Below are 57,083 nucleotides of genomic sequence, written 5' to 3' on the forward strand. Positions count from 1 at the left end.
TCGTCGACGATACTGGCCGTGTCACCACTGATGCTGTCCAAATCGTGTTCAGGGCCGGCTTCGCCTCCGCAATCCGCAAGACCGTCGATTACGTTGCGGATTTCTAATGTGATAGACACACCGCTAAACTATTGATTTTGCGGTGTTGTTATATCTATCTCTAGCAAAAACGGGTCGCCGGACCTTCGCCAGTCGGCTTGTTGCACAGGGCCACTCGATTGAAACGGTGCAGTTACTGCTGGGCCACGTCCACCTCGATCATGTCGCTCCGTATCTGGAGGTCTCAAAGAAGGCGAAGCGCGAGGCGATTGCCGATCTGAGTGGGGTGTTCTCGGAGGCTTGATTGTCATCCCCGTTGGGGATATAAAGCTAGGAGTGACTTTGACCGTTAAATAGACGCATGACAACGAAGGAAGATCTCTCAGCACTTCCCCAGCAGGAACTGCTGCGCATAGCGATGGATCGGCTGGGCATGTCGCGGGCGGAGTTTGCCGCGCGCTTGAGCATTGCCGTGCGCACGTTGGACAAATGGCTTCTGCCCGCAGATTCCCCGGACGCGCGCACCATGCCCGATATGGGCCGATCCTATGTGCTGGAAATCCTGCAATGGCAGAAAAACCGGAAACCCGCTTGATTATCCCCAATGGGGATATATGCTGACGAATAGTGAACCTCGCTTCGAGAAGCAAATGCCGAATCAAACTGCCGCGCTGCTGAATACTATCGACGCCGACAAGGCAACTCTCGATGCTGCGCGCCCACTGCCGCCGCACACGGTAGCGTCGCTGCGCGAGAAGTTGGTGCTGGAGTGGACGTATCACTCCAATGCAATCGAGGGCAACACGCTCACGCTGCGCGAAACCAAGGTGGTTCTCGAAGGCATTACGGTCGGCGGGAAGTCCCTTCGTGAACACTTCGAAGCGACGAACCATCGCGACGCGATCCTCTATGTCGAGGACATCGTGGCGAAGGGGGAGGCGCTGTCAGAATGGCAGATCCGCAATATACACAGCCTGGTATTGAAAGGCATCGACGATAACGAGGCAGGCCGGTATCGGCGTGAGAACGTCGTAATCGCAGGCGCGAGCACGATCCCGCCTGATTTCCTGCATCTGCCCGCCGAAATGGCCGCGCTTATCGCTTGGTATGAGAACGCGGCAAGCATGCACCCGATCGAGCGTGCTGCGGAGCTGCACACGCGGTTCGTGAAGATCCATCCGTTCGTCGATGGCAACGGCCGGACGGGACGGCTGCTGCTGAACTTCGAATTGATGAAAGACGGTTACCCGCCCGCGATCATCCGCAAAGAGGATCGGCTGGCCTACTACGACGCCCTCGACTATGCCTGCGTCAGTGGTGACTATGGCGACATCACGCGCCTGGTCGCGGAGTCGGTGCAACGCTCGCTTGACGTCTATCTCGACGTGCTCGGGTTGCGTCATTCGCCTGCACCGGCTTCGGCACCGCCGTCGCCGGGTCTCGGGATGTAGTTTGCAATGGCCGGGCACGCATACTATTTCATCCTGGATGGCGCTCACTAGCCGGTCGAGGTAACGCTTAAGCAATGGTCTCGTTGGGACGCCGATCATGCGGTCATCGCGCGGACGGATGTCGGCCCACACGCGCGGGTGCTCACGCGGTGGTCTGGAATGACGGATGACGTGACGATGCCCGGTCCGCCACGGTTCGTGCATTACGTTGATGGGCCAGGAATCAAGGACAAGACGGTCGATACCTTGAGCTATGTTGAGGCACTTGCCAGGCACGAGCGTATTGTGACGTGGCTGCGCGCGCGGGTGGCGCGTTACGAGAAAAACCGGAGTTCATGGAGAGCATGGATCAACTCATCCGCATCACGACCGACGTTGTATTCGCAGCGGTGGTGCTGGGCTCCGAATGGGGCGCGGAGTACCGACTCGACGCCGGTAATTCGAAGGCGGTCCCGGCCGGTTCTCAGATGGAGAGCGGGGGAGCGCCGACAGTCGATGAAGCGCCCCGCGCAGTGAGCGTGACCGGCGCTGCACAGATGGCGATGTTCTAACGAATACGGAAAACGCGATCCATACTGCGCACAGCACCATACACAAAGAATTCATGGACGCTCAACTGCATACGCAACCAGCAGCAACGGCGAATGCAAAAAAGGCGAATACGACGGCGAACGGCAGGATCAAAATGTAGGGAAAAACGCGATTATGGAACTCAACAGTCCGGCCTTCGAGGTCATGCGTGCGGTGGAGAAGCAATTTCCACACGCATGGAGCCAGGCCGACAGCTTGCGCTCCACGCTGACGCGTGGCCGCTATCGGGACGGCAGTATTTTTAGCCGTGCTGAGGCAGAAACGCTTAGCCTGAAGCTTGAGCCGGGCGAAAATCCGTCGCTCCATCCGGCGCTGCTGGGCGCACTGGTTGCGTGGCGTCCGACGCAAGGTGTCTATCGATTCGATCAGACGTTTTACGAGGAACTGATTGACACCGATCTCGAAGGCGACGTGCCGAGCCAACTACTAACGCGCCTGCCAGGCTGGGCCGTCTTTGTAGAAACCCCGTTGTCCGACAACATGTCGTACCCATTACTCGGATTCTGGGCATACCTGTCGCGCCTTGGGACGCAGGACGAGCTTGAATTAGTTGGGATCTGGCGCGAAGAGTCGGCTAAACTTCAAGAGGCCGGGATCAACCCCAGCAGAGATGTGCTTATGTATTCCTTGCCGCTGGGAAACCATCCCGTGCAAGATCTGTTGCAAATGATGTATCAGCGAGCCGACACTGAAGCGGGTCGCCTGCCGAGGAATCTCGCGAATTCCGACGCCTTCGTCATCAACACGCATGTCGTCTCTGCCCTGTTGTCGCTGCTACTTTATCTCTGTTCCGAGAAGCCCGACATCCAGGACTGGAGGCCGGAAACACCCAAATTCAAGTTTTTCGGCGCGACGAAGCGCGTTCTCAACGCGAAGAATCCCCGACAATGGAACGTAGGCATTCGTATGGGCGCGGCACTGAGCCTCGCAAGGCGTGAGGCTTCTGCGCCAGACGGAACGGGTAGCGTAGCCATCGCCGTGCGCCCTCACGTTCGTCGTGCTCACTGGCATTCGTACTGGGTAGGCAAGCGTGGCGAACAATCGATTTCGCTTCGCTGGCTTCCGCCAATCCCCGTCAACGTCGAGCAGGATACCGATCTGCCAGTGGTGATTCACCAAGTAGCATCCGAGTGAAGGAAAAGTAATGGCAAAGGCACAGCAATCGGCGAGAGAGCATACGAGACGCTTGAGCGAAGGGTGTTGCCCAATTCACGGCACGCCGATGCCGCAAATCGGCAACGATGTGATCGACGGGCAACACGTGTACGTTGTTGGCTGTCCGCGTAAGGACTGCGACGTACAGGCGACGGAAACTGAACCATATGGTCCGGCGACCCTTCGTTCTGAGTGGGTGCATCTCATTCAGCCGACGCTAGTTTCATAGGGAAAGCGCTCGCGCCGGGCGCGCGAGCCACGCAGGAAAACGCAAACGCACTATGACAAGTGACATCGACAATAAAGCCACAAGCGGGGCCGCTTCTGGCGGCGAGGTGGCTGGGTTCTGGCGTAGGACGGTCGCGTTTGGTATCGACTGCCTCGTGCTTGGCCTGATTGGCTCGACCCTGGCTTTCCTCTTCTTTGACCAGTTGGCGAAGATTGGACTATGGGGACGATTGATTGGCTTTTTGATCGGTGTGGGCTATTTCGGCTTCATGGAAGGTTTCGCTGGCCGCTGTCAGTCGCTCGGAAAGCGGGTATTGAAGATCAAGGTGGTAAGGCGCGACGCTAATGGAGTCCGCGCGTTGACCTTTGCACAAGCGAGTGCTCGCTATGCGGTCATCGCGATTCCGCTGGTCCTCGGCGGCATCGGGTTCGTCGACTTGCCGGTGTTGAATTCGCTGACTATGGCGTGGCTGTCAACCGCCAACAGACTGGTCGTATTCCTTTGGAGCACGGCGTCTCTATACCTGCTTGCTTTCAACCGGCCATGTCGACAATCTCTGCACGATCTTGCTGTCTCCAGTCTTGTGATTCGTGACTCTGCAAGCGAAGCACGGGTCACCCCCGTTCGCACCCTGCACTGGGTTGTGCTGGGAGCCGTTGCAGGCTTGGTTATCATCGTGAGCCCATTCCTCAATCGATATGTCGCGTCGAAGCTTACCGATATGTATGCGATTCAGCGAGCGACACTGTCGATTCCCGGCGTCCGGCAATGCAGCATCACGGCGAACAGTAGCTGGCATGTAGGAACTGGAGATAAGGCGCGACGGACAGCCATGATTGCCGTTGTGACAAACGCCCCGGTGTTGCTGACAGAGCGCGGTATGCTAGAAATCGCGAAGGCGGCATTTGCAGCGTCGCCAATTCTCGCGAGCCAGGACGCTGTTACGATCGTCAGCGCCCGCGCTGTTGACCTCGGCATTGCAACGTGGCGAACCCAGTATGCAGAGAGCTTTCCTGGAAGCGAATGGGTAGCGAAGATCGGATCTGGGGCCCCCCGCACGGTGCAGTGAATACACTAGAAAACGCTCGCTACCGTATGGGGCTAGCAACAATGAACGATGACAGTTACTAATGCAAACATGTCCGTGAGACGGCCTGCGATCGTCGTAAGCGTGGCACCAGTGACGTCTTGACTGGAGATCGTGATCCTCAGACTGCCGTGCGGAGCTGAGCTGCGACGACCCACGGTGTGAGTTCGTCAATGCGGTTGATGGCATGGTCTGCGATGCGTACAAGCACGTAGCGCAGATACGCCTCAGGATCGATACCGTTGAGTTTTGCGGTGCCAACGAGGCTGTAGATCGCAGCAGCACGTTCGCCACCGGAGTCTGCGCCGGCGAACAGATAGTTGCGGCGGCCAATCGCTACCCCGCGTAACGCGCGCTCGACAGGTAGATTGTCGATCTCCAACTGCCCGTCATCGCAATAGCGTGTGAGCGCTTGCCACCGGTTCAACGCATAGAGGATCGCCCGACTCGTGTCCGATTTGCGCGAGAGCGTTTCCAGCATCGTTGCGAGCCACGCGTGGAATTGATCGAGTAGCGGCCGCGCATGCTCCTGGCGATGGGCACGGCGCTCGTCGGGCGGTTTGCCCCTGATGGTTTCCTCAATCCTGTATAGCGCGCCGATACGCTCAAGCGCTTCGGTGTTCAACGCATTGGGGCGCGCTGCGTGCAATTCGTAGAACTGTCGTCGAGCGTGCGCCCAGCAAGCGGCCTCCGTAACGCGCCCGGTTTCGTAGATTGCCTGGTAACCCCCGTATGCGTCGGCTTGCAGCGTGCCGTTGAACGAATCGAGGTGCTGCTGTGGATGGATGCCCTTGCGATCCGGCGTATAGGCGAACCACACCGCCGGCGGCGTCAGGTCGGCCGATGCACGATCATCGCGCACGTACACCCACAGGCGACCGGTCTTCGTCTTGCCGTTACCCGGTGCAAGCACTGGAACCGGCGTGTCGTCGGCGTGCAGTTTCGTCGCTGACATCACGTGACGACGCAGTGTTTCAACGAGCGGCTGCAGCAGCGTCGCCGCGTGACCGACCCACTTCGCAAGCAGCGAGCGATCAAGCTCGACGCCTTCTCGCGCGTACATGACCGACTGCCGGTAGAGCGGCACGTGGTCTGCGAACTTGGAGACCAGCACATGTGCCAGCAACCCTGGGCCGGCGAGACCGCGTTCGATGGGGCGGCTCGGCGCCGGCGCCTGGGAGATGTGGTCGCAACATACGCACGCAAACTTCGGGCGCACATGACGGATGACCCGGAAGCTGGCCGGCACGTACTCAAGCTGTTCGGCGACGTCTTCTCCCAGCGACTTCATCAGGCCACCGCACTGCGTGCACTTCCCAGCGGATTCGGGCAGGTGCGTCTGGATCTCGCGCGGCAGATGTTCCGGCAATGGCCTGCGCGGCGCCTGTTCCACTGCCGTGCGCAGCGTCTTCGGGATTTCGACCGGCGCAGCGCCTTCGTCGACCTCAAGCTCTTCGAGACGCAGCTCGAGTTGCTCGATCTGATGATCCAGCTTCTCCGACTTGCGACCGAACTGCATACGGCGTAGCTTGGCAATGAGCAGCTTCAGGTGTTCGACTTCGGCAGCGCGCGAAGCCAATGCGGCTTGTTGCGAGTCGACCGTTTCCTGCAACTTGAGCACTTGCGCGTCGCGTTCGCGCAGCGCGGCCTCCTGGCTGAGCAGCATGGCCTTCAGCGTTTCGACATCGTCGGGAAGTGAGTTCGCGCGCGTCATGCAGGCAGTTTACGCGCCAGCAGCGACGTTTACAACGCTGAGGTCGGTCGTGCCGTTCTCGTCGGTTGCCGCCAGTCGATGCCTTCCAGCAGCATCGATAGTTGCGCCGGGCTCAGGCAGATGACGCCGCCGTCGGCTTGAGGCCATACAAAGCGCCCCTTCTCGAGTCGTTTCATCAGCAGGCACATGCCGTCGCCGCTCCACCACAGCACCTTGAGCAGGTCGCCGCGTTTGCCACGAAACACGAAGACGTGCCCGCAGAAGGGATCGCGTTGCAGTAAGGTCTGCACCTTGGCGGCCAGGCTGTTGAAGCCTGAGCGCATGTCGGTCACGCCAGCAGCCAGCCAGACGCGCGTGTGGCTGGGCAGACCGATCATGCTGCTGCTCCCGGCATACCGCGCAGCATGCGCAGCACCAGCATCAAGGTACTTTCGTCAGGTGCGCCTTCAATACGCACCCGGGCGTTGCCGACACTGATTTCGATAGCCCCTGACGGTGCAGTGACCGGCGCCGGAGTCGATGCCGGCGGCGCTACCTCGGTCAGCGCTGCATCGATCTTTACGGGAAGCAGATCAACGGGATCGTATTCACCCGCGTGCAGCGCCCGACGCCATTTGAACACCAGGTTCGTGTTCAGCCCGTGTTCCATCGCCAGGCGTGCGACCGAAACCCCGGGCTCGCTCGCCAGCCTGGCGATCTCGCGCCGGAATTCGAGCGGATGATTCGGTATGCCTTTGCGGCCAGATTTCTTCGGTGCATCTGTTGTCAAAGTAGTCCCCACTACTCGATGAACTGAACCCAAGAAGTTGGACTGTGAACGACTATGCCTTCGCAAATTGAGCTCGGTACTCGACCGGGCTGAACCCCTGCAATTTGATCTTGATTCGGTCGTGATTGTAGTACTTGATGTAGCTCTCAATGCCAGTTCGTAACTCCTCGACGTCTCGGAACTCATTGAGATAGTAGAACTCCGACTTTAGCGTACCGAAGAAGCTCTCTATGGCAGCGTTGTCGAGGCAGTTTCCTCTGCGAGACATGCTCTGGGTAATTGCACGCTCTTCGAGGCGACGTCGATATTCTGGCATCCGATACTGCCAGCCTTGGTCGGAATGCAGGACTGGCTTATCACCGGATTGCAGCCGGTTGAACGCCTTCCCTAGCATTGCGCTCACCATATTGAACAAGGGACGTCTGGCAATCTCATACGACACGATTTCGCCGTTGTAGAGATCCATGATTGGCGACAGATACAGCTTCTGACCGCCCACGTTGAACTCCGTGACGTCAGTCACCCACTTTTCGTTCGGACGTCTCGCCTCGAACCTGCGCTCGAGTACATTCGGCGCTACGTGGCCGAGCTGCCCTCTGTAGGCGCGATACTTCTTCGCCCGAACACAGGACTTCAACTGCAGCTGAACCATCAATCGTCGGACGGTCTTATGATTGACCAAGTGCCCGTCTCGCCGGATGACGGCCGTGATCCGCCGATAGCCATACCGTCCCTTGTGTTGATCGAACAACATGCGAATCTTCACTTTTAGATCAGCATACTTGTCGACCATCTGCAATGCCTTCTGCTGGTAGTAGAAAGTGCTGCGCGCAAGTCCCGCTACCTTCAGAAGGCCTGCAAGCGGATATTGTTGCCTTAGCTCAAGCACGATTTTCGTTCGCTCTCTCGCGCTGACCGCTCGCTCGCTTGAACCAAGGCCTTCAGCTTTTTTAGATATGCATTCTCCATACGGAGACGGTGCAGTTCGTCCAGCAATTCCTGGTGGCTTCTCGCATCACCGGCTTGTTGCGCTTTGTTTTGTAACGCAGCGTTCTTCGTCATCTTCCTGCGACGCCCCCTGGAACCCCACGACAGGGCTTCCGGTCCACCTTCGTTATATTGCTGCTCCCAGCGGCCAATGATGTTGAAACGTCGGATATTGAACAATGCGGCGGCCTGTCGATGCGACAGCCCCTCCTCACGCACTCGCTTCAATACCGAAAGCTTCAATTCGACGCCATAGAACTCCCGCTTCTTCTCGACAACACCGGCTTCACCGTGCGTGCGATAACCAGCGATCCATTGGCGTAGCGATGAAACGTCGACGTTGTGCCGCTGAGCGATAGCCTTCAGCCCGCCCTCGCCTGAACGGTAGTCTCTCACCGCAGCCAGCTTGGCTTGCTCCGTATATTTTCCCATAAACCCCTCGGGTTGATGTCCAACCTTCGGGGTTCAGTTCACAATGTGGTGGGGACTACTCTGGCAACTTCTGGTCAAACCGTCGAGACGGTACGGAGGACTCGCTTACCGATCGTCACAGGCTTGGCATACCTGTTTCTGACGTCCGTGATGACCATGCTGCGCGCATATGACGCGAAGGCCTACATCGGCAAGATGGCGCTCTATGCCGGCAGTGTGTTTCCGGTCGCGGCTCAGTGGAGGTGGCACTGGTTCCAGATCGGGCTGACCGTGGCTATCGCGGTCGGGCTGTTCCGTGGCTGGCGCTGGGCAAGATGGCTCGCACTCGCGGTGTTCGTCGTCGCCTGCGCAATTTCAGCGCCCATTCGGGACGTGCGGGCAGTGCCAGCGTATGTGTTCTGGTTGGCATTGAGTCTTGTGGCCTACGCGCTGCTCTTTCTCACACCGGACGCCAAAGTATATTTTTCCCACACAACCCGGCCCGAGCCGGCCTTCACGTTGCGAGGGGTCCTGAGCACGACCTTCCTCATTCTTGCGGTCTTTACGGCCCATAGCATCGCCTTCGCCGCGTTGTACAAGAACGTGGGCGCCGGGACCGTGTGGGGAAGCTCTGCAGTCTTTTTGCTTCCAGCGCTGCTGTTGAGTGCGCTTGCCCGTTGGGACCTCCAGCGTTCCGCTCGTGAGATCGCAGCGGCATTGCTGGCCGTGACCGTCGCCGTGGCAAGCGTGCAGGTCAGCGTCGTCATCGCACCCCGTGGGTGGTACCCCGATGCCATGCTCCGGGCAGGAGTACTTCATGGTCTGCTTTTGACGGTTGTGCTCGGTATCACCGGTGTTGCGCTCACTGCATGGGACGTACGCGCTCGCAAGTTTGCCGCCCCGTGATCGGCGCAGGTCAGTCTGCGAATCGGAAAACACATGGACGCGGTTGAAGCATGCAAGACGGCACTTCGCGCGAAGATCGAGGCCGACCGGGATAGGAGCAACAGGTACGCTTGGCGTTTCGCCTTGTGGCTCGCTCTTTGGAAGTGGGCCACGATTGTGTCCAGCGGGATTTCCGTCACTCTCGGCATTGTCGCGAGCGTGAAGCCTTTTCCCCTCAATCCGGCTGTTTTCAGCGCCATCGCGGCGGTAACGGCCGGCCTAGCCGCCCTGCAACAAAAGTTTAGCTGGCGAGAACAGTCGGACGCCTATTACGCCCGTGCTGATCGACTGGATAAGCTGCTTGATCAATTGGATTACGAATTGCCTGTCGAAATCACACTGGAGCAAGTCGCGTTAATCTCGCGCCGATATGATGAAGTTCGACGGGAGATCGGGGATCGAATCTTCGCGATAAACCGGCAGGAAGACGCTCGTTGGACCGCAGCACCATCCGCGAAGGGTCACAATGCTTCAGACCTTCCAGATCACACGGTCTGACAGGAAAAGGGGAAAACGATATGGCTGGTAATGGAACCGATCGCACGCGACACGATTACGCGCTTCCAAGTCCGGAGCGGCCACCCCGCCGGGATTGCCCGTTCCGACTCGGCCTCTTCTTGACCCTTGTCGCACCCACATCGATCATGGTTGGCACTGGAAATGCGCAAGCCGCGTGGGTTGCAACGGTTTGTTGTGTGCTATTCACGCTGTTGGTAAGGGCGGAGGACCTTGAACCGCACCGGGAATCGTGGAGGTCGGTTGATTTAAGTTAATGCGGGCACATCAGCGATATTTCTGAGTTGCCCATAGTAGTTTGCCTCAGCTTCAGCGGGCGGGATATAGCCCAGCGGTTCCATCAATCGATGATGGTTGTACCAGGCCACCCATTCCAGCGTTGCAGGCTCAACGGATTCCGTCGTTTTCCACGGGGCGCGCCGATGAATCAGTTCCGTCTTGTACAGGCCGTTGATCGTTTCAGCCAGCGCGTTGTCGTAGCTGTCGCCACGGCTGCCGACCGAAGGCTCGATGCCCGCTTCGGCCAGACGTTCGCTGTAGCGAATGCTGACGTATGGGCCCCCCTATCGGAATGGTGTATCAATGTCCCACCCTCGCCCGGTTGCCGCGCGTACAGCGCCTGTTCAAGTGCGTCCAGTACGAAGTCCGTGGTCATCGACGAACTGACTCGCCAGCCAACAATACGGCGGGCGAATACGTCGATCACGAACGCAACGTAAAGCCAGCCTTGCCACGTCGAAACGTACGTGAAGTCCGACACCCAGAGCTGATTCGGCCGCTGCGCCTTGAAGTACCGGTTGACCCGGTCCAGCGGGCGCGGTGCGCTCTTGTCGGCAATCGTGGTGCGAATCCTCTTGCCGCGAACAACACCACGCAGACCTTGCAGTTTCATCAGCCGACCGACTGTGCAGCGTGCAACCGCAATGCCCTCCCGGTTCATCTGCTTCCAGACCTTCGGCACGCCATAGACCTGCATGTTGGCCTGCCAGACACGCCTGATCTCGCGTTGCAGAATCTCATCGCGTTTCGCGCGGGCACAGCGTCGGGATGGATCACGAAGCTGTGCTGCATGGCGTCGGTAGCCCGACGGGGCAATCCGCAAGACCTTGCAGATCGGCTCGACCCCGAAGGTGTCGCGATGCTGATCGACGAAGGCCTTCAGGACTTGAAACGGCGGTCGAGCTCCGCCTGGGCGAAAAACGCGCTGGTAGGTTCAATGAGTCGTTGCAACACCTTCCTATTAGTATCGAATGAGGGAGGGTTGGCGAATGGCACAAATGGGACGGCCTGGGTTGCCGCCAGAAGGCAAGTCAGAGGTTTGGCGGCGGTGGCGGGCAGGCGAATCGTTTCTTGGTATCGGTAAGGCACTAGGCAAGCCTGCAGGGTCGATTTACGGCGTGATCCGACTATGCGGAGGGTACACCCCTGCTGCTCGTAAGCGGCCGTTGCGGGCATTGACGTTGAGCGAACGTGAAGATATCTCGCGCGGCATCTCCGCTGGACTTTCGATTCGAGCGATTGCCCGCGATTTGAGTCGCGCGCCTTCCACGATTTCCCGTGAGATTGCGCGTAACGGCGGAACAGGCCACTATCGAGCTCTGGAAGCCGAGGAGCGAGCCTCGAAGGCCGCTCTGCGACCCAAACACTGCCTCCTGGAGCAGAATCGGCGCTTGCGCTACGCGGTCGAGCGTAAGCTTTGCCGCGAATGGTCTCCAGAGCAAGTGAGCGGTTGGCTTAAGAACCGATATGCCGATGACGAGTCGATGCGCGTGTCTCACGAGACGATCTATCGCAGCCTGTTTGTGCAAGCGCGCGGCGTCCTGAAGAAGGAGCTGCAGTATCACTTGCGGACCCAACGGAAGATGCGTCACTCACGCTTTTCTAGCACGAAGGGCGCTCGCAACAAGATCGCTGACGCGGTTTCGATTCACGAGCGACCACCTGAAGCAGCTGACCGTGCGGTACCTGGTCATTGGGAAGGAGATCTCGTCAGTGGCGCCAACAATACTCATGTCGCTACGCTGGTCGAGCGGCGCTCGAGATTCACCATCCTCGTCAAGGTAAAGGGAAAAGACACGGTGAGCGTTGTCGCGGGCCTCAAGCGCGAGGTTAAACGGCTGCCGCGGCATCTACGCAAGTCGCTCACCTGGGACCGTGGCATGGAGCTAGCGAACCACAAAGACTTCACCATTGCCACGGATGTGAAGGTCTACTTCTGCGACCCGCGAAGTCCTTGGCAACGCGGTACCAACGAAAACACGAACCGACTTCTGCGTCAGTACTTGCCTCACGGTACGCAACTTGATCAATATTCGCAGGCGGAACTGAACAAAATCGCGGCGCGACTCAATGAAAGGCCCAGAAAGACATTGGGCTTCATGTCTCCGGCCGATAAACTACGCGAGGCTGTTGCAGCGACTCATTGAACCTACCCTCGCGACCTTGAGAATCTCGTTGGCACGACGCAGCTCCTTGACCTCGCGCTCCAGAGCCTTCAGCCGTTCGCGTTCGTCGGTGGTCACGCCATCACGCTCGCCCTGGTCAACCTGGTCACGCTTGACCCATTCGTGCAGCGTCTGCGGCGTACAGCCGATCATCGGCGCAATCGACTCGACCGCTGCCCACATCGACGGATGTTCGCTACGCTGCTCGCGCACCAGGCGTACTGCTCGCTCGCGGACTTCCGGGGAAAACTTGGTTGCCTTCTTGTTCATGGCTCCATTGTCTCAAGAGTTGGAGCCTCCACAAAACCCGGCGCGGTTCAAGCCGAGTTGCGCGAGGGGATCGTAATTGCCTGGATGGTTATCTTTGTTGGGCACGTGCTTCTCGATGTGGCGTTTGGTAAATTTCAGTGGTTTGCCTACAGCCTTCCTGTTCCGTCACTGGTCGCCATCACCCTCGGAGTGATTTTATTCACGCGAAAAGAGTCCCGGCGAATTGGCCTTGGCATATTTTGGGGCCTTGCCCCGATCTTTGTTGTGCTCCTGATTTTGACGGTGGTTATGCTGTTTCTTTTCGCGAGGGCTGGAGTAGTTCCTTAGCCTGGTCAATGTCACCGTATCGTGATCCATTGCTCCAGAAATCTGGTATCAATCATCCGATACGGTTTTTCTGGATATTTGAAATATGGTGAGACTTCCCCGTCTTTATATGCCCGGCCAGCCCCAGCATGTAGTGCTCCGCACGCTCCCGGGAAAATATGCGTTCGTCGACGATTCAGACTACGGCTTCTTTGCCGAAAGCCTGCGAATCTATGCACGTGAGTTCGAACTCGCCATCCACGCGTGGGTGCTGATGCCAGACAAGATGCAACTACTCGTCACCCCTGCGAATACCAGCTCGCTATCGCTGGCCATACAGGCAACCGGTCGTCGGTATAGCCCAATGTTCAATCGCAGGCGTGGGACGCATGGTACGCCCTGGGATGGCAGGTTCCGCGCAACCGTAATCGAGCCCGGGCGCTATCTCCTGCTGGCCATGCGGCTCATGGAAGTCGAGCCCGTACGTGCCGGACTCGTGAGCGCGCCCGCAGATTACCGCTGGTCAAGTTACCACCACCACGCCGGTCTGGCCCATGATCCGAAGGTAACCGATCACGCCATGTTCTGGGCACTCGGCAACGAGCCATTCGAGCGGCACCGCGCCTGGCAGCAACTCTGCAGCGAGCCACTCGATGAAAGGGAAGTCGCGGCCCTCATGAACGCAACCATGAAAGGCTGGGTGCTGGGAGACGCAACGTACCCTGGAATGGGCTGCCGGTGTGGCCAACCGCCGGATTACACAACTGCGCCGTGGCCGTCCCCGCAGGTCCCCCGATTCACCCGTACACCGGCAAGACAGTTCCACCTCCTCGCAACCTGAACGCGAGGTGGTCCGCACACCGCACGAACCACCGCATCGAAATCAGGATCGTCAGCGAGTCCCCAAAACGCGTTCCCGGAAAGCAGACGAGTCCACAGAACTCAGGATCGCAAGACAGCTGGAAACCCTGAGCAATTCGAATTCGCACCTGTCGGCAGAAAAGCAGAGGTTGCTCAGGCACCTCGCCGGGCTGGGTCTCTCTGACCAGACATTCCTCGCGGCTCAGGCTATCGCACACATGCTGTCATTCGACGAGGATACGCATCTACCATTTCCGTCGATCAGTAACGTGACTGGACTGCCGGCACAAGCTGTCCATCAGGCGATCGGTGAACTACATGAGGCCGGTATAGTCACGCAGTGCATACACCATTACAAAACGCATTCAAAAATCGCGTACCGACTAGTCATGCTTCGTATTCCTGATTAATTTGATAAATCCATCTCGAACCATGGATGAGCAGAAATATTCTTCCGGCACGCGCGACGTGAAATGGCTCACGTGGCCGCAAAAGATAGTTGTGCAGGAGCGCAGCAGGATGCGACTGCAGTGGACACTCCGGACAGCGATCATAACCCTGATTATTTCCTTCGTGTTCAGCTGGGCTTTTCTGCGCCTGATTCTGGTAATCATTTTTCGATAAACAAAAAGAGAGCAGCAGTGTGCGATTAAGACACATTGAAATCCTGCTTGCGATCATGCGTGCGGGATCAATTTCCAAGGCGGCCGAACTGCTGTGCATTTCGCAACCGGCCATGAGCAAGGCGCTGGCCCAGACCGGGCATAGTCTGGGTTTCCCCTTGTTCAAACGCGCCCACAACCGGCTTGAACCCACGCGCTCGCAAACGGTGTCGAGCTGAGCGCCGTGCGTGACAATCTCCGTCACTCGTCGATCTCGACCACTTCGATCTATCTGCACACCGATGATGTCAAGCGTGCGCGGCAGTTCGGGGAGGCTTTCACCGCCTGAATTCCTTACGCCATGGGAGCATAACGGAAAGTTATTTCATAACGCCAAGGCTTATGATAGCAATTCGACCGAATCTTGGCCGGTCCCCCATACCGCTGCATCGAACGACAACATGAACAAAAACTGGCTCAATTCCTACCCAGCGGGCGTTCCGGCTGAAATCGACATGACGCGTTACGCGTCGATTGGCGAGCTGTTTCAGGAGAGCTTCCGCAAGCATGGTCCGAAGCCGGCGTTTGCCTGCATGGGAAAATCGATCACCTACACGCAACTGGACACGCTCTCGCAGCGGCTTGCCGCGTGGCTGCAATCGAAGGGCCTCGCGCGCGGCACGCGCGTTGCGATCATGATGCCCAACGTGCTGCAATATCCGGTCGCGCTCGCGGCCATCCTGCGCGCGGGCTATGTCGTCGTGAATGTGAATCCGCTTTATACGCCGCGTGAGCTGGAGCACCAGCTCAAGGACAGCGGCGCGGAGGCGATCGTCCTGCTGGAGAACTTCGCGGTGACACTGCAGGCCGTCGTGCTGAACACGTCGATCAGGCATATTGTGGTGGCGTCGATGGGCGACCTGCTGGGCGCGAAGGGGCTGATCGTGAACTTCATGGTTCGCCGGGTCAAAAAGATGGTACCCGCGTGGCACCTGCCCGGCCACACGACGTTCAAGGCGGCGCTGGCTGAAGGTGCCCGGCTGCGGTTCACACCGGCAACGCAGGGCCCCGACGACATCGCGTTTCTTCAATATACGGGCGGCACGACCGGCATTTCGAAGGGCGCGACGCTGCTGCATCGTAATCTGATCGCCAATCTGCTGCAGACCCAGGTCTGGCTCGAACCGGCACGCGCGAGGCGCCCGGATGTCACGCAATTCACGACTGTCGCCGCGTTGCCGCTCTATCACGTGTTCGCGCTCACCGTTTGCGCGTTGCTCACGATCCATACCGGCGGCCAGGCCGTGCTGATTCCGAATCCGCGGGACATGACGGGCATGATCGAATCGCTGCGCGCCTATCGCATCACCATGTTCCCCGCCGTGAACACGCTCTACAACGCCATGCTGGAGCACGCGGACTTCGGCCAGCTGGATTTTTCGCAGCTTTTCGCGGTGGTGGGTGGCGGCATGGCGGTGCAGGAGGCGGTGGCGAAACGCTGGTTCGAAAAGACCGGCGTGCCGATTATCGAAGGCTACGGGCTTACGGAGACCTCGGCGTGCGTGACGTGCAACTCGCCTGTGTCCTCGGCGTACAGCGGTGCGATCGGTCTGCCGCTGCCGTCCACGGAGGTGTCCATTCGAGATGACAATGGCAACGAACTCGGTATTGGCCAACCCGGCGAGCTCTGCATTCGCGGGCCGCAGGTGATGGCGGGATACTGGCGTCGCCCCGACGAGACGGCGAAGGTGATGACGTTCGACGGTTTCTTCAAGTCGGGCGATATCGCCGTGATGAACGAGCGCGGCCTCGTGAAGATCGTCGATCGCAAGAAGGACATGATTCTTGTCTCGGGCTTCAACGTCTACCCGAACGAGATCGAGGACGTGGTGGCGCAGCATCCTGGCGTGTTCGAGGTCGCGGCGGTGGGCGTACCCGATCGGCACTCCGGCGAGGCTGTGAAGATCTTCGTGGTCCGCAAGGACAAGACGCTGGCCGATACCGATCTGTTCGACTGGTGCAAGGGTAATGCCCCCGCAAATCCATCGTCGGGAGAAGTAGAATTTTCTCGTTAAGAGGGAGTTCTGCAGATGAAGAAGTCGAGATTCACGGACAGCCAGATACTGGAGGCGCTCAAGCGCGCGGAGGCCGGACTGGCGGTGCCGGAGCTGTGCCGGGAGCTGGGCATCAGTTCGGCGACGTTTTATAAATGGCGCTCGAAGTACGGCGGCATGGACGCGTCGATGATGTCGCGCATGAAGGAACTGGAGGCGGAGAATGCCCGGCTTCGCAAGATGTACATCGAGGAGAAGCTCAAGGCTGAGATTGCCTCGGAGGCACTGCAAAAAAAGTTCTGAAGCCATCTCGTCGGCGCGAGATGGCAAAGCGGGTTGTGCAACAGCGGCGCGTGTCAATTCGTGTGGCGTGCGCGGCGTTTGGCATCAGCGAGTCGTGCTACCGGTACGAGGCGAAGTTGAACACGGAGAACGAAGAGATTGCCAACTGGCTGCTGCGTATCACGGGTTGCCATCGCAACTGGGGTTTTCTGCTGTGCTACTTCTACCTGCGTAACGTGAAGGGATTCGGCTGGAACCATAAGCGCATTTACCGGATTTACCGCGAGCTGGAGCTGAACCTGCGCATCAAGCCGAAAAAGCGGCTGGTGCGGGAAACGCCGCAGCCGCTATCGGTACCGGAGGCCATCAATGAAGTGTGGTCGATGGACTTCATGCATGACCAGCTGGTTGACGGGCGCAGTATCCGGACGCTGAACGTGATTGATGATTTCAACCGCGAGGCGCTGGGCATCGAGGTGGATTTCTCGTTGCCATCCGAGCGGGTGATTCGCACGCTGAAGCAGCATATGGAATGGCGAGGCAAGCCGAAGGTCATCCGGTGCGACAACGGCCCGGAATATCTGAGCGCGGCCATCGTGACGTGGACGCAGAAGCAAGGCATCCGGTTGGAATACATCGAGCCGGGCAAGCCGCAGCAGAATGCGTATATCGAACGGTTCAACCGGACTGCTCGGTACGAATGGTTGTCGCAGTATCTGTGGGAAGACCTGGAGCAGGTTCGCGAAGCGGCGGCCGACTGGATGTGGATTTACAATCACGAGCGCCCGAATATGGCATTGGGCGGTTTTACCCCGAAGCAGCGGCTGGCCATGGCCGCTTAGTTTCTACTTCTGCCCACCGTGGAAAACGGGGGCATTACCCAAGGAGCGGCTGACAGGGTACAAGCGCCCGAAACTCGTCGAGTTCAGGGATGCGCTGCCGAAGAGCAATATCGGCAAGATCCTGAGGCGCGACCTGCGCGACGGGCGCGCCTGATTCCACGCAGTGCAGGGCCGGGCGGCGAGCCTCGGCCTCGTTAGCGCAACGGTACCGCGTTCATGCGTTATCCCCGGTGACAATGCTTTTGGGCGTTCCCCGCTCAAAACGATCGCGAAGCATTACGCCGGGCAAGGCGCGCCGTCACCCCTATACGCATATGTTGAGTGTCAAACGTACAGGTATCGCACAAGGTGAAAGAAAACCGGCGCGGCAAAACAGATCGAATCGACCCGGTCAAGCATCCCGCCGTGCCCGGCGATCATCGAGCCCCAGTCCTTTGTACCGAGCGAGCGTTTGACGGCCGACAGCACGAGCCCGCCGACGAAGCCCGCAATCACGATCACAAGGGAGATGCCGAACGCGGCTTCAAAGGTGAATGGTGTTACGCGATAGAGCGCGGCGCCGCACAGCGTCGCCAGCAGGCCGCCGCCGACGAAGCCTTCGACTGTCTTCGACGGCGACAGGCGCGGGGCGATCTTGCGTCGTCCGAACAGTTTGCCGACCACGTACTGGAGCACGTCGCTGATCTGCACGACGAGCAGGAAATAGAACAGCAGCAGCGCGTTATGGCCAGCGTAATGGGGAATGTCGAGGATCAGCACGGCGGGCGCGTAGCTAAGCCCGTAGACGCAGACCATCAGTGCCCAGTTGATCTTCGCGTTGCGGCTCAGGAATTCGCTTGTGTCCTGAGTAAGCGCCGACACGAGCGACATCGCGAAGAACAGGTGTACCGGCACGAAGATCGAATACATGCCGTACCAGTTGATCGCGAGCAGCAGGTACTGAACGGGAATCGCGATGAAGAACGCAATGAAGAGGGTAGTGTGGTCGCTCGCCGTTGTGGGTGTCAGCGTGATGAATTCGCGCAGCGTGAGGTAAGACAGCAGCGCGAACACGAAGTATGTGGCGGTGTTGCCCAAGCCAATCGCAATCGCCATCACCGCGATCATCGCCCACCATGCGCGGATGCGCTGGTTCAGGTTGACGATGGTCGTGCTTGTGCCACTGTTGCGTGCCCCGAGGATCGCGCCGATGACGGTCGCGACAGCCAGCAGGCCCGTGACGCCCGCGACCAGTTCCCAGAAAAGTGTTCGCATGATCGAAATCCGGATGAGAGGGAATGGCGCCGTACTCAGCCTGCCGACCGGTGCGGAGCGAGCGCAACGATCGCATCTTGCATGCGGGCGAGGAAGGACGCCTTGCCTTCCTGTTCGTCGCGCGTTTCGTTCGCGCCGAAGTGCACCTTGCAGATCAGCGGCACGGGCCAGATTGCGCCTTTTGGCATGATTCGCTGCAAATTTTCGAGATAGACGGGGGCAAGCGGGACGGTCGGGAATTCACTCGCGAGATGAAACAGCCCGCTTCTGAATGGCTGCGGCAGCGCATCGGCGCCGCGCGTGCCCTCCGGGAAAATAATGATCGAATGGCCCTGGGCGAGCGCTGCGCGCACGGGATCGAGCGGGTCGCCACCCGATTCACGGTGACGATCGATCAGCACGACGTTCAGCAGCTTCTGCGCAATATGGCGTTTGAGCGTGCTGCTGTCCCAGTAGTCTCGCGCGGCGACCGGCCGCACGACGGCGCGCACGTCGCGCGGCAGCGCGGCAAGGATCGCAAGCGTATCAATATGGCTCGTATGATTCGAGAAGTAGATCTTCTGCGACCCGCAAGGCGGCGTCTGGTGCCAGACGGGATAGGCGCCCGCGACGAACCGCACGATCATCAGCAGGAAGTCGCGTTGCCAGACATGCCAAAGTTTCATGGGTAGGTGTAGTGTTGGCCAGACAGGCTCAGGTTAGCCGTCGCATAAGGAATAAATTACGCTGGAGGCGATCCCTTCTTCTGCATCATTCGATTTTTCGCGATACCAGCAGCCGATCGCTTTCACGCATACTCCTGACTTCTGCACAGCAAATTAAAGATATTTAACTAATTTCAGTGACACGGAATGTTGACAGGATGACTATTCTTTTAAAACACATTTGTTGACTGTTGACGTTTGTGATGTTGCCGATAATAGTAACGTCTTTCGCACAGCCGTTGAATAAATCCGACCAACTTCCCTCTCCTGACGAGTCCCACTGTTCCGCTCGTGCGAAACGAAATGAGCCTTTACACACTCAAACCAAAATTCCAGAATCTGCTGCGTCCGTTGACCATTTCACTCGCGGAGCACGGTGTCACCGCGAACCAGGTCACGCTGTTCGCCGCCGTCGGCTCGATCGCCGTCGGCGCACTCGCCAGCCTGGGGTCTATGGCATTTGGGCTGTTTCTGTTGATTCCGCTGTGGTTGTTCGTGCGGATGGCGCTCAATGCGATCGACGGGATGCTTGCGCGGGAGCACGGACAGAAAAGTACGACTGGTGCCTACCTGAATGAACTCGGCGACATTGTGTCTGACGTTGCGCTCATACTGCCGTTCCTTGCCGCCCCTGGCTTTCGGTCGCCCGATGTCTGGCTGTTCGCGCTGGTGGCGATCGTTGTCGAATGTGCCGGGCTGATTGGTCCACTCGTCGGCGCAAGCCGTCGGTATGATGGCCCGTTTGGCAAGAGTGACCGGGCGCTCGCGCTCGGTGCGTTTGCGCTGTGGCTCGGCGTGGGTTTGCCAGTCGGTGTCATCGCGGTGTGGGTCTGGCGTCTGTTGATCGTGTTGTCGCTCCTGACGGCCGTGCGACGTGCGCAGGCGGGGATCGCTGAAGCTGGTGGATGATTGCGGCGGCGAAATTGATTCGAACGACGGAATGAGAGAGCGAGCATGAGCGTACGTGTCGCCCACGAGGCGGAGTTCATCACTCACGATGGCGAGAAGCTGTTCTACCGTCACTGGCCCGCGACGAACGCGGCCTGCCGCGGCGCGATTGTGCTGCTGCATCGCGGCCACGAGCATTCAGGACGGGTTGCGCATCTCGTCGACGAACTGGACCTGCCTGACTTCGCATTCTTCGCGTGGGACGCGCGCGGCCACGGCCATTCGCCCGGCGCGCGCGGCTACAGCCCGGGCGTGGCCACGTCGGTGCGGGATCTGCAGACGTTTGTCGAGCATATTCGGGACGCGTACGACATCGCAATCGGGGATATGGCCGTGGTTGGCCAGAGTGTCGGTGCGGTACTCGCGGCCACATGGGCGCACGACTACGCACCATCGATCCGCTGCCTTGCCGTCGCGTCGCCGGCGTTTCACATCAAGCTGTACGTGCCGTTCGCGCTGCCGGGCCTGCGGCTGATGCACAGGCTACGCGGCCTGTTCTACGTGAACAGCTACGTGAAGCCAAAATTTCTGACGCACGACCCCGAACGGATCGCGAGCTATGCGGCGGACCCGCTGATCACGCGGCCCATCGCGGTCAACATGCTGCTTGATCTGCATGACACTGCGAAACGCATCGTCGCCGATGCGGCTGCGATTACCGTGCCGACGCAGTTGCTGATCTCTGGCGCCGACTGGGTCGTGCACCGTGGCCCGCAGGATCGTTTCTTCGAGCGGCTCGGTTCGGCGCGCAAGGAGCGCATCGTGCTGCCGGGCTTCTACCACGACACGCTCGGCGAGCGCAACCGGGCACAGGCGCTTGCACCGCTGCGGGCGTTCGTGCTGCGCGAATTCGATGCGCCCAGTCCGCGCGTGTCGCTCGCTGATGCCGACCGGGGAGGACCTTTCCACGATGAGTACATGGCACTGAAGCGGCCACCCGCGAACCTGCTCGCGCGAGCGTACTGGGCGGCGACACGGGCCTCGCTGAAGGCCGGCGGCTGGCTGTCGGACGGCGTCGCGCTCGGGTTGAAGCTGGGCTTCGATTCGGGTTCGACGCTCGACTATGTGTACCGCAACCATGCACAGGGGAGGTTGGGGATCGGAAAACTGATCGATCGTGCCTATCTTGATTCGCCAGGCTGGGTCGGCATCCGTCAGCGCAAGGTGCACCTCGAACAACTGATTGGTGTGGCGATTGGCCGGTTGCAACGCGATGGCGTCGCGGTGAGGATCGTCGACATCGCCGCGGGGCATGGCCGCTATGTGCTCGATGCGATTGCGGCGGCGGCCGGGCACAATGGCGCCGCGCCGGACGGCATCGTGCTGCGCGACTACAGCCCGCCGAACATTGAGGCTGGGCGGGTGCTGATCGCCCAGCGCGGCCTCGAGCAGATCGCGCGCTTCGAGCGTGGCGACGCATTTGACGCAGCGTCGCTCGCCGCACTTGATCCACAGCCGACGCTTGCGATTGTGTCCGGCCTCTATGAGCTGTTCGGCGAGAACGCCCTGATCGAGCGCTCGTTGCACGGACTTGCGCAGGCGGTACCAGCCGGTGGCTACCTCGTCTACACCGGCCAGCCGTGGCATCCGCAGCTCGAATTCATCGCCCGCGCGCTGAACAACCACCGCGGCGATGCAACCTGGGTGATGCGCCGCCGCTCGCAGGCCGAGATGGACGAACTGGTCACGTGCGCGGGGTTCCGCAAGCTTGACCAGCGAATCGACGCGATGGGCATTTTTACTGTCAGCCTCGCGCAGCGGGTGAGCCCGACATGAGCGACGCCGGCGGCGATGCGAGGGGCTTCGTCGGCGACGTAGCAGAAGGCAAGCACGAAGCGTCGCTCATGCTGCGCTTCGGCTGGCTCGCGGCGATGGGCGCGGTGTTCTTCTCGACCTATGGTTTCGCGAACTGGCTGGCTTCGCAGCGTGCGTCGGTGCCCACTTTCGCGTTCGGCTGGGAGCATGTGATTCCGTTCGTACCCTGGACAATCGTGCCGTACTGGTCGATCGATCTGCTGTACGCGCTGTCGTTCTTTTTCTGGTCACGGCGTGACGATCTGCTCGATCACGTAAAGCGTCTGTTGACCGTTCAGTTGATCTCGGTCGTGTGCTTCATCGCGTGGCCGCTGCGTTTCGGTTTTGAGCGGCCCGATGCGGGTGGCGTCGCGGGCACGCTGTTCACACTGCTGATGGGTTTCGACAAGCCATACAACCAGGCACCGTCCCTGCACATCGGGTTGCTAGTCGTGCTCTGGGCCGTTTATGCGAAGCATCTGCGCAACCCGGCGGCGCGCGTCGTGCTGCATCTATGGTTCACGGCGATTGGCGTCTCGGTGCTCACAACCTGGCAGCATCATGCGATCGATGTGCCGACCGGTGCTGCGGTTGGCTGGCTCGCACTGTTCCTGTTCCCGCTGCGCGACGCCGGTGGCCGGTCACCGGGCGGCAATGAGGTGCCAACGGCGGAAAGCCGTGTGGTCGCCCGACGCTATGCGCTTGCAGCATTCGCTGTCTTGTGCCTCGCAGTCGCCTGCGTGCCGGGCGCGGTTGGCTGGGCGCTCGTCGCAGGTTGGGTTGCGCTGTCACTCGCGTGTGTCGCGTCGATCTACTGGCGTGGCGCGCCGGCTGCGTTCCAGAAGGATGCGCAGGGGCATTTCTCGCCGTTCATGCTGCTGCTGTTCGCGCCAACGATCGTGGGCGCATTCGTCAATTCACGTGCGTGGACGTTCCGGCGGCCGCAGCCCGTACGGATCGACGCGCGCGTGTCAATTGGCCGCGCCCCGACCTCGCATGATCTGCGGCGGCACGGCTTTACCGGCCTCGTCGATCTGACCGCTGAGATGCCGCGATGGACGGGGGGCGACGCGTCGTTCGCGTACGTGGCCGTGCCACAGCTCGATCTCGTCGTGCCGTCGTACTGGCAGTTGCAGCAGGCGGTTGCCGCACTCGAAGAGTTGCATGAGGGTGGGCGCGACGTACTCGTCTGCTGCGCGCTCGGCTATGGGCGCAGCGCACTGTGCGCGGCCGCGTGGCTGGCGATGCGACGCGACCTGCTCGATGCATGCGACGCGCTCGCTGCTGTGCGGGCAATGCAGCCACGCGCGGTGTGGTCGGACAGGAGCATCGCCGTGTTGCAGGAGTGGATCGATCGCCGGGCACCGAGGGGAGGCGCGTGATGCGCGACGGGCCCGCACCGTTCCAGATCGCCGCTGCCCGCGGCGTGCTCGACGCCGGCTGCTGGGTGAGCGCGGTGGCGCTTTGCGCAGCGGCTGCGGGATACTGGACTGCGGCAAGCGGGGAGCAGGTGCTGCTGGTGCGCGCGCTGCTGGTGAGCGTCAGTACGGTGTCTGGCGTTGCGGCCCTGTGGTACGCCGTGCGGATCGCGATTGACCGGCGGCTGTTCGCGGTGCTGGCCGACCCAGCACGGTTGCAGGGCGTTGTGGTCGACGAGTCGTTGGCGGGACTGGACGAAGCGTTGATCGCGCTTGGCTGGATGAATGCCGCAAAGGTAGGCCGCCCGCTGGACATGCGGGTGCAGGGTGCGGTCAGGCTGCTGCGAGGGAGTGTGGTGATTGCCGTCGTACAGTGGCTGGTTGTCGGTGGAGCGATCGCTACGCGAGGATTGTGACGAAGGCACGTCTATGATGGCAAGTCAGCAAGCTGCGCGACGGGTCGCTCAATCGCGAAGGGTTCCGCAGCGGCGAGCAGGGGCTGCTCCGATCAACGCCTCTCTGGCTCTTCTCACAGCGTAGATCCGGAACGAATGACCTCGCCATGATCCAGCCTGTTGTTCTCGTCGCGTGGTCTGCACGCCGCATGCGATGAACTCATTGCGAAGCCTGTCGCGATGCACGTGCGTCGGTGTGGGGCTGATCGCGTGCTCGCTCGCTGCGTGGCTCGTCGTTGCGCTGTTGCACGCATCAGGGCCGCAGGCGCATGCGCGATTGCCGAATGATGCCTACATCTGGCAGCGCATCTGGACGCCCGCTGTCGTCGATGCGCTGCGCGAATCGACGGGCCCCGTGCAAGGCTGGCACATCCTGGCTGCCGAATACGACAGCGGCCCTGGGGGTGAGCGGTGGTCGAGCGTATCGCCGGACTGGCGGGCGCTCTCCGCCTTGAACGCTCCCGTAACTGCGGTATTTCGCATAGATGGGCACGTCGAGCGTTGGGACGGCGCGGCGTTGGCCACCGACATCGCCGTGCGTCTCGCAACGTGGCGTGCACGCGGCGTAACGGTTGCGGGCGTCGAAATCGACTACGACTGTGCGACCTCGCACCTCGCCGATTACGCGCGTTTCCTGCAAACGTTACGCGGAGCAATCAGTACGGACGGCGCGATCCATCTGACGGTCACTGCACTACCGACCTGGCTCCAGAGTCCCGAACTGGACGTCCTGCTTGCCTCGAGCGATGAGGCCGTGCTTCAACTCCACGCCGTCATGAATCCCGTCGAAGGTCTGTTCGATCCCGAGCGTGCCTTTCGCTGGGCCGCAGCGTTCGCGCAGCGCACCTCGCGGCCGTGGCGCGTGGCACTGCCCGCTTATGGTTCCCGCGTAACGTGGGGCGTCGATGGCCGCATCGTCGCGATCGAAAGCGAGCGTCCCACGCTCTATCCAGGCGGCGTCGCGCATGAACTTGTCGCCTCCCCCGATGTCGTGCGTGCGTTCGTTGCACGTCTCGATAGCCAACGTCCGCGCGGGCTCGCGGGCATCGTCTGGTTCCGGTTGCCGACCGACGCGGATGCACGTGCGTGGAGTCTCGCGACGTGGCGCGCGGTGCTTGCGCGCGATTCACTGTCCGGACAGCTCGACGTCATTGCGCATCCGTCCACGCAGGCCGGGCTCTACGACGTGTCGCTCGTCGCGCGCGGCAACGCCGATATGCCGCTGCCGCGCATCGTGCGCCTCGCGCGCACCTGCACGGTGGGCGACGGCATCAACGGCTACGCGCTCGATTACGACGCGCAAGGCATGCTGCTGCGGCGCGCCCAGCCCGGCCTGCTGCGCGCCGGTAATCAACTCAACATCGGCTGGCTGCGATGCAGCACGGCTCCTTCCAGCAAGGTCACTTTTCATGTCGAACCTTAAGACGCCGGCGCTTACAGTCGGCGCCATCACGCTGCTCGTTGCCGGCGGCACGCTAGTCTATGCGTGCGGGCCGTTTTTCCCGATGCAGTTGCTGGACAACCGCGCGGCCACGTTGTTCGGCACGCCGTCGAATTCCTTCGCTTACGAAGCCGCGCATCTCGTGACACCAGACAACGCATTGAAGTTGCCCGCTCAAAAAATAGACGGCGGCGACAACGGAGTGATCGATACGACGAAGGTGCTGGAGCAGGGCTTGTCAGCGCAGCAGGTTGCGTTGCTCAGGCGGATGGCGGATGCCGCCGACGGCGACGCGGCTTACGCGCTGGGCGCGAGCGTGCCGGAAGGGCAACGGCTCGAAGCAGCCGCGCGGGTTGATCTGAAGTTGGCGGACCAGCCGTGCGATGCCGAGGCGGCGAGCGCAACATCGGCCGCCTCTTCGACGACACCCGCAGCGACTGGCGAGACTGCGCCACCAAAGAAAATCACCTGCCCGGATCCTGCCGTGGCGACCCAGCGCGCCGCCGCGCGCCTTGACGCCGTGCTGGCGCTGCCGCCGGCACAGAGCGCGCAAGTCGGTTTGATCGCGGCCGACGAGCTGGCGCAGCTGGCGAGCGCACAGGCACTGCAATGCGGAGTGGGGGCATCGTGCGCGACGTCCCTGCGCGCTGCGCATGACGCGTTCGTGCGGGTACGTGTGTTTGCCTTGCGAGGGGCGCCGGATCCGCTGGGCATTGCCGTTAGCAGCTACGGCGACGAAGCGCTGCTCGACCTGCGCAACGCGACGCATGGCGATGCCTGCAACTGGCTGAGCTTCGTCAATGCGACGCCGTGCGCGGCCGCGATTCCCGCCGCCGGACTCAAGCACGCGATCGGACTCTATGCGCAGCAGGCGGCGCGCGGCACGAACACCGGCGTCGAGTCGCTGACGTTCATCGCGGACTGGGCGCTGGCCGATGCGCGACGCGCTGGCGCGCTGATTGACGATCCTGTCTCACAACATCTTCTGGTGAGCTTCGCGCTGGCGCGCGTCGGCGACATCGAGAACGGCGACCCGGCGAGCGCGAATGACTACCGCGGCGGCTGGGACACCACGGTTGGGCCGTCGGGTTACAACGACGCCGCGCGTGGCGGTCGCAAAACGACAGCCAATCCGCGACTCGCGGCGCTCGTCGAGGCGATCCGCGCGCGTGGACTGACACATATCGGCCGGGCGGATCAGCTCGCGGCGCTCGCGTATCGCATCGGCCGCTACGATCTGGCATCGAAGCTGCTCGCCGGGCAGAACAGCGCGCTCGCGAACTGGGTGCGCGCGAAGCTGGCCTTGCGTCACGGCGATACGGACGGGGCGCTGCGGGCCTATGCGGCGGCATCGCAGGCGTTCCCCGCCAACGACACGAGCGTCGAGCCGACGGGCACATTGCTCGTTGAAGGCGAGCGGGGCGTGCTAACGCTCGCGCGCGGTCAATATGTCGAGGCACTGGGCTTGTTCTACAGTGCAGTGCAGAAGAGTGAAACCATACCTCCTTACGACATCAACTACGCAGGCGACATGGCCTATGTCGCGGAGCGCGTGCTGACGACCGACGAACTCAAGACTTTCGTCGATGCCCATGCGAGCGCATCGAAGTCGCCCGCGCCGGGCGCTGACCCCAACGCGCAGACTGCGCCCGTCACGACGGGCGACACGCTGCGCTATCTGCTCGCGCGCCGGCTTGTGCGCGATGGCCGTATCGATGAGGCGCTGCCCTATTTCCCGCAGGACGGCGATCCGCGTTACCAGAGCGTCACCTACGATGCCAAAGGCCAGTCGCAGGTGCATCCGAATGCATTTCGCGCTTTGACGCAACGCTATGGCGCGGTGCTGCACACGGCGCAGCACGGGTGGTTCAGGACCACGCGTGCGCAGGCGTGGTTCGACGCTGCGACGCTTGCCAGGCGGAACGGCATGGAGTTGATGGGCTACGAGCAGGACCCAGATTACACCGATGTCGGTGGTTCGTACGCAGGCGGATCGGGACGCGACAGGGTTGACGCTTTCGGCGACGACGCGAATCCGGACGCCAATCCGCCGCCGCCCGTCGACAATCCAGTGGCACGCGCTCAAGCGGCATTGCGCGGCCCGTTCGTGACCGACGGCGAGAAGGCGCGTTACGCGGCCAGCGAGAGCAAACCGTACATGCGTTACCACTACCGCAGCATCGCCGCTGATGACGTGCAGCACGCTGCAGATCTGTTGCCGCCACGCTCGCAGGCCTACGCGGCGGTGTTGTGCCAGGGAGCGGCGTGGACCCTCAACGACGATCCGGTGCGCGCGCGGCACTTCTATCAGCAGTATGTGGAGCGGGGCGCCTATGTGGATTTTGGCGGCGGCCCGTTTGGCACTCGCTGCGCCGCGCCGGATTTCCACGCCGCGAAGTATTTCCGCTTGACGCAGACGAAGCACACCGTTTTGCGCTTCGTGCGCGCTCATCACAAGCGTGTGGCGCTGACCGGTGCGGGTGTTTTGCTGCTGATCGCCGGTGGTGCGGTATGGGGGTATCGGCGGCGCGCTAAAAACGTGCCGTCGGCAAATCAGGGAAAGGAGTGAAGATGAATCTGAAGCACGGACCGGGCCGTATGCTTGCGATCGCTCCTCCAGGCGTCGCCCCCGCGTGGCGCCTGTTAAACGGTTTCGTCTGTGTTGTGCACCATCCGGGCGTGCCCACCTGGAGTCAACCACTATCTTACCCATGCAGAGCTTCACGGAGGTCTTTTTGTTTTGCCTCAGCGTATCGACATACGGGGCAGCGATATCGGGTACATCGTGCTATGGATACAAGCGAGACCTCGAGAAGATAGTGGCGATACACATCCGACTGCCTGTGAATCTTTGGCAGTGTTCTTCGTCTGCCTGTACGCCTTGCGGCTGTCCTTCCAATGGATATTAAAAAATCGTGAGTATTGCTTCGATCATGTCACAAGTACGCCAGCCAGTAGCAACCCTCATCATCTCGTCCATATCAATCATCGCCTGCATAGCCAGTACATCCACCTATGCGCAGTCCGAAGGAGAGTGGCCTGTCCACAGTATTGTCATAAAAGTTCCGAATGGTGATGTAATCCACATGGAGGCGACGTCGGCAAACAGCGAGAAATTCGTCGGAAGTCGTTCTGACAAACGCCATCAGCTAACCGCTATCCGGTGGACTCCGCGAACGGGTTGTCAGAATCTGGCACTGGGTGACGCAACCTCATCGCGTGCGTTCAGCATTTCGGCGGACGGTTCCGCAACTAGTGGTGCCGTCCGTGGCGTAGATGGCACGTCACAGGGCTTTCTGCTAACTAAAAAGAAAGGATTGCAGAAATTTGGTTCGGGCTGGCGTCAGGTTGAACCAGTCGGGATATCAGATGATGGATCGGTCGTCATTGGAACATTCTGGCATGAAGCCTACGATCCACACGCTTTCTATTGGACAGAACGGGAAGGGGTGCAATCGCTGGCGGACGACAGAATTTTCAGGGAGATGGGATTTACGGACACCGAGGCTCTCGCCGTTTCGGGCGACGGCTCAACAATTGTGGGGTGGGCTGCCGACTACGACCGGCAGCATGCGATAGCTTTTCGCTGGACCAGAAAAGACGGTGTTCAATATATCCGTGACATAAATGGCCCCTCTGAAGGCCCTCGATATATGTGGGTTTCGAAAGATGGATCAGTTGTGGTGGGAACTGCGTATAACGGGTCCAACAGAGCGATATCGAGTCAGGCCTTTCGGTGGACCCAAAAGGAGGGAGTGAAGGATCTCGTTTCAGACTGCGAGAGTTCGTACCCATTTGGTATGTCTTCTGACGGATCAAAAGTATTTGGCGAATGCACCGTGGACGGTCATAGCCACTATTTTATCTGGACTGAAAACCACGGCGTAAGGCCTGCAGGTGTTGAAGACCATTTTCTCGGCCAGTTTCTGGTAACCGACAAGGCAATCAACGTGATCCAGTATCAACCCGTTCCAGGGAATTGACATGGACGACTTCCGGTCGCAATGGTGAGCCAGGAGAGGTTCATATCCAGAAGTACGGACCTCATCTGTTTGGTTTTTCCATCGACGACTATTCCGGATCTGAAGGCTACAACCAGACGGTACGGTCGATTTACCTGCCGTATGGTGACAATTTGGTAGAAGCCGCGTCGCGCATCAATCTGGAACTCGATAACACTGGTTCGATTCGCTGCAGCGAAACGAAGAAACTGTGTGAACAACGCGAGTTCTCGATTACGCCAGATGTCCGCTCGGACGGTGAGGTCTATCCACTGAAGGTGGCGGAGACAGGAACGAAATGGAATCGCTCATATATAGTGACCTTTGATCAGGTCGATGGGCGTTATCGAGTGCCTGCGTCATTGGGCAAAGAGTACTGAGTGGAATTGGAACGCCGTTCAGGTGAAATCAGATCATGACATCGATAAAAAGTAATACTGTCGCCCTTCTCTTTCTTGTACTGAGCACATTTGTCGCTGTTACTGCGGGGGCAAGCACTGTCAAAACGAAGAAGGATTTGGGTACTGCGCTGGAAGATGCTGTCCTATGCAAACCCAAAGCTTGGGACAGCCTTGTCGAGGAAAATAAAGAATCAGGCGGCGAGACGTTTGATCGACTGGGTGTCGTCGAGCGTCCCGGAAATTTTGAAGGATCCTACGTGCTTCCCGTCGGAACCAAGGTATTTGGATATCCCGCTGGTAGGGTTTTGGATGTCAGTACGAGCGTCGATGTGCTTTATGTTGAACTGGCTGCCGGGCCAAACGAGATTCGGAGTCTGAAAGACAGGCTGAAAATGAGGCCGTCTGGCGCTGAAAGTCCGTACGGATATGCCGACTATCTCGATGCGAGCTATTTCAGGCGAATAGCGCTAAAGCATGTAAGCGGTGAAACAGATGAACGCGCTATCGTGCTGGGTCCGGGTCGTCGAGACGATCGTCGGTACGTAGCGATTGGCTGCTGGTCTTACTCGGGCGATCCGGGGTGATGAGAGCCAATTCGACAGGCGCAGGCAGGAGAATCCGCTTCAATCAACGAAATACTGCCACCGGCTGTCATCGAGTTGCCGCTCACCGCATGGGTCTCCTCGAATGGGAGATGAAATTCGGCCATGGACTGGCTAACTCCACGGACCTGGTGCTTTGAACCGCCACCGTTAACTAACGGAGTATTGTACTTCATTCTTGAACCCGCCCATGAGAAACATGAAGATAAAAAATCGTCTTGCGGATTGCATTCTGGCGCTCGTGACGTTGCTTTTGCTAACACCCGTAGTGGCAAGAGCGCAATTAAAAGATGGTTTTATAGAGCAGGCTGTTCTGAACCAGTTTCATGTTGGCGTCGGCGAGCGTGCGATCAGCTTCGGGGGAGGATCCGATCATCCATATACGCTTACCGTGTTTGGCCCGGGGCTGTTTTATCTCGACGGCTATGATCACGACAAGAATCGAGTATGGCGATCCGCACCCTTGCCGCTCGGGGAATGTTATTTGGCCGGCCGGCTTGGCAATACTAGCATCGTAAGGTTATCGGGTGACCGACTACTCCTGAGCGCAGACTGTGCAGGAACGACGTCATTCTATATCCGGCTTCCGAGTGGCCTCATGCTCTCGTTCTCCGCAACGTCGCGAGGCGAGGTTACGGTCTGGCCGATAGTTGAAGCGCCATCGCCCGTGGATACGGTGGCATTGGAAGCGGATTTGCGAGACGTGTGGCGGAATTATCCCTTCAATGAGAGTCAGATGGTCGCCGGCGGCCCTCCGTCTGAATTCCATTTCCACATCGCGCCCCGCCCCGTGTCCTCGGAATGGGCCGATGCGATTGAGCGTGCGCGCGGGTTGTTCCACGTGGCGGGACAACGGGCCGAAGTATCAAATGTCCTGGAGCCTTTGCTAACTCACAGCGACTGGCGCAACGCCGGACTCAATATCGGACAGATCAACGACGCGGCCTACTTCCTGTCGCTCGGCGATCGTTGCGACGATCAATTTGCAGCTTTGAACATGCTGAAGGAGGTCCTGCGGCGCGACCCCACGCGGACAGTGGCGCATCTTAATCTCGGTGACATTTATGCGCGGACCGGGCCGCAGGTTTGCAAAGCGCGATTCTACAAAAACGCCTCGCAGTACGCAGAAGAAGAATATCGTCTGTACTGTTCCGCCTTGGGGCCGACAAAAGTGCCGCCGGTCACTGCAATTCGATTAAGCCAAGCCTTGGGCAGCAAACATCTCAATGAACAGGTCTGTCATCCTCACTATGGACTGTTTCGAGCCATAGCTGCACGGGATTCTGAAGCTCTTGCTCAGACATTGGCGGATCCGGACATCGACGTGAACGAACCGAATCCGGCTGGCGTCACGCCCCTGTTGGCGGCACTAAAAGCCAAGCAGGGTGAATTTGCACGACAGTTGATTGCGCACGGTGCGGACCCAAACAAAGCGCTCGCCGACGAATTCTCACCGCCGCTAGTACAAGCCATCTATAACCACGATGTAGAAACGGTACAGGCGTTGCTCAAGGTCGGTGCAGAGACGGAATTCTTCGGCCGTCAAAGAGTTAATCCGTTTCCGCTGGCTGCGAGTCTCGACGCTTTGACTCCAGAGGAGGCGGCCGCAAAAATGACCATTCTTCAAGCCTTGCTTGCGGCAAATCCCGCATTGACTAGCCAGGTGGACGACGAAGGCGACAATGCGCTCTACCAGGCTGCGGGCGCACTGGGCGAATTTGATGGGAATGAGGTCATAGATTTTCTGTCGAAAGCTGGCGTCGCGGTTAATCAGCCGAACAAATACGGCCGGACACCAATCTTTGCTGTGGCGCCGTTCAAAAGCAACAAGGCGGCAGAGAGGCAAGCGCGATTGCTGGCGATTGGAGCCAACCCGAATCAGCAGAGTGTGAACGGATCGACACCCTTGATCTATCTGTTCGACTGGTCAGGATCGGTTCCGAGCGTGCAGGCGGCGATGGTCAAGGTGCTGTTGGAGCACGGCGCGGACCCGAATTTGACGGAAGCCGACAGCGATCGAACCACTGCGCTGACCCGCGCCGCACTAACGGCGAATCTGGAGGCGGTCGCCGCGCTTCTGGCCCGTGGCGCCCAAGTTCCCGGCGCGAGCCGAATTTGGCCGCCCCTGCCGGCGCGCGTTCACGAGCAGGGCGACAGTGCGGCGCGTTGCGCGTGTGATGCCGAATTGGTCGCACGGTATCGCCAGGTGGAAGCCCTGCTGCGGGCTGCGGACAAAGCGAAGCCGACCCAATAGGGGAGCCACGCGTTGAAGACATAGGTCTTCATTTTTAGGGCAATCTCGTATCACACTGGGCGGTTTCAAGAGCGAAGTGTCGCATTTCGCTCTTGAAACCGCCAGGGTATCACAACAACAACGTGTATGGGCAGAACGGCGCCGATGATTTACCGCTCGTCGGCATCGGCCGGGCCGGCAGGCATGGCGGGATAGATCGGTCAGTGCTTCGGAAAACCTCTATGGATAAAGGACTATCAATAAATGGCTGAACCACTTTTCATACTGGCCGATATCGAAATCAGTGTCCCGGCGTTGCGCCGGTGGCTGAAGTCCGCACCGCTGTCCCCCGCAACATTCGATGATTGGCCAGAATCCTTGTTTCACAGCGGTTCTGGCATCTCCCACGTCGCGGAACCAACGCAGCCCAGCGTCATCGACGAACTGATTACCTACTGCGTCGACAGTTTCGGGCTTGGCGATGGCCACCTTCATTTTAAATATGACGAACAGTCAAAGGCGCTCCATTTTGCGGTGTGCTCCCGGTACGGCGATGAAAAGGGAGTCATGGAAAGCGCGATCTTCCTCTGCGCGTTGCTGCGCGGCCTTGCGCAAGTCTATACCGCAAAAAAACGTCTTTTATCCGCCTGTTTGACACAGGAGCTGATCTATTGTGTATCGAGATCACCAGGAAAACCTCGCGTATTCGGCTCGATCCGGCGAATGATCGGCTACCTCCAGCATGGTTTGGTGAGTGGATCAGCCAGGACAACCTGGGCGACCCGGCCAATCTCGTGGCAGCGCTGTTTCCGCCACTGGCGCGCGCAGTGAAGAAACAGGTCGCTCTGGGCCCGCTGTACGCGAGCCCCCAGGCACCTCACAGATATGACGGTTTTTTCTGGACAGATGGCGCGGATATTTATCGCTGGCCGGGTGACCAGCCTGTGCAAAACGCAGACCCAAAAACTTTTCGTCGGGTCACCCCGGCTAATTTGATGGACTCGGCCTTTTACGCGGATGCGCGCCATCTCTGGTATTGCGATCCGATGGCATACGCAAACATGGTGCTCGTGCAATCGCTTGAACCCGGCATCTCCATGCAGGGTTGGCGTCCCTTCAGTTCTGACGGAGTGCCGCTATTGCGTTGCGCCGATACCGTGTGGGCTGTCGCGGACATTGACTATCCCAATGGGGGGAATATTCCGGATGAGGTGAACTACCCCAAAAAAAGGAATACCCAAAGCAACGTTAAAAGTGTTTTGCACGCCATTCAATCGCAGGGCGGCATCCCGGTATGGGAAAAAAGGTACAACTTTGAATACTTGCGCCCCACCCGGGTGGAAGGCACTTCATTCGTTCATGTGAAAGACAGGCTATTCGAAGATAGCAAGTCAGTCTATGTCCAAACAAAGCGGGGCTTGATCCACTTAGAGGGCGCGTTGCCAAGGATGACGACGTTTCTGGGTGACCTAAGCTGCAACAACGGACGGATTTTCCGCTACGGATGCGAGATTCTACAGCATGTGGATGCCGCTTCGCTGCGTTATATTGGCGACGAATTATACGCAGACAAGGATCACGTCTACCTTCTTCGCCATGACATGGAAGGCTCCGACTACTGTCCGAATCTGCATATCCTTGACGATGCGCAGCCGGCGAATTTCCGGATCATTCGCACCATGGGAAATGACATCCTTGTAGGGGATGAAAAGCAAGTCTGGCTCAATGGCGAAATCATCCATGGCTTGATTCCCGGCGCGCTCAGATTTATAGGTTCGTATTTCTGGACAGACGAAAATCAGGTTTATTACTGCGCGGAAGTGATTCCGGATGCAGATCCCAACGAATTTGAAGTACTGGCCAATTCCGGCTACGCCCGCCAGAGAGCGACGGTTTATTTTGGCGCCCGACAGATTCCCGGAGCCGATGCCGCGACTTTTGTCGCGTACGGCTGGACCTCTGCTTGCGACCGGTATGGTCGTTATGACTTAGGGCGGGCCGTTGATGATCCCGGCCAGGAAGTTGAGCGGTAGGCGCGGCCGTTCAGATGAAACCGATGCCGTCGATATTTTTTCAAAAAATTTATTGTTTTTGTGCTAAATCGCTAAAGCTGTAATTGGCGTCTCGTCATGCACATCTCCGCGAAGGCTCATCCGATAAGGCTCGAAATTTAACCTGATGCAGAATTCTGGGTTGCCACGGTAATGTTGAACAGGGCCGCTATAGATGGTTTATGCGTTATAAGGCGCAGGTGCAAGGGCAAAGGAAAAGGACGATGAGCCAGCAGGCAATCACGATGCCGGCAGATCAGGATAGGAAAGTCGAGTTGCGATGCCAACGCACCCGCCACAACAAGTTTCTCGACACAATGAATACGAGTGGGAGTGTGCACCGGGATAAACGCTTCCGTGAGAATAAGTATCGTGCTTTTGGTGATCGCGAGCGCGTTCCAGTGTTTTTGCTTGCGTTGCTTTTCGGTGCGCGATGACCGGAATTCCGGCGACATGACGCCGCCCGCCGTATGGTTCGCGTACAGTCCCGACCGAAAAGGCATCCACCCGCAGCAGCATCTTGAACCGTTCGGCGGCACCTTGCAGGCCGATGCTTATGGCGGCTACCAGGCCATCTACGAAACAGGCCGTGTGCGTAAGGCTGCATGCTGGGCGCATGCGCGCCGTCAGTTTTACGAACTACATGCGGCACGACCTAACGCATTCAACACCGAAGCGCTCGAACGCATTGGCGCCTTGTATCGGGTCGAGGAAGCGGTTCGGGGGAAACCGCCCGATGAGCGGCGTGCATACCGGCAAGCCCATGCCCGACCGCTGCTCGATCAACTCCATGCGTGGCTCACCGCCATGCTGGAAACGCTCTCGCGCAAATCCGACACGAGCCGGGCGATTCTCTATGCCCTGAACCGGTGGGAGGCGCTCACGCGCTACGGCGATGACGGACAACTGGAGATCGACAACCTGCCGGTTGAGCGTGCGCTGCGCGGCGTGGCTATCGGGCGCCGGAACTATCTGTTCGCCGGCGCGGATTCGGGCGGAGAGCGTGCCGCCGCAGTCTACAGCCTGATCGGCACGGCAAAGCTAAACGGCGTCGATCCTGAAGCATATCTACGCCGCGTGCTCGGGCGTATCGCGGATCACCCGATCAACCAGATCGAGGCGCTTCTGCCGTGGAATCTGGATCAGTCCTCGTACTCAACCGGTGTCTCGCCGCAGTCCAGCACGATGGAGTGAATGCGGATCTCGCACCAGTCCCGGAACATCTTGATCGTCCGGTTGCGCGGCCACAGCGCTGGATCGGTGTACCAGTCCTCAAGCATGTGTTCGAAGAGCGCCTTCCAGTTACGCTGAATCCAGCGCTTGCCAGGCTGATCCGGGTCCTCGGTTCCGCTCGTCGGAATCAGAAAGGCTGACGGCTCCTCCTGCGCATCCGCGAGTGTGACGGTGGGATTCGCTGGAGCCGGGTCCGCTGCGTTGATCCACGCGACGAACGGCGCCTTCGGCACGATGAGGGCAACAACCCGATTGGAAACGAACAGCGGTTCAAGCGACATGCATTCGGTCCTCATAGCAGAAGACCGAATGCTAAAGCAAGGCGGCCGTTATGACACGCTTACCCTAAAGCGTGGGATTAAGATCTTAATCTTTACGATACCCGTGGTATCGCAGTTCGCAACGATTTTGCTCTGTTGCTTGCCGCCCAAAAAACACGACAACCGTTATGGTTCGGATCCGCGAGAACACAAGGAAGTGACGATGTCACGTTGGTCGCAGCTTGCCGCCTGCCTGACCTTTGCTTGGATTTTCCTCAGTTTTGTCCTTGTCGGAAGCGACAGCAGTACTTCCGATCTAATCAATTGGGCCGTTGTCGCAATCTACGTCGCGCCAGTAGCCACACTGTGGTTTACATACGCACTCCGGCTAAAGTTTATAGCGGGCCGCCGAGTGCCGAATAGACGATGAACTGCTGGCGTGTTGATTCTGGTGCTATCAATCCCGTTCAACAAATGAAACTATGGCACGCGAAGGATGACACAATACTGACGCCGTTGGGTGGTGGAGCGCAGCTTCGGCTGGCTGAACCGCTTTCGCCGGCTCACGCGAGATTACGAACGCCTGCCCGAGACACTGGCGGGGTTTCAGTTCGTGATCTTTTCCGTTCTGATGCTCGTTCATTTCGCAAACCTGACGAAAAGTGCCTAACACACGGTCTAGCCCCGTGACGCCGTCGGCCAAGCCACTTGCGCACAGTCGGAGCCGTTACCACATCGCTCGCAGCAGCGTCAGTCACGCTTGCGTCTTGTTCGGTGATTTCGAGGACCATTTCCAGTCGACGGGCAAAAGTGAGTCGGGCATTCTTATGGCCGTTCATCCGGCTGATTTCCTCGGTTCTGGGTGTTTGGCGACTTCCAGTTTTCCAGATTCAGTTCGGATGAACCATACATACAACCTATTGAAGCTTCACACCTAGATCGTTGCCATGAACACGCCGACCGTCATCCGTCGCTATGCGTTGCCACTTTTGCTTGCATACGGCGGTTTCGCGTACGCGGATACCAGCCCGCCCGAGCCGGTCGACGCGCCGGCGCCGCTTCTGATCCCGGTGTGCGCCCAGACGCTCTATCACGCCTGCGGGCTGGTGGATCGCCATGGCAACTGGGTAGTTGAGCCCGCGTACGGCCAGTTGTACGCCAGCGGTAAGCTATGGGTGGTCGAGCGTGAATCCGGCCTGATGGGCCTGCTCGATGCCAACGGCAAAACTATCATCCAGCCTTCCCTACAGAGCATTGGCCTCTTCAGTGAAGGTCTCGCGCCGGCCCAGCGCTGGGGCAGCGATAAGTACGGCTACATCGATGCGAAGGGGCAATTCGTGATCGCGCCCGATTACACCTCCGCCGGTGGTTTCTCCGGCGGGCTGGCGGTGGTTAGCACTACAGTGGATGATGAGATGGGCGTGATTGATCGGCAGAACCATCTCGTGGTGCCATTTGGGCAATACGATCACGTGGACGCCTACGCCTACGGTCTGGCCACGGTACAGCGGGGTGGCGACTGGGGCGTCATCGACGCGCACGGCAGGCTCGTGCTGCCACTGCGACCACGCCAGAACCTGGTCGTGATCGGCCCCGATCGGATCCTGGCGGTGACCGCATCGTCGCAGCAGACCGGAAGTAATCGTTACGCTCTGCTCGACGGGCAGGGCCATGAGCTGTTCGCGGTAGCGGGCCAGAACGCGGTGATCCAGACGCCCACAGAGGGTTTGTCGTTTTTCACCGATGCCCAAGGTCGTACCGGCGTGCTCGACATTCAGGCAGGCCGCATTGTCATCGCACCGCACAAGGACTGGTCCAACAGCTGGCCGTTTTCCGACGGCGTAGCCTGGGTCAGCCTAGCCGGTGGCACTGGCGACGAATCGGTCTACGTACTGATCGACCACCACGGCAAGGATCTGTTGCGCCGCACCGGTGGTGGCGTCACCTATTTCCATAATGGCGTTGCCGCGGTGAGTGACAAGGATGATCACTGGGGCCTGATTGACCACAGCGGGCGCTTCGTGCATACCATGACATACAGCGGCAGCGCGCCAGCGTGGGAATGGTCCGAGCAGACGCCGCGCGATGGCGACGCGCTGAAGTTCACCCAGTCCAACGCACAAGATAGTTCCGACAAGACGGTGTGGATCGATGCCAGAGGCCAGACAATTGCCAGTGTGGAGCCACAGGCTTGTGGTATCGAGGCGGTGCGTAATGCAAAGGGCGACATCGTGTGGCCGCGGAACCTCGGAGATACCTGCACCGCCAAGGCGCAGGCGGAAGGCAGCCAGGCAGCCACCAGCGCAGGCGTGCAGGCGGTGTTGTTAGAGGCCGCGCAGCGCAAGCTGCAACTGGCGAAGGAAGAAGATCGCCGCCACGGCTATGAATTCGGCCCGTCGTCATCGGGCGACATCCTCGTGCCGCTGGACACCGTCTGGCAGCACGGTCCGGCCAGCATCAAGCTGGACGGGCCCGCTACATTCGAACTGCCAAAGGGCTATCACTACCTGTCGCCTGAGGCCGTGCGCAGATTGCCCGATCCGGTATCGCCAGGCGGGGGGCTGTCGGTGGCCCTGCTCGCGCCTGAGGATGGTCTCTGGGTCGGGCGCCTGGTGGTGGCGCAGCAGGGCTACGTGCCCAGTAAGGGCGCACAGCTTGATGCGCAGAAGCTGAAAGAGGCGATCAACTACTACGGAACGCGTTTCGATATCCGCGCCTCGACGGGAATCGAGCACAACACGTCAATAGAGTGACTGGCCAACCCGACGTGGGATGCGGCGAAGCATCGCCTGAACTGGGGCTATCGCCTCACCGACATAGGCTGGCCAGCAGGCGGGTTCCAGTTCGACAGACACGCCGAATTGAACAGCGTCACGCTGGGACGCCGCGACGTGGTCGCTCTGCAAATCACCATGGACGGCTTGGAGCAGGACGACCAGCAGATCGTGGCAGGCCATCCGTTGGAAGCACTGGCTGACGGCATCCATTTCGACCCCGGCGCACGCTACGAAGACCACCAGGCTGACGACCCCGCGGCGACGCTTGGTCTGGAAGGCTTCATCACCGGCCCCAAGCCCGAGAAAATCAAGGCCTCAGATGAGGCCATCCAGCAAGGTATCGCGCACATGAACAAGCAGCGCGATCTGAATATTTTGGTCTCGTTGGGGCGCGGGGCCGTAATGCTGTTGATGCTGGTGGGGGTATGGTTCGCGCGTCGCCAGCTCAAGGCGACGCAAGGCAAGCAGTCAGGCGAAGGGAAGTGAATCTGATATCGAATTAGAGGGTGTTTAGAAAATTCTGTTAAGGATTGCAAAGTGGACAAGCATAAGCACGGAGAATGCGATGAAGTGTCTGCCGAACTCTTCCCATCCAGACGCCTGAATCGGCATGGCGGATTGATTTTTTGATCGCCCTTCTGGGCATCAACGTGAGGTATTTTTTTAAAAGGAATTTGATTGGCATGCACAACGTACAGCGCTTCTTGTTCGCGACTATCTTTTCCTTTGGCGTTTTCGCTACGATTGCAGGATGTAGCCAGACTCCAGCCCCATCTGCGGAAAAAATGCGTCCAGCAGCGCCTGCAGATCTCCAATGGACTTTAACTAAGCCGATGCGGACAACACGCTATGGACACCTGGCAATTTCGCTTCCGGATGGCAAAGTACTGGTAACTGGCGGTTTCGGTGGAAAAGGTAGCGGTGATGTCCTGAGTTCGGCGGAGATTTACGATTCTATATCCCAGCGATGGTCGAACACGGGCGTCATGACAATTCCCCGTTTCGCTACCAAAGCCGTCCTGTTACTCGATGGTAGGGTGATGGTCGCGGGCGGACAGTCTATTGAGACCCTTACTGACGGAGGTGGATCGTTCACCACTCTTTCATATGATGGCGTCGCATCTGCTGAAGTGTATAACCCCGCGCATAAGGCGTGGTCCGCAGTCGAGCCAATGTCTGTCGGACGTCTGGGTCATACGCTTACCGTATTAAAAGATGGTCGAGTACTTGCCGTTGGCGGTCGTAGTGCCACTGATGACGCGTTGGATTACAAAATTTTTGATTCTGCGGAGCTGTTCGATCCCGCTACAGATAAGTGGATGATGACTAAGAGCATGACCACACGACGTATTTGTCACACGGCCACGTTATTGCCGAATGGTAAGGTGCTTATCGCGGGAGGGCGAACCTGACGACCCACCTATGACAACAAAACAGGGAGTTCATCGGCGGAGCTATATGACCCGGCCAGTGGCACCTGGATTCCGGCCGCCAACATGAGCGTGCCTCGCTGCGGTCACACGGCAACGCTCCTGCCATCGGGCAAGGTGTTGGTAACGGGCGGCGAAGATGACGAGAAGGCCAACGCAGACGCAGCAGTCGCCGAAGTCATTAAAGAGAAAGGTCCCGATGCCACGTCGGCTGACATCGGTGCGGCGTTCAACAGCGACACTCGGCCCTACTTGAATTCGGCGGAGGTCTATGATCCAGTCACGAACCAATGGTTACCCACGGGGCACATGAACAACGCTCGGTCGGGGCATAGAGCGCTCCTATTGTCTAACGGAAACGTGCTTGTTACGCGAGGTCGCGACAGCAGAAGCCTAGATCTTGATTCGGCCGAAATTTACAGTCCGGCGAAACGCTCTTGGATTACTACGGGTTCCATGAATGATGTGGTAGGAATAGGGGCCACGCTTTCGTTGTTGCCCAATGGCAAGGTTCTTGCGGCGGGGGGAGATAGAGGCTATATAGAATCCAAGCCTGGCTTTAGAGAGCGACTTGCACGGGGAATCTATAGGGAAGGAGATTTCAATGATAACTCTGCCCTTTCCGCAGCCGAGTTCTTAGATTATTGACTCTTGCCTAATATTTTACGAATGCTGCGAACTTTGCGCCATCGCTTTTTGTGCGATGTTTGGTCAGCCGCCCTCGGCATTTCGCCGCGGCACTGAGGGATGGCGTTGCATCCTCCAGTTGCTGATCGATCTGGTCCCCACGGCCTCTCTGGAGGCCGCCGGGGCGCTTCCCGTGCCAGCTGTCTTGCCTCCCTCTCTTCGCGCCTGATGCCGTTTCTGGGTGAAGCACGCTGGCCCGAAGGGGGTGAACCGCCCCGGGTTTTGTGGAGGCTCCAACTCTTGAGAGAATGGAGCCATGAACAAGAAGACAACCAAGTTTTCCCCGGAAGTGCGCGAGCGCGCAGTGCGTCTGGTACGCGACCTTTGCTTCAGCAAGGGCTTTTCCAACACGGTTTGGAGTTTGAGGCTTAACTGAGAGGGAATGCGTCGGAAAAGCGAAGCTGAAATGAAGGGAACGATTGCTGACGGCGAGGCTCGCGAACGGCTGATCATCTGGATCCGCCGCCGTATGGCCGAGTTCGGTATTTCCATCGAGGCGCTACGAGGCGAAGTTGAACACGGAGAACGATGAGATTGCCGACTGGCTGCTGCGTATCACGGGCTGCCATCGCAACTGGGGCTTTCTGCTGTGCTACTTCTACCTGCGTAACGTGAAGGGATTCGGCTGGAACCACAAGCGCATTTACCGGATTTACCGCGAGCTCGAACTGAACCTGCGTATCAAGCCGAAGAAGCGCCTGGTGCGGGAGAGGCCACAGCCGCTGTCGGTGCCGCAGGCCATCAATGAGGTGTGGTCGATGGACTTTCTATGGTCCACCCGCAAATCGCAAGCGCAGACTGGTGGCGGTAGACGACTCGCGTTTATCTATCCGGCCTGTAGTGACCCGGGTACAAATGGGTCTGGCCTGCATGATGTAGTCGCACGCCTCCGTCCCAATTAATGCATCGGCATGTTGACTGCCGGAAGTCCAGACGGGTTTGGGGAGGCGACGGTTGGTCGTTTGCGCCATGCTGTTTCGCTGCGCGAGTTGCGGAAGGTAATTGCGATCAGGATGCCCGCCGGTCCTCAGGCGCGGTACCGTAGCTGAAATTCACTGCCACGGCGCATGACAGCCCATGCAATGCGGACGAGCTTGTTTGCGAGCGCGCAGATCGCAATGTGTATGTGCCTGCGGTCGGCGAGTTGAAGCAGCCAACGCTGGATCGGGTCGTTGGGGTGCTTATCTTTCCATACCCATAACGCTCGCGCTCCCTGCACGAACAGGCGACGCAGATAACTGTTGCCTCGCTTTGTGATGCCCAGCAGGCGTGGCTTGCCGCCGGTTGTGTGCTGCTGGGGTACGAGTCCCACCCAGGCCGCGAGATCGCGAGCCCGCCTGAATGTCGATGCGTCACCGATAGCCGAAACGATGGCAGTCGATAGCCGGACGCCAACGCCAGGAATAGTCTGAAGGCGCCGGCAAAGCTCGCTCTCACGAGACAGACGCGTGATCCGGTTGTTCATCTGCTCGAGGGTTGCTTCCGTGCTGTTCCACATATCGAGCAGCATGCGTCCGAGGTCACGCATCATGGGCGTCAGTCCCGAGTCATCGTTCTCGAGTAGCGTCGGCAACGTGGCGCGCAAAGCGTAGAATCCCTGTGCGATCTCGATACCGCGATCGAGCAGCAGCCCACGAATCTGATTCGTCAATGCGAGGCGCTGCTGGAGCATCCGCTCACGGGCACGATGCAGAGCCTGCACATCCATCTGTTCCTCTGTCTTGACTGGCACAAACCGCATGGTCGGGAGTCTGACAGCTTCTGCAATCGCCTGGGCATCGTTGAAGTCGTTCTTCTGGGACTTGACGAACGGCTTGACGTAGTGGGCTGGCAAGAGCCTGACTTCGTGTCCAAGGATCTGGAATTTGCGGGCCAGATACTGCGATCCGCAACATGTTTCGATACCGACAAGACATGGCGGATGTTGTGCCATGAACTGCAGTAGTTGGCTGCGGCCGAGCTTCTCGCGCAACACGACTTTACCGCTGCCATCACAGCCGACGATGTGAAACCAGCGCTTGCCCAGGTCGATCCCTAAAGTTACCGAGTTCATGGCAGCCTCCGTGGTCACTGTGCCGCTAGGATAGAAGAAGCGGGTGGACCATACCATTAATGCATGACCAGCTGGTTGACGGGCGCAGTATCCGGACGCTGAACGTGATTGATGATTTCAATCGCGAGGCGCTGGGCATCGAGGTAGATTTCTCGCTGCCATCGGAGCGGGTGATTCGCACGCTGAAGCAGCATATGGAATGGCGAGGCAAGCCGAAGGTCATCCGGTGCGACAAGGTACTAACTGCAAGTGCTTGTCAGAGAAAAGGCGACAGTCATCCTGACGCTATCAGAAATAGCGCTGTCGTTAAAAGAGCATTCAACGCTTCCCAGCCAGTTCCGCGTTCAAAGGGCGTGACAGCTCAGCATAGTAGAAACAAGATCCGGGCGACGTGCGCCGGTCTTCACTGTACTTAAAACAGCTTGAGGGCCCAGCGGAAGGTCCGAGCATTATCTACGAGGTCAGTGGCGTAGCCCCTGCCTCAACGGCCCTACTGATAGGGATCGATCCGCTGGGTAAGCTTTGTTCGTGAAACCGTCGATAGGGCTGGCCCGTCTTAACGATGCTGTATGCAACGCGGGCCATCTTCGCTGCGACAGCAGTCAGCGCCTTTCGGCGCAAGTCTGCATTTCCCGGATCGGGGCGAATGTATCGATCATATTTGTCTTTGAATGCGTTCTCGCGAACGCGAATTGCCACCTGCCCGGCCAACCAGAATGCCAATCGCAAACGAGCGTTTCCACGCTTTGAGAGCTGCTCCCGACCGCGTTGAGTACCGGATTGTTGTTTGGCCAAATCGAAACCACAGTATTTGAGAAACTGTCGGTGATGAGCAAAACGCCTGATGTCACCGACTTCCGCCAGCACGGTCAGCGCAATGATCGGACCGACTCCCGGCAGGCTTATCAGTTGCTCGTAATCTTTGTTGGAGGCCAGAACCTGTTCGGCACGCTGCTCAAGATCTCGACGCAAATCGTTCAGATGCTGAGCCTGCCGCAGCGATATACGAAATGTTTCGACAGCCAGACAATCCGGGGCATGTGGCAAAGCGGCAGAGTGCTCTGCCATATGCCAGATCTCCGTTAGTTTGGCCGTCTTCTCGACCTTTCTGCCGACCAAATCCCAGGCCTGGCGAATGAAGGCGTCCCTGGTAAGCTGACGGACATGAGCGGGTGTGGGAAATTCCAGCATGAAGCGGAGCCACCATTCGATACGCGTGGTCTGCCAATACCGGTGCATCTCGGGAAAATACAGTGGCAGATGGTGATTGACGATTGCGTGCAATACCTTGGTCCTTGCGCGGGTAACCTGATAGTAGGTTTTGGACAGCTCCTGCAGGTCATGATGTCCCGCGACCATTGGATCGACGTATCGCATCACCAGCCCATGTTTGAGCATCTCAAGGATGACCGATGCGTCCTTCGGATCATTCTTGTCCCACGAATTGAACTTCGCCTCCCGATATCGAGCTTGTGCGACTGAGGACACAATCACAACATCAACGCCGGCGACGAGCAGACGATGTGCAAGGGCGCGGTGATAGTCCCCTGTGGGTTCGAGTGCGGCACGCCACGGACCAGGCCTCGCACGGATAAACTCCACCAGGCGATCAAAGTCCGGTGCACTGTTACTCATCCGGAATCGTCGCTGCTCGCCAGTAGACAATTCAATGAAAACGGCGTTCGAGCGCCGCGCTATATCGACGGCTAGCAAGTGCGGTTTGGTCGTAGTATCCATAGTGTCAGCCATCTTGGCGTCCTCCTCAGGTCCCAGAGAAACCTCAGGATGCCTGGTGTCTTGTTTGGCTGACAATCATTCTGCACTTACTACGGCCCGGAATATCTGAGCGCGGCCATCGTGACGTGGACGCACAAGCAAGGCATCCGGCTGGAATACATCGAGCCGGGCAAGCCGCAGCAGAACGCGTATATCGAACGGTTCAACCGGACCGCGCGATACGAATGGCTGTCGCAGTATCTGTGGGAAGACCGGGAGCAGGTTCGCGAAGCGGCGGCCGACTGGATGTGGACTTACAATCACGAGCGCCCGAATATGGCATTGGGCGGTTTTACCCCGAAGCAGCGGCTGGCCATGGCCGCTTAGTTTCTACTTCTGCCTACCGTGGAAAACGGGGGCATTACCCGGGCTTCCGTCCTCCGATTCCTTGACGAGGTAAAAATGATCGCCCATGGATCGAATCGATTTGTCAGGAGTAGCTGCTTTGTGCAGTTCCGCATCGGTTGGATCGTAGTTCAACGTATAGGCGACGCCAGGCGATAGCGGTACCGCATCCAGCCCCCAACTCCAGCTTTGAAAGGCGCGCCCATGAGAAGGCGAGAAATGGAGCTCCATCTCGTGCGGGTATTTGACCAGGAGAAAATGAAGGCGTTCGGAGTCCAAGCCCATGGCCAACAGACCCAAAATCAAAGCCCCGGTAAGCAACGGCCCTGCAAAAGCGGAAGCGGCGCGACGCCATCGACGACGAACCGCGTTCCATATGATCCCGACAAATAACGCAATCAGGAGTACAGGTAGTAGAAGAACTTGGACAAGGAACATGCATAGCATCCATTTACCGAACTCCCACAGTGCGAAGTTCAGTACGGCGAATCCGAGCCACCATGCAAGATGGAGCATTGAAAATCGGTCAGCGACCGTAGAGGGTGAAGCAGTGTTCGATGGCATCGAATTCATAGCAGGCTGCTCAAGAAAACGAGGCGTCGTCTACAAGGCCATGTTTCTCGTTGTAGATATTTGGGATTTGCCAAGACAACCAATGAATTGTATTAGCCGAGCCACGCCGCCCGTTCTAGTCGCATTGGTACACCACACGGGCGCGGTCAAACCGGCGCGCCACGATGTCTTGCTCGCGCATCATGACGAAATAGGCTCCCGGGCCGGCTATGCCCGCGTGCCGGTCTACGCCGATCTGGAGAACAAGATGCCAATCCTTTGCGGATGCCAACAGTGCCTCGGCTTCCTCGGTCTCCCATTGCGTATAGGTCAGACCGTGGTCCGCCCACTCGCTGCGCGCTTGCAGGCCGTTCTGCAACGGCTGCGGGAAGCCGCCCAGTTGATGATTGTTCCGGCAGGCCATGTCCGGCCTCCCGAACTGGTCAAGCCATTCGTCATAGGTCTCGTACAAATCATCGTCATCGAACGAGAATGCATCCCAGGACTTGTCGTTGAACGGCATCGGGGTTAAAACGCATTGTGGTGTAATCGCCGCTGCCCGAAAGACGCACGACCATTCATCATCCGAAATCGAAGCGAGGGCCGCCGGCACTTCCAACCGTGCTAACTGAGAGGTGTCAGTGGTATCCCACATCACCAACCAGCCCACCGAATCATCAGGGCAACAGCTGTCAGCCATTTCCCACATGTCGTAAAACACGAGCAGACGCCCTTCGTCAGGAAGCGAAACGTCAAACCCCGGCTCTCTTGATAAGGTAGCCAGATCAAACTGGCCAAAGAACGCCATGGGAAACGGCTGGGTCACTGCGTCTGCTCTTGCCCTTCGCTCGGCACTTAGACGTTCACACAGCGCAGGCGTCCTCCAAGAGATCTTCTTGTTCGATTCCATAAGAAGGCGTTCCGCTTCTTGACGATGATCCTCTGCCTTCCGGATAGCATCTGGATAAGCCGGTCGCCTAGGCCACGTGGTGCCATATGGCAAGTCGGGCCGCCCGCCGATCTTGGAAGCCCCCAGTGGAATAGCGATTTCGTCCCTCGCCTGGGTCGTCAACAGGATCGCGGGACGCGCCTGCGCGGCCAGCCGGTCCACAAGGTGATCGGGCAAGCCTGTCTGGGCAAGCGAGCGACGGAACGACGCCACATCTGTCGGAAGAGCTACGGCGGTCATGCGCATATCTCTATATGTTGCAGTAAACGACAGCGGGGCTCGGATCCACCATGTCGCCGCCGAGCACGTCCCATGCTGGCTGGTTGGCGGGGTGGTCGGGCTGATAGATCAGCGTGAGGAGATGCTGGCCCCAGAGCTGCAGGCCCACATACCCGGCGGCAAAATCCTGCTCGCGAGACCGCCATGCCTGCAACGATGCAGCGCGGCTGCACTGTGGGCATGGCAAGGCCGTCTGTCCCTTGGACGCCACCGGCGCTTTACACCAGGCAGTCAGCGCATCGTCCAGCCGCCCAGTGGCCTCGCCACCCAGTTCGATGTCTGTGTCGCAATGAGGGCAACTCGCGCGGAATCCACCCTCAAAATTGAAAAAGAGTCCTTCTCCGCTGGGCTCATCGACGGCGTCAGGCTGCAAGGTGATAACGCCCGCGGCATCGCTTTGCCAATGGAATCCGACGACATGGATTTCGATCCCCGTTACGATGGGATAGATATTCGAATTCTTACCCTCGTGCCCACCTACTACGATCCGAGAGCCACCGGGAGGATGATTCGGCAGATCATTGAGCCGATCAAAGCCTCGGTAGTCCTCTCGCACCGGAAAGGCTGACCTGGACAGGCAAACGTCCGAACGAAGCGTGGGCAGGATCACGCCATGGTCAACGAGGCGTCGGTAGCACTTCCATGCCACGTCGTAGGCGGCATCCCATGACACCTTGGTGTCTACCAAGGAGGTATAGAGGTGGCCTCACTCGTTCGGACAGTCATCTGAGATTTTTAAGTGGAACGTCCGAGGCAATCATGCTGCCGATTTGATCGCAGGCAGCGTCGCGAAGTATGCCTCATCCGGGGTCTGATCCGCCAGGCTCGAATGGGGCCGTTTCCGGTTGTACAGCTCGACGTATTCGCCGATGGAGCGCCGGGCATGGCTGACCGACTCGTACGCTTTCAGGTAGACCTCTTCGTACTTGATGCTGCGCCACACCCGTTCGACGAACACGTTGTCGCGCCAGGCCCCTTTGCCGTCCATCGACAGCCGCACGCCCCGGCTCAGCACCGCCTCGGTGAACGCGCCCGCCGTGAACTGGCTACCCTGATCGGTGTTCACGATGTCGGGCAGTCCGTAGCGGGCGAACGCCTCTTCCAGCGCCTCGACGGCGTGCGTGGCTTCCAGCGTGATGGCGACCCGGTACGCGAGAATCTTGCGGCTCGCCCAGTCCACCACTGCCGTCAGGTACACGAAGCCGCGCGCCATCGGAATGTACGTCGTGTCGAGGGCGAACACCTGATTGGCACGCTCGATCTTCATGCCGCGCAGCAGGTACGGCCAGATCTTGTGCTGCGCGTTGCGGCGGCTCGTGTTCGGCTTGCAGTACAGCGCCTCGACGCCCATGCGCTTCATCAGCGTGCGTACGCGACGGCGACCCACCTCATGGCCTTCCCGGCGCAACAGGCGCGCCAGCATCCGCGCCCCTGCAAATGGGAACTCCATGTGCAGTTCGTCGATTCGCCGCATCAGCAACTGATCGACCTCGCTGACCGGCTGCGCCCGGTAATATGCGCTCGATCTCGCGATGCCAACCAGTCGCGTCTGTCGCGAAACCGGCAGCGCATGCGTACAGTCAATCATCGCTTTGCGCTCAGCAGTCCGGCTTTGCCGAGCGCTCCTGACAAAAAATCGTTCTCCAGCGTCAACTGCCCGATCTTCGCGTGCAGCGTTTTCACGTCCACCGGCGGATCGCTCGACGGTGCACCTGTCGCACCAAACACGTCTGCCGCACGCTCCTGCAACTGCCGCTTCCATTCCGTGATCTGGTTCGGATGTACATCAAACTGCTGTGCCAGTTCGGCCAGCGTGCGCTCACCTTTGACCGCTGCCAGTGCCACTTTCGCTTTGAACGCCGCTGAGTGCGTCCGTCGGGTTCTCTTCGTCATTTCCTCGGTTCCTTTGCCAGCATTATCGCTGGCTCAGGCCCCGGCCAAACCACTTATCCGACTGTCCGAATTTGCGCGGCCACCTCTGTATTGCGATCACCCATAGCATTTTCTCAAATGGATCAACAAAGCTGAATGCCGGCGACGGCCAGACGCGGTTAAACCTGAAAACGCAGCCTTCGATTCGCGCAACGCTCACGGCTTCATGGCGTCACGATCTCGTAGTCGTCACCCAGCGTCCGTCCATGACGATCCTTTTCGGATCGAAGGAGTTTTGTTTGAATGGTCTGACCGGCGAGTTGGACCGTGGACGGCGCTTGGATACTCCGCTTTCCCCGGCCTGAGGTGACCACTTGGCCAAGCAGAACGGCTTCGGATGCGTTGTTACTTGTATAAGTCGTATGAATCAGGACGCGCCCCGTGCGCGCGACCAGAATGACGTACCACGTGCTTCCATAGATGCTGACCAAAGGCGCCTCGCCATAAACGAGGCGAGCGACGCCGGTTCGAGCAATCCCCACGTGGGTTTTGAGCAGCCCCAAAAAGTAAGAGCCCGAGATATCGGCGCGTGCAAAACTATCTCGGAGCGCCGCCTGTTGATGCGCGATGCACTCCGCCAAACTATCGAAGTCAGACGGTTGGAATGATGCTGGTGGGAGATACAACGTATCACCCCGATCATAGTCTCCCGCATAGGCGTATCTCGGCAGGCCGCTGGTATCGAGATGAAGGCCAAGGTCGCGAACGACCGCGTTCTCATCGCGAAGATAGGGCGAAAGATTATTGTAGTAGCGCTCGTAGTCGATAGCGGCGAGGTCGATGCCCCGATATCGATACCGGATATCTACGGCCGAGGAGCCAGCCTCATTGGGATCGAAAGGTCGCGCATAAACGACGAATTCGCCATTCGGACATGAAATCTTCGCCACCGGCTGGAAGTTCCTGGCGCGCGACAGCGCGGGCCACGCCAAGAGCATCACCGTGAGAATCATAACTACTGGGCGCTGTTTCGCAGCTTTACCAACGTTGTCCACATTTATCCATCCTCGGGTTCGGTGCCAATAAAGTCAACGTGGTCACAGATGCCAGAAAGCCAACGCGACATGCCGTCCTCTACCGCCTTATCCGCATAAGGGATGCGAACCTGCGCATCGCGGGCAAATGCACGCGGAAACAGTTCATTCAGGCAACTCACAAGGCCAGGAAAATCGGCGGGGTCGGTCAGTTTCGGCCAATTCATGAGCTTCCTGTAACGCAGTTGTTCGGAGTCCAAACAGATACCCCGATCGGTCCAGTCTACCCTGAAGAGACCGTCGTGACGCTTTAACTCCGCTTTCCAAGGAAAGAACGATCGAAGCGTCAACGAAAGCCACATATCGTCAGACTGCAATGCCTTGCGCCGTGTCGTCCACTCGATGGACGGTCGTGTCGCGACGATGACGTCAACTTGCCAGGCCGGCAGACTTTGCGGGTTCCAGCCAAAACCGTTAAGAAGGTCGCGCGGGTGATGTGTCCATTAGTTCGAACGCGGCCTCTCAACAATTCGATTTACAAACCAGCAAAAGATAGATGCCCCGCTTCTTCGATGAACGAATAAGTGACACTTGGTACCTTCCGTCATCATTCAGCGCAGAATGACTTGGGCAAATTCGTCGCTATTACCCAGAATGCAATTCTGGATTGCCTAGCGCCTGCCGTCCATCAGACAAATCTCAATTTTTGTCAATTTCTGACGTGATTGACTGCAACAATGGGACGTTACCCCAAATGTCGTTCGTAGTAGCGCCGCGTTAATGCCTTCCGGTATTCGGCTTTCGTCGGACTCGCGGTGTCGGGTGACCAGCCACCACCACCGTAGCTGCCGCCGCACATCGCGCATCGGTACGGTTGTTAACGGGCGAGCAGAATTGACCCGCCTAGCTGTGTGATTTGCATCGAAATTTGACCCACGTGATTGAATGTCCTGCTCAACATTTGAGCAGGGGATACAGAGGTGATCACGGTGGGTATGCTGGCCAAGATCAGGCGGATGTATTTCCGCGAGAAGGTGCCGCTGCGCGAGATCGCGCGGCGAACGGGGTTATCCCGTAACACGATCCGCACGTGGCTGCGTCAGCCAGAAGCGGCCGAACCGAAGTACCCGAAGCGGGTCAGCCCGAGCGTGGTGGACGCATGGGCCGGGCAGCTTGAGGAGTGGCTGAAGGCTGACAGTCACCGGCCCAAACGCGATCGCCGCACGGCGCGCTTTATGTTCGAGGCGATTCGTGCACAGGGCTACGGCGGTAGCTACACGCGCGTGAGCATATTCGTGCGGCGCTGGCGCGAGCGACAGATACAGGCTCCGCGCCGTCAGGCTTATGTTCCCCTGGCGTTCGAGCTGGGCGAAGCCTTCCAGTTCGACTGGAGCTGCGAGTACGTCTTCGTCGGCGGATTGCGCCGACGCCTTGAGGTTGCCCATGTGAAGCTGAACGCCAGCCGCGCGTTCTGGCTGGTGGCCTATCCGACCCAGAGTCACGAGATGCTGTTCGACGCGCATGCAAAGGCGTTCGCCGCCTTCGGCGGCGTGCCACGTCGCGGCATCTACGACAACATGAAAACGGCGGTGGACAAGGTCGGACGCGGCAAGGCGCGCACGGTCAACGCCCGTTTCGAGGCGATGTGCAGCCACTATCTGTTCGAGCCGGAGTTCTGCAATCGCGCGGCGGGCTGGGAGAAAGGCATCGTCGAGAAGAACGTACAGGACCGCCGTCGGCAGATCTGGCATGACGCTGCCCAGCGTCGCTGGGACTCGCTCGATACGCTGAACGAATGGGTCGCAGACCGGTGCCGCCAGGCGTGGAAGATGCCGCACCCGCAGTGGCCCGAGCTGAGCGTCGAGGATGTGCTTGAGGATGAGCGCACACGGTTGATGCCCAACCCCCGTCCGTTCGACGGCTATGTCGAGCAGATCCTGCGCGTGTCATCGACAGGCCTGATCCACTTCCAGCGCAACCGCTACAGCGTGCCGACCGAGTTTGTGAACCAGCTCGTGAGCGTGCGTTGCTATCCGGTGCTGCTGAGCGTCGTCGCCGATGACCGGGAGATTACCCGTCACACACGCAGCTTCGATCGTCACCTGACGTTCTACGACTGGCAGCACTACGTCACGCTAGTCGAACGCAAGCCCGGTGCGCTGCGCAACGGCGCGCCGTTCGCGACGATGCCCCAGCCGCTTCAGGACCTGCAGCGGCACCTGCTGAAGCATCCCGGCGGCGATCGCGTCATGACGCAGGTTCTGGGTGCCGTGCGTGAACACGGGCTCGATGCAGTATTGCAGGCCGTCCAGGTGGCACTCGACTCGGGCCGGCCCAGCGGCGATCACGTGCTCAACGTACTGAGCCGTCTGAAGGCTCCAGCAGCAAGCCTCACCGCAGCCACCACCCCACTGAACCTGACCGAGGAACCCGTCGCGGACGTTGGCCGCTACGAGCGCCTGCGCGTCACTGAACCGGAGCATCGTCATGTCTAACGACATCATCGCCCGCCTCAAGGCGCTCAAGCTGCACGGCATGGCCAGCAGTTGGTCCGAGCTGTACGCGCAGTCCCGCCATACCGGGTTCGATCCTGAACGCTTCATGCAGCAGTTGCTGCTGGCCGAGGGCGCTGAGCGTGAGGTCCGCTCGATTGCTTACCAGATGGGTGCGGCACGCTTCCCGGCGCACCGTGATCTCAAGGGCTTCGACTTCACGCAGACCCGTGTCGATGAGGAACTGATCCGGGATCTGTACCAGTTGAAGTTCCTCGAGAGTGCGCACAACGTCGTGCTCATCGGCGGACCGGGCACAGGCAAGACGCATCTGGCGACCGCCATCGGTATCGAGGCCGTACAGCGGCATGGCAAGCGCGTACGTTACTTCTCCACGGTCGAGCTGGCCAACGCGCTGGAACTGGAGAAAGCAGCAGGCAAGCAGGGGCAGATTGCCCACCGGCTCACGCACACGGATCTGGTGATTCTGGACGAACTGGGTTACCTACCGTTCAGCCAGAGCGCCGGCGCGCTGCTGTTCCATCTGCTCTCGAAACTGTACGAGCGCACCAGCGTGGTGATCACGACCAATCTGAGCTTCGGGGAATGGGCCAGTGTGTTTGGCGATGCCAAGATGACGACGGCGCTGTTCGACCGCCTCACGCATCATTGCCACATCGTGGAGACCGGCAACGAATCGTGGCGCTTCAGGGAGAGTTCGGCGAAGGTTCGTACAACCAGGAGGAGAACGACAAAGGACGCTGACAACACGGAGTTATCCACATCGGCGTAGATGTACTACGCTGTCTCGGGGTGGGTCAAATTTAGATGAAAACCGTGGGTCAATATTAGACGCTCGCCAACACCCGGTCAAGCATCAACACTACGTCGTGCAATGTACGAAACAGGAACCGGCGCATCAGCCTGCGAAACCACCAGTAGACGGTCTGCCAGGGCGGGAAGTCCTTCGGCAACATTCTCCAGCCACAACCCGCTCGTACCAGGTAGCGCAATGCGTTGATCACTTCGCGAAAATCGCACTGACGACGACGGCCACGCGACGCTGCGCGCGGCAGCAATCCCTTGATCGCAGCCCATTCAACGTGGGTCATGTCTGTGGGGTAACGCTTCGTCTTCTTTGCCAGCTTTGCTTGGCGATCCTGATGTTCTTTTTTCCACATCCCCTGGTTAAACCACATCTGGGACCAATTTTTTAACGGGCTTTTAGCGGAAACCTGTTCGATGCGAGCGATGGACGCGTCGAGAAGGTGGAGTGTTGACGCACCGGGGGTCATTTTCGCGTACGCGAAAATGACCCTTACCCTCACCCGCGAGTATCTGGCCGCGCTGCGCGCGTGGCTTCAGGGAGTGCCATCCAGCGTCCATGCCGGAAGTTGACGTCGTGCAGATCAAAGCCCCGGCAACTCGTGATCGTATTCCTCCGATGAATCACTCTCAGGAGTTGGAGTCTCCACAAAAAATCCGGTGCGGTTCAACAGCGCGTTGGCGGCACGTGTCGAGGGCCGGGTAACGACATCCCATAGGAAGACATCAATTCCCTGTGCTCCCGAATGCGTGCGTTATCCGCCAAAATCAACGATTACCTTCATGGCTTTCTCGTCTGCCGCGTGCTTGAAAACGTCATAGGCTTTTTCAATATCGGAAAACCTGAAGTGATGCGTGGCCAGCTTCTCCATTGGAAGACGGCCCGAGCAGCAAGTTTTCATGAGCATACCAGTGGTATTTGCACACACCAGTCCGGTGGTGATGGTCAGGTTCTTGATCCACAGCTTTTCAAGGGCAAAGTTGACGGACTTCCCGTGAACACCAACATTGGCCAGATGTCCGCCTTCCTTGACGACATGCTGACAAATGTTCCATGTCTGCTCGAGACCGACGGCCTCGATCGCACAATCGACGCCTCTTCCATTCGTCAGTTCCAGTATTCGCTCGATCGCATCCTCTTTGGCCGAGTTGACCAGATGCGTAGCACCAACCTCCTTTGCCATGGCCAGACGGTTGGCATCCATGTCGACAGCGATGATCTGGCTCGGGGAGTAAAGCTGCGCTGTCAGAATGCAACTCATACCTACAGGTCCCGCCCCTACGATAGCTACCGTATCGCCGGGCTTGATGTCGCCGTTCTGAACGCCGATTTCGTGCGCCGTGGGCAATGCGTCAGAAAGAAGCACCGCCACATCTTCGTTCAGATCCGGTGGCAGGAGATACAGCGAGGTGTCCGCGAAAGGCGTGCGAACAAATTCGGCTTGAGTACCATCGATCATATAGCCCATGATCCAGCCACCTTCGTTCTGGCAGTGCGCATAGAGCTGCTTTTGGCAGTTCTCACAAGTGCCACAGCGACTGACGCACGAGATGATGACCTTGTCGCCCTTCTTGAATTTTTTGACTGCCGAGCCAGTCTCCTCGATGATTCCAATGCCTTCGTGACCGAGAATCCGCCCGTCGAATTTTCCACTCTTCTGCACGGCGACCGCAGCAATTTCAGGATTCTTTCCCTTCCATATTCCTAGGTCGGTTCCGCAGATCGTTGTCTTGGTCATTCGAATGATGGCGTCCGTTGGTTCCAATATCACAGGAACCTGCCGATCAGCGACACGGATGTCGCCTTCGCCATAGTAGACCATCGCTTTCATTGTACGTGCCATTTCATTTCCGTTCGGTTGAGTGACGCAGGGTACGGAGACGGCGAAAAATCCAGAATTGATTCAAATCAATGAACCCGGAATTAGCTCACGGAGAGCCAATTAAGTCGGTGGAACAGTCGCTTTTCGTATCCAACAGCAGTGTAGTCCTTTCCAAGGAAACAAGTCGCGCACCGTCACGAACAGCAGACGGGCTTCGCCGTGCTGCCCCGACGCTGGGTCGTGGAGCGCACCTTTGGCTGGATGGTTCGCTGGCGCCGGCTGGTTCGCTACTATGAGCAACGCACTGACGTGTCCGAAGCCATGATTCATATCGCGATGGGCAGTCTGTTGCTACGCAGAATTGCCCATCCCTGATTTTTCAAACGGGCTCTTACCAGTCACGACGTACGAAGTGCGTTTGACCGCTGGGGCGCAGGACAGTGGAAGTATGGGGGCGTCGAATCAGTTGTGGAGCGCAGTCGAGTAGTTGCGGCATACGAATGTTTCAATTACGCGGAAACGCGTCAGTAACAAATCGGAAAGGGCGAGATATGGCGGACTGGCTTGAATCAGAGTTCGGCGCGGGTGTGCTTGTTGGCATCGGTGGCGTCGGCCTGTTAGTAGGCATCGGCGGCGGCATGGAACATCGCTGGCTATTCATCGCCCTGTCGGTGGTCGCGATGGTGGCGGGGACCGGCGTTTATTGTTTGCTCAGATTCGACAAGGATGCGCGTGAGACGAAAGCGCGACGCGTGCTTGGCTTAGGATTGAGCCCTTAGAGAGAACGGAAAAGCGCTCTGAACAATAGGAGGCGCAGTATGCCCCTCGCGGAAATAGATTGTGACGGTTGGGAACTCGATGACGCTGAGATGATCGCTGAGGCGCATCCCGCAACGTTCTGGCTACCTGAACGTGAGCGGCGTGAATCGCTCGTGCAGGGCGATACGGTGAAGCTGATCTTTCGCATTCGCACCGTGGACGAAGCCGGAGCCGAAAAGATCAACGTCGAGCGCATGTGGGTGAAGGTTGAACGGATCGAAGACGGCATGTATCGAGGAAACCTCGACAACGATCCGTTGTGCACTCATGACATGCGGGCGGGTCTCTATGTCACGTTCGCTGCCCGACACGTCGTCGATATCTGGGATCAGAACTCGTAGGGAGAAGAAGAAATGGTGGGTAACGAGGGGCTCGACTTACATGCGGTGTTCAGTGGCCCGCACGAAGTTGACCAAAGCGAGTGGCGAGTGCTCATGTCGCTTAGAAGTTTTCAGATCATCGAATCGGTATTGAAGTCATACCTGTGCAGAGCGAATCCGGCAGCCTACCAGGCTACTCGCGTGATCGAATGGCCGCTCGGGACACTCATCAAACATTTCGTAAAGGTCGGTGGCCGCGCTGAACTGGTTTCTATGCTCCAAGCCGTGCGCACCGACCGCAATTTGATCGCCCATCAAGCTCTCGTCTGTCTGGACGGTGGCTTGGCGGGAGTTATTGGCGCGGATCCCGTCTCCCTTGCTCGTCTGAAGGAGATCGATCGGCGAGCAATGAAGGCGATGGGTGCGCTCGTCGGCGAGTACGTACGGACGGCTACGCGGACCTCCGCGTAGGAAACTGACAGGAAAAGCCAGTGACTCCGCAAGAGCTATTCGCCTACGCCATTGGCTTCGAGCAGCATCGCCGCTCGCACCCGACTGTGCGTGAAGCGGCCAAGTAGTTTCGTACCACACAGAAAGCTGTGGTCGATGCGTGCGAAGACTGGCAGGGTGACGGCTACTTGAAGCTCGCGACGGGCTTTCGTGTCGGCAGCGGCGTTGGCTCGTTCGAGCGCGTAGGCGA

51 protein-coding genes, 13 pseudogenes and 1 other annotated feature (2 of these 65 only partly in view) are annotated in these 57,083 nt (G+C 58.9%); of the genes and pseudogenes, 43 read left to right on the plus strand and 21 right to left on the minus strand.

What is annotated here, in order from left to right; all coding sequences use genetic code 11:
• The 6 genes from gmtX to L0U80_RS29180 all read left to right on the plus strand — a co-directional run.
• On the plus strand, positions 1–107 hold the 3' end of the coding sequence (gmtX, locus tag L0U80_RS29155; protein WP_233874497.1) for a gamma-mobile-trio protein GmtX. Its footprint begins 544 nt before the window's first position; only the last 107 of its 651 coding nucleotides appear in the window; its start codon lies off the left edge, out of view; its stop codon occupies positions 105–107.
• A gap of 293 nt (positions 108–400) precedes the next feature.
• A complete protein-coding gene (locus L0U80_RS29160; protein WP_233874499.1) occupies positions 401–634 on the plus strand; it encodes a transcriptional regulator in 234 nt (77 codons plus the stop codon).
• Positions 635–689: 55 nt separating this feature from the next.
• Positions 690–1,490 (plus strand): Fic family protein, encoded by an 801-nt coding sequence (locus L0U80_RS29165; RefSeq protein WP_233874501.1) that lies wholly within the window; start codon positions 690–692, stop codon positions 1,488–1,490.
• A gap of 344 nt (positions 1,491–1,834) precedes the next feature.
• A complete protein-coding gene (locus L0U80_RS29170; protein WP_233874503.1) occupies positions 1,835–2,041 on the plus strand; it encodes a hypothetical protein in 207 nt (68 codons plus the stop codon).
• A gap of 154 nt (positions 2,042–2,195) precedes the next feature.
• Entirely contained in the window at positions 2,196–3,215 is a 1,020-nt protein-coding gene (locus tag L0U80_RS29175; protein WP_233874505.1) for an AcrVA2 family anti-CRISPR protein, read from the plus strand.
• 302 nt (positions 3,216–3,517) lie between these two features.
• Positions 3,518–4,534, plus strand: a complete 1,017-nt coding sequence (locus L0U80_RS29180; protein ID WP_233874507.1) for an RDD family protein — start codon at positions 3,518–3,520, stop codon at positions 4,532–4,534.
• 139 nt (positions 4,535–4,673) lie between these two features.
• On the opposite strand, the gene tnpC (L0U80_RS29185) is transcribed toward L0U80_RS29180, so the two are convergent.
• The 4 genes from tnpC (L0U80_RS29185) to L0U80_RS29200 form a co-directional block, all read right to left on the minus strand.
• Positions 4,674–6,266, minus strand: coding sequence for an IS66 family transposase (gene tnpC / locus L0U80_RS29185; protein WP_233874510.1), 1,593 nt, complete (start codon positions 6,264–6,266; stop codon positions 4,674–4,676).
• Positions 6,267–6,295: 29 nt separating this feature from the next.
• Positions 6,296–6,643: an IS66 family insertion sequence element accessory protein TnpB gene (gene tnpB, locus L0U80_RS29190; RefSeq protein WP_233874513.1), complete on the minus strand. Its 348-nt coding sequence runs from the start codon at positions 6,641–6,643 to the stop codon at positions 6,296–6,298.
• On the minus strand, positions 6,640–7,047 hold the full coding sequence (gene tnpA / locus L0U80_RS29195) for an IS66-like element accessory protein TnpA (protein WP_308444903.1): 408 nt from the start codon (positions 7,045–7,047) through the stop codon (positions 6,640–6,642). Before tnpA ends, tnpB begins: the two co-directional genes overlap by 4 nt.
• Positions 7,048–7,087: 40 nt before the next feature.
• Positions 7,088–8,454 (minus strand): IS3 family transposase gene (locus L0U80_RS29200; protein ID WP_373322155.1). Its coding sequence is split into 2 segments (ribosomal slippage): positions 7,088–7,966 and positions 7,969–8,454, totalling 1,365 coding nucleotides; the frame shifts between segments, so codons are not numbered across the junction.
• 150 nt (positions 8,455–8,604) lie between these two features.
• Here L0U80_RS29200 and L0U80_RS29205 point away from each other — a divergent pair.
• Positions 8,605–9,339, plus strand: a complete 735-nt coding sequence (locus L0U80_RS29205) for a hypothetical protein (protein WP_233874519.1) — start codon at positions 8,605–8,607, stop codon at positions 9,337–9,339.
• Between the two features lie 33 nt (positions 9,340–9,372).
• Positions 9,373–9,876: an SLATT domain-containing protein gene (locus L0U80_RS29210; protein ID WP_233874523.1), complete on the plus strand. Its 504-nt coding sequence runs from the start codon at positions 9,373–9,375 to the stop codon at positions 9,874–9,876.
• 266 nt (positions 9,877–10,142) lie between these two features.
• Here the strand turns inward: L0U80_RS29210 and L0U80_RS29215 are convergent.
• A pseudogene (locus L0U80_RS29215) lies at positions 10,143–11,092 on the minus strand (IS3 family transposase); the annotation flags it as partial.
• Positions 10,982–11,098: a sequence feature (AL1L pseudoknot), on the minus strand. (Overlaps the previous pseudogene by 111 nt.)
• 64 nt (positions 11,099–11,162) lie before the next feature.
• Here L0U80_RS29215 and L0U80_RS29220 point away from each other — a divergent pair.
• On the plus strand, positions 11,163–12,320 hold the full coding sequence (locus tag L0U80_RS29220) for an IS30 family transposase (protein ID WP_233874526.1): 1,158 nt from the start codon (positions 11,163–11,165) through the stop codon (positions 12,318–12,320).
• A 9-nt stretch (positions 12,321–12,329) separates the two neighbouring features.
• Here L0U80_RS29220 and L0U80_RS29225 read toward each other — a convergent pair.
• Positions 12,330–12,608 (minus strand): annotated as a pseudogene (locus L0U80_RS29225) (transposase); the annotation flags it as partial.
• Between the two features lie 412 nt (positions 12,609–13,020).
• Here L0U80_RS29225 and L0U80_RS29230 point away from each other — a divergent pair.
• The 5 genes and pseudogenes from L0U80_RS29230 to L0U80_RS29245 all read left to right on the plus strand — a co-directional run.
• Positions 13,021–13,717, plus strand: a pseudogene (locus tag L0U80_RS29230) (transposase); the annotation flags it as partial.
• Positions 13,718–14,418: 701 nt separating this feature from the next.
• A pseudogene (locus tag L0U80_RS29235) lies at positions 14,419–14,595 on the plus strand (LysR family transcriptional regulator); the annotation flags it as partial.
• Positions 14,586–14,726, plus strand: a pseudogene (locus tag L0U80_RS31885) (site-specific integrase); the annotation flags it as partial. The pseudogenes L0U80_RS29235 and L0U80_RS31885, both read left to right, overlap by 10 nt.
• 112 nt (positions 14,727–14,838) lie before the next feature.
• Positions 14,839–16,452 (plus strand): long-chain-fatty-acid--CoA ligase, encoded by a 1,614-nt coding sequence (locus L0U80_RS29240; RefSeq protein ID WP_267955015.1) that lies wholly within the window; start codon positions 14,839–14,841, stop codon positions 16,450–16,452.
• Between the two features lie 15 nt (positions 16,453–16,467).
• Positions 16,468–17,555 (plus strand): IS3 family transposase gene (locus L0U80_RS29245; RefSeq protein ID WP_233862864.1). Its coding sequence is split into 2 segments (ribosomal slippage): positions 16,468–16,717 and positions 16,717–17,555, totalling 1,089 coding nucleotides; the frame shifts between segments, so codons are not numbered across the junction.
• A 324-nt stretch (positions 17,556–17,879) separates the two neighbouring features.
• Here the strand turns inward: L0U80_RS29245 and L0U80_RS29250 are convergent.
• Both L0U80_RS29250 and L0U80_RS29255 read right to left on the minus strand, forming a co-directional pair.
• Positions 17,880–18,809, minus strand: coding sequence for a phosphatidate cytidylyltransferase (locus L0U80_RS29250; protein WP_233874530.1), 930 nt, complete (start codon positions 18,807–18,809; stop codon positions 17,880–17,882).
• Positions 18,810–18,844: 35 nt separating this feature from the next.
• A complete protein-coding gene (locus L0U80_RS29255) occupies positions 18,845–19,474 on the minus strand; it encodes a lysophospholipid acyltransferase family protein (RefSeq protein WP_233874533.1) in 630 nt (209 codons plus the stop codon).
• Between the two features lie 342 nt (positions 19,475–19,816).
• On the opposite strand from L0U80_RS29255, the gene L0U80_RS29260 reads away from it, so the two are divergent.
• The 12 genes from L0U80_RS29260 (at position 19,817) to L0U80_RS29315 (ending at position 34,839) form a co-directional block, all read left to right on the plus strand.
• Positions 19,817–20,422: a CDP-alcohol phosphatidyltransferase family protein gene (locus L0U80_RS29260; protein WP_233874536.1), complete on the plus strand. Its 606-nt coding sequence runs from the start codon at positions 19,817–19,819 to the stop codon at positions 20,420–20,422.
• Positions 20,423–20,467: 45 nt separating this feature from the next.
• Entirely contained in the window at positions 20,468–22,237 is a 1,770-nt protein-coding gene (locus L0U80_RS29265) for a bifunctional alpha/beta hydrolase/class I SAM-dependent methyltransferase (protein WP_233874539.1), read from the plus strand.
• Complete coding sequence (locus tag L0U80_RS29270; RefSeq protein ID WP_233874542.1) at positions 22,234–23,637, plus strand: phosphatase PAP2/dual specificity phosphatase family protein; 1,404 nt, start codon at positions 22,234–22,236, stop codon at positions 23,635–23,637. Before L0U80_RS29265 ends, L0U80_RS29270 begins: the two co-directional genes overlap by 4 nt.
• The gene (locus L0U80_RS29275) at positions 23,637–24,089 is read left to right on the plus strand and encodes a hypothetical protein (protein WP_233874545.1); all 453 of its coding nucleotides are present in this window, start codon (positions 23,637–23,639) and stop codon (positions 24,087–24,089) included. The genes L0U80_RS29270 and L0U80_RS29275 overlap by 1 nt, the downstream gene beginning before the upstream one ends.
• 193 nt (positions 24,090–24,282) lie before the next feature.
• Complete coding sequence (locus L0U80_RS29280; RefSeq protein WP_233874548.1) at positions 24,283–25,551, plus strand: DUF3142 domain-containing protein; 1,269 nt, start codon at positions 24,283–24,285, stop codon at positions 25,549–25,551.
• The gene (locus L0U80_RS29285; RefSeq protein WP_233874551.1) at positions 25,538–28,138 is read left to right on the plus strand and encodes a hypothetical protein; all 2,601 of its coding nucleotides are present in this window, start codon (positions 25,538–25,540) and stop codon (positions 28,136–28,138) included. The genes L0U80_RS29280 and L0U80_RS29285 overlap by 14 nt, the downstream gene beginning before the upstream one ends.
• 346 nt (positions 28,139–28,484) lie before the next feature.
• Positions 28,485–29,552: a hypothetical protein gene (locus tag L0U80_RS29290; RefSeq protein ID WP_233874554.1), complete on the plus strand. Its 1,068-nt coding sequence runs from the start codon at positions 28,485–28,487 to the stop codon at positions 29,550–29,552.
• Positions 29,549–29,950: a hypothetical protein gene (locus L0U80_RS29295; RefSeq protein ID WP_233874557.1), complete on the plus strand. Its 402-nt coding sequence runs from the start codon at positions 29,549–29,551 to the stop codon at positions 29,948–29,950. Before L0U80_RS29290 ends, L0U80_RS29295 begins: the two co-directional genes overlap by 4 nt.
• Positions 29,951–29,985: 35 nt before the next feature.
• On the plus strand, positions 29,986–30,555 hold the full coding sequence (locus L0U80_RS29300; protein ID WP_233874560.1) for a hypothetical protein: 570 nt from the start codon (positions 29,986–29,988) through the stop codon (positions 30,553–30,555).
• A gap of 208 nt (positions 30,556–30,763) precedes the next feature.
• On the plus strand, positions 30,764–32,827 hold the full coding sequence (locus L0U80_RS29305) for an ankyrin repeat domain-containing protein (protein ID WP_233874562.1): 2,064 nt from the start codon (positions 30,764–30,766) through the stop codon (positions 32,825–32,827).
• Between the two features lie 243 nt (positions 32,828–33,070).
• Positions 33,071–33,637: a hypothetical protein gene (locus tag L0U80_RS29310; RefSeq protein WP_233874564.1), complete on the plus strand. Its 567-nt coding sequence runs from the start codon at positions 33,071–33,073 to the stop codon at positions 33,635–33,637.
• Positions 33,601–34,839 carry a DKNYY domain-containing protein gene (locus L0U80_RS29315; RefSeq protein WP_233874566.1) on the plus strand — a complete coding sequence of 413 codons (1,239 nt, stop codon included), beginning with the start codon at positions 33,601–33,603 and terminating at the stop codon, positions 34,837–34,839. Before L0U80_RS29310 ends, L0U80_RS29315 begins: the two co-directional genes overlap by 37 nt.
• Before the next feature lie 137 nt (positions 34,840–34,976).
• On the opposite strand, the gene L0U80_RS29320 is transcribed toward L0U80_RS29315, so the two are convergent.
• Entirely contained in the window at positions 34,977–35,312 is a 336-nt protein-coding gene (locus L0U80_RS29320; RefSeq protein ID WP_233874834.1) for a hypothetical protein, read from the minus strand.
• Here L0U80_RS29320 and tnpC (L0U80_RS29325) point away from each other — a divergent pair.
• Positions 35,284–36,051, plus strand: a pseudogene (gene tnpC / locus L0U80_RS29325) (IS66 family transposase); the annotation flags it as partial. The gene L0U80_RS29320 and the pseudogene tnpC (L0U80_RS29325) overlap by 29 nt on opposite strands.
• Here the strand turns inward: tnpC (L0U80_RS29325) and L0U80_RS29330 are convergent.
• A complete protein-coding gene (locus L0U80_RS29330) occupies positions 36,000–36,371 on the minus strand; it encodes a superantigen-like protein SSL4 (protein WP_233874568.1) in 372 nt (123 codons plus the stop codon). The pseudogene tnpC (L0U80_RS29325) and the gene L0U80_RS29330 sit on opposite strands and share 52 nt — an antisense overlap.
• Before the next feature lie 490 nt (positions 36,372–36,861).
• Here L0U80_RS29330 and L0U80_RS29335 point away from each other — a divergent pair.
• Positions 36,862–37,020: pseudogene (locus L0U80_RS29335) on the plus strand (transposase); the annotation flags it as partial.
• On the opposite strand, the pseudogene L0U80_RS29340 reads toward L0U80_RS29335, so the two are convergent.
• Positions 37,004–37,189, minus strand: a pseudogene (locus tag L0U80_RS29340) (IS481 family transposase); the annotation flags it as partial. The pseudogenes L0U80_RS29335 and L0U80_RS29340 sit on opposite strands and share 17 nt — an antisense overlap.
• A gap of 108 nt (positions 37,190–37,297) precedes the next feature.
• Between L0U80_RS29340 and L0U80_RS29345 the strand changes: the two are divergent.
• The 6 genes and pseudogenes from L0U80_RS29345 to L0U80_RS29360 form a co-directional block, all read left to right on the plus strand.
• Positions 37,298–39,103, plus strand: coding sequence for a WG repeat-containing protein (locus L0U80_RS29345; RefSeq protein ID WP_233874570.1), 1,806 nt, complete (start codon positions 37,298–37,300; stop codon positions 39,101–39,103).
• Entirely contained in the window at positions 39,104–39,613 is a 510-nt protein-coding gene (locus L0U80_RS29350; protein ID WP_267955034.1) for a DUF2167 domain-containing protein, read from the plus strand.
• Between the two features lie 140 nt (positions 39,614–39,753).
• A complete protein-coding gene (locus L0U80_RS29355) occupies positions 39,754–40,539 on the plus strand; it encodes a Kelch repeat-containing protein (protein ID WP_233874572.1) in 786 nt (261 codons plus the stop codon).
• 84 nt (positions 40,540–40,623) lie between these two features.
• On the plus strand, positions 40,624–41,205 hold the full coding sequence (locus L0U80_RS31890; RefSeq protein WP_373322335.1) for a Kelch repeat-containing protein: 582 nt from the start codon (positions 40,624–40,626) through the stop codon (positions 41,203–41,205).
• Positions 41,206–41,650: 445 nt separating this feature from the next.
• Entirely contained in the window at positions 41,651–41,776 is a 126-nt protein-coding gene (locus tag L0U80_RS31615; RefSeq protein ID WP_267955039.1) for a hypothetical protein, read from the plus strand.
• A pseudogene (locus tag L0U80_RS29360) lies at positions 41,742–42,014 on the plus strand (IS3 family transposase); the annotation flags it as partial. The gene L0U80_RS31615 and the pseudogene L0U80_RS29360, both read left to right, overlap by 35 nt.
• Positions 42,015–42,271: 257 nt before the next feature.
• Here the strand turns inward: L0U80_RS29360 and L0U80_RS29365 are convergent.
• Positions 42,272–43,354, minus strand: a complete 1,083-nt coding sequence (locus tag L0U80_RS29365; protein ID WP_233874576.1) for an IS110 family RNA-guided transposase — start codon at positions 43,352–43,354, stop codon at positions 42,272–42,274.
• On the opposite strand from L0U80_RS29365, the pseudogene L0U80_RS29370 reads away from it, so the two are divergent.
• Positions 43,342–43,530, plus strand: a pseudogene (locus tag L0U80_RS29370) (DDE-type integrase/transposase/recombinase); the annotation flags it as partial. The gene L0U80_RS29365 and the pseudogene L0U80_RS29370 overlap by 13 nt on opposite strands.
• 220 nt (positions 43,531–43,750) lie before the next feature.
• On the opposite strand, the gene L0U80_RS29375 reads toward L0U80_RS29370, so the two are convergent.
• Positions 43,751–45,046, minus strand: a complete 1,296-nt coding sequence (locus tag L0U80_RS29375) for an IS110 family RNA-guided transposase (protein WP_233874579.1) — start codon at positions 45,044–45,046, stop codon at positions 43,751–43,753.
• A gap of 81 nt (positions 45,047–45,127) precedes the next feature.
• On the opposite strand from L0U80_RS29375, the pseudogene L0U80_RS29380 reads away from it, so the two are divergent.
• Positions 45,128–45,400 (plus strand): annotated as a pseudogene (locus L0U80_RS29380) (transposase); the annotation flags it as partial.
• Between the two features lie 3 nt (positions 45,401–45,403).
• Here L0U80_RS29380 and L0U80_RS29385 read toward each other — a convergent pair.
• Both L0U80_RS29385 and L0U80_RS29390 read right to left on the minus strand, forming a co-directional pair.
• On the minus strand, positions 45,404–45,934 hold the full coding sequence (locus L0U80_RS29385; protein ID WP_233874581.1) for a hypothetical protein: 531 nt from the start codon (positions 45,932–45,934) through the stop codon (positions 45,404–45,406).
• Positions 45,935–46,106: 172 nt separating this feature from the next.
• Positions 46,107–47,159: a YwqG family protein gene (locus L0U80_RS29390; protein ID WP_233874583.1), complete on the minus strand. Its 1,053-nt coding sequence runs from the start codon at positions 47,157–47,159 to the stop codon at positions 46,107–46,109.
• Here L0U80_RS29390 and L0U80_RS29395 point away from each other — a divergent pair.
• Positions 47,158–47,766 (plus strand): hypothetical protein, encoded by a 609-nt coding sequence (locus L0U80_RS29395; protein WP_233874585.1) that lies wholly within the window; start codon positions 47,158–47,160, stop codon positions 47,764–47,766. The two genes, L0U80_RS29390 and L0U80_RS29395, sit on opposite strands and share 2 nt — an antisense overlap.
• A gap of 189 nt (positions 47,767–47,955) precedes the next feature.
• Here L0U80_RS29395 and L0U80_RS29400 read toward each other — a convergent pair.
• The 3 genes from L0U80_RS29400 to L0U80_RS29410 all read right to left on the minus strand — a co-directional run bounded on the left by L0U80_RS29400 (position 47,956) and on the right by L0U80_RS29410 (position 50,331).
• Positions 47,956–49,091, minus strand: a protein-coding gene (locus tag L0U80_RS29400) for an IS3 family transposase (RefSeq protein ID WP_373322092.1) whose coding sequence is annotated in 2 segments (ribosomal slippage) — positions 47,956–48,836 and positions 48,836–49,091 — 1,137 coding nt in all. Because the reading frame shifts where the segments join, the coding sequence is not laid out codon by codon here.
• Between the two features lie 203 nt (positions 49,092–49,294).
• Complete coding sequence (locus L0U80_RS29405) at positions 49,295–50,125, minus strand: hypothetical protein (protein ID WP_233874587.1); 831 nt, start codon at positions 50,123–50,125, stop codon at positions 49,295–49,297.
• Between the two features lie 2 nt (positions 50,126–50,127).
• Positions 50,128–50,331 carry a hypothetical protein gene (locus L0U80_RS29410; protein WP_233874588.1) on the minus strand — a complete coding sequence of 68 codons (204 nt, stop codon included), beginning with the start codon at positions 50,329–50,331 and terminating at the stop codon, positions 50,128–50,130.
• 768 nt (positions 50,332–51,099) lie between these two features.
• Between L0U80_RS29410 and istA the strand changes: the two genes are divergently transcribed.
• Both istA and istB read left to right on the plus strand, forming a co-directional pair.
• Positions 51,100–52,599 carry an IS21 family transposase gene (gene istA / locus L0U80_RS29415; RefSeq protein ID WP_267955035.1) on the plus strand — a complete coding sequence of 500 codons (1,500 nt, stop codon included), beginning with the start codon at positions 51,100–51,102 and terminating at the stop codon, positions 52,597–52,599.
• Entirely contained in the window at positions 52,592–53,389 is a 798-nt protein-coding gene (gene istB / locus L0U80_RS29420) for an IS21-like element helper ATPase IstB (RefSeq protein WP_233874589.1), read from the plus strand. The genes istA and istB overlap by 8 nt, the downstream gene beginning before the upstream one ends.
• 64 nt (positions 53,390–53,453) lie before the next feature.
• On the opposite strand, the pseudogene L0U80_RS29425 reads toward istB, so the two are convergent.
• Both L0U80_RS29425 and L0U80_RS29430 read right to left on the minus strand, forming a co-directional pair.
• Positions 53,454–53,777 (minus strand): annotated as a pseudogene (locus tag L0U80_RS29425) (transposase); the annotation flags it as partial.
• Positions 53,778–54,176: 399 nt separating this feature from the next.
• Positions 54,177–55,253 (minus strand): zinc-dependent alcohol dehydrogenase family protein, encoded by a 1,077-nt coding sequence (locus L0U80_RS29430; protein ID WP_233874826.1) that lies wholly within the window; start codon positions 55,251–55,253, stop codon positions 54,177–54,179.
• Positions 55,254–55,424: 171 nt separating this feature from the next.
• On the opposite strand from L0U80_RS29430, the pseudogene L0U80_RS29435 reads away from it, so the two are divergent.
• From L0U80_RS29435 to L0U80_RS29450, 4 genes and pseudogenes are all read left to right on the plus strand, one after another.
• Positions 55,425–55,619, plus strand: a pseudogene (locus L0U80_RS29435) (transposase); the annotation flags it as partial.
• Between the two features lie 176 nt (positions 55,620–55,795).
• A complete protein-coding gene (locus L0U80_RS29440) occupies positions 55,796–56,023 on the plus strand; it encodes a hypothetical protein (protein ID WP_233874590.1) in 228 nt (75 codons plus the stop codon).
• 39 nt (positions 56,024–56,062) lie between these two features.
• Positions 56,063–56,404: a DUF2314 domain-containing protein gene (locus tag L0U80_RS29445; protein ID WP_233874591.1), complete on the plus strand. Its 342-nt coding sequence runs from the start codon at positions 56,063–56,065 to the stop codon at positions 56,402–56,404.
• Between the two features lie 12 nt (positions 56,405–56,416).
• On the plus strand, positions 56,417–56,854 hold the full coding sequence (locus L0U80_RS29450; protein WP_233874592.1) for a hypothetical protein: 438 nt from the start codon (positions 56,417–56,419) through the stop codon (positions 56,852–56,854).
• A gap of 35 nt (positions 56,855–56,889) precedes the next feature.
• On the opposite strand, the gene L0U80_RS29455 is transcribed toward L0U80_RS29450, so the two are convergent.
• On the minus strand, positions 56,890–57,083 hold the 3' portion of the coding sequence (locus tag L0U80_RS29455; RefSeq protein ID WP_233874593.1) for a hypothetical protein. The gene runs 88 nt beyond the window's last position; the window shows 194 of its 282 coding nt (coding positions 89–282); its start codon lies off the right edge, out of view — the gene reads right to left on this strand; it ends in the stop codon at positions 56,890–56,892.

It is taken from the genome of Paraburkholderia adhaesiva (assembly GCF_021390575.1).
In the GTDB taxonomy this organism is placed as follows: Bacteria; Pseudomonadota; Gammaproteobacteria; order Burkholderiales; family Burkholderiaceae; genus Paraburkholderia; species Paraburkholderia adhaesiva.

Coding starts and splice junctions, on each gene's coding strand:
- L0U80_RS29205 (WP_233874519.1), top strand. CDS start 8,605: ATGACCATGCTGCGCGCATATGACGCGAAGGCCTACATCGGCAAGATG.
- L0U80_RS29375 (WP_233874579.1), bottom strand. CDS start 45,046: ATGGCTGACACTATGGATACTACGACCAAACCGCACTTGCTAGCCGTC.
- L0U80_RS31890 (WP_373322335.1), top strand. CDS start 40,624: ATGAGCGTGCCTCGCTGCGGTCACACGGCAACGCTCCTGCCATCGGGC.
- L0U80_RS29345 (WP_233874570.1), top strand. CDS start 37,298: ATGAACACGCCGACCGTCATCCGTCGCTATGCGTTGCCACTTTTGCTT.
- L0U80_RS29165 (WP_233874501.1), top strand. CDS start 690: ATGCCGAATCAAACTGCCGCGCTGCTGAATACTATCGACGCCGACAAG.
- L0U80_RS29300 (WP_233874560.1), top strand. CDS start 29,986: ATGACATCGATAAAAAGTAATACTGTCGCCCTTCTCTTTCTTGTACTG.
- L0U80_RS29305 (WP_233874562.1), top strand. CDS start 30,764: ATGAGAAACATGAAGATAAAAAATCGTCTTGCGGATTGCATTCTGGCG.
- istA (WP_267955035.1), top strand. CDS start 51,100: ATGCTGGCCAAGATCAGGCGGATGTATTTCCGCGAGAAGGTGCCGCTG.
- L0U80_RS29385 (WP_233874581.1), bottom strand. CDS start 45,934: ATGCTCCATCTTGCATGGTGGCTCGGATTCGCCGTACTGAACTTCGCA.
- L0U80_RS29285 (WP_233874551.1), top strand. CDS start 25,538: ATGTCGAACCTTAAGACGCCGGCGCTTACAGTCGGCGCCATCACGCTG.
- L0U80_RS29310 (WP_233874564.1), top strand. CDS start 33,071: ATGGCTGAACCACTTTTCATACTGGCCGATATCGAAATCAGTGTCCCG.
- L0U80_RS29410 (WP_233874588.1), bottom strand. CDS start 50,331: ATGAATTGGCCGAAACTGACCGACCCCGCCGATTTTCCTGGCCTTGTG.
- L0U80_RS29250 (WP_233874530.1), bottom strand. CDS start 18,809: ATGCGAACACTTTTCTGGGAACTGGTCGCGGGCGTCACGGGCCTGCTG.
- L0U80_RS29330 (WP_233874568.1), bottom strand. CDS start 36,371: ATGTCGCTTGAACCGCTGTTCGTTTCCAATCGGGTTGTTGCCCTCATC.
- L0U80_RS29220 (WP_233874526.1), top strand. CDS start 11,163: ATGGCACAAATGGGACGGCCTGGGTTGCCGCCAGAAGGCAAGTCAGAG.
- tnpC (WP_233874510.1), bottom strand. CDS start 6,266: ATGACGCGCGCGAACTCACTTCCCGACGATGTCGAAACGCTGAAGGCC.
- L0U80_RS29320 (WP_233874834.1), bottom strand. CDS start 35,312: ATGTCGCCGGAATTCCGGTCATCGCGCACCGAAAAGCAACGCAAGCAA.
- L0U80_RS29270 (WP_233874542.1), top strand. CDS start 22,234: ATGAGCGACGCCGGCGGCGATGCGAGGGGCTTCGTCGGCGACGTAGCA.
- tnpB (WP_233874513.1), bottom strand. CDS start 6,643: ATGATCGGTCTGCCCAGCCACACGCGCGTCTGGCTGGCTGCTGGCGTG.
- L0U80_RS29160 (WP_233874499.1), top strand. CDS start 401: ATGACAACGAAGGAAGATCTCTCAGCACTTCCCCAGCAGGAACTGCTG.
- L0U80_RS29445 (WP_233874591.1), top strand. CDS start 56,063: ATGCCCCTCGCGGAAATAGATTGTGACGGTTGGGAACTCGATGACGCT.
- L0U80_RS29390 (WP_233874583.1), bottom strand. CDS start 47,159: ATGACCGCCGTAGCTCTTCCGACAGATGTGGCGTCGTTCCGTCGCTCG.
- L0U80_RS31615 (WP_267955039.1), top strand. CDS start 41,651: ATGAAGGGAACGATTGCTGACGGCGAGGCTCGCGAACGGCTGATCATC.
- L0U80_RS29240 (WP_267955015.1), top strand. CDS start 14,839: ATGAACAAAAACTGGCTCAATTCCTACCCAGCGGGCGTTCCGGCTGAA.
- L0U80_RS29395 (WP_233874585.1), top strand. CDS start 47,158: ATGCGCATATCTCTATATGTTGCAGTAAACGACAGCGGGGCTCGGATC.
- L0U80_RS29175 (WP_233874505.1), top strand. CDS start 2,196: ATGGAACTCAACAGTCCGGCCTTCGAGGTCATGCGTGCGGTGGAGAAG.
- L0U80_RS29365 (WP_233874576.1), bottom strand. CDS start 43,354: ATGGTATGGTCCACCCGCTTCTTCTATCCTAGCGGCACAGTGACCACG.
- L0U80_RS29275 (WP_233874545.1), top strand. CDS start 23,637: ATGCGCGACGGGCCCGCACCGTTCCAGATCGCCGCTGCCCGCGGCGTG.
- L0U80_RS29440 (WP_233874590.1), top strand. CDS start 55,796: ATGGCGGACTGGCTTGAATCAGAGTTCGGCGCGGGTGTGCTTGTTGGC.
- L0U80_RS29210 (WP_233874523.1), top strand. CDS start 9,373: ATGGACGCGGTTGAAGCATGCAAGACGGCACTTCGCGCGAAGATCGAG.
- L0U80_RS29170 (WP_233874503.1), top strand. CDS start 1,835: ATGGATCAACTCATCCGCATCACGACCGACGTTGTATTCGCAGCGGTG.
- istB (WP_233874589.1), top strand. CDS start 52,592: ATGTCTAACGACATCATCGCCCGCCTCAAGGCGCTCAAGCTGCACGGC.
- L0U80_RS29180 (WP_233874507.1), top strand. CDS start 3,518: ATGACAAGTGACATCGACAATAAAGCCACAAGCGGGGCCGCTTCTGGC.
- L0U80_RS29280 (WP_233874548.1), top strand. CDS start 24,283: ATGAACTCATTGCGAAGCCTGTCGCGATGCACGTGCGTCGGTGTGGGG.
- L0U80_RS29265 (WP_233874539.1), top strand. CDS start 20,468: ATGAGCGTACGTGTCGCCCACGAGGCGGAGTTCATCACTCACGATGGC.
- L0U80_RS29430 (WP_233874826.1), bottom strand. CDS start 55,253: ATGAAAGCGATGGTCTACTATGGCGAAGGCGACATCCGTGTCGCTGAT.
- L0U80_RS29255 (WP_233874533.1), bottom strand. CDS start 19,474: ATGAAACTTTGGCATGTCTGGCAACGCGACTTCCTGCTGATGATCGTG.
- L0U80_RS29260 (WP_233874536.1), top strand. CDS start 19,817: ATGAGCCTTTACACACTCAAACCAAAATTCCAGAATCTGCTGCGTCCG.
- L0U80_RS29450 (WP_233874592.1), top strand. CDS start 56,417: ATGGTGGGTAACGAGGGGCTCGACTTACATGCGGTGTTCAGTGGCCCG.